Source organism: Shinella sp. GW821-FHT11G07, assembly GCF_058808115.1.
In genome coordinates this window covers 115344-159306 of the sequence record NZ_JBXARJ010000016.1, presented here as the reverse complement: position 1 = coordinate 159306, position 43963 = coordinate 115344, and the positions used below count along the sequence as shown (strand labels likewise).

43 protein-coding genes (1 of these 43 running past the window's edge) are annotated in these 43963 nt (G+C 62.6%); 20 read left to right on the top strand and 23 right to left on the bottom strand.

The annotated features are described in order from the left end of the window. Positions 1 to 282: hypothetical protein (locus AC1RT2_RS26315; RefSeq protein WP_493106732.1), on the top strand; the 282-nt coding region annotated here is incomplete at its 5' end. Here AC1RT2_RS26315 and AC1RT2_RS26310 read toward each other — a convergent pair. Continuing rightward, on the bottom strand, positions 270 to 1583 hold the full coding sequence (locus AC1RT2_RS26310) for an ABC transporter substrate-binding protein (RefSeq protein WP_069057895.1): 1314 nt from the start codon (positions 1581 to 1583) through the stop codon (positions 270 to 272). The genes AC1RT2_RS26315 and AC1RT2_RS26310 overlap by 13 nt on opposite strands. A gap of 180 nt (positions 1584 to 1763) precedes the next feature. Then, positions 1764 to 2717, bottom strand: a complete 954-nt coding sequence (locus AC1RT2_RS26305) for a sugar-binding transcriptional regulator (RefSeq protein WP_069057894.1) — start codon at positions 2715 to 2717, stop codon at positions 1764 to 1766. A gap of 256 nt (positions 2718 to 2973) precedes the next feature. Here AC1RT2_RS26305 and AC1RT2_RS26300 point away from each other — a divergent pair, with 256 nt between their 5' ends. Then, positions 2974 to 4335, top strand: a complete 1362-nt coding sequence (locus tag AC1RT2_RS26300) for an NAD(P)-dependent oxidoreductase (protein ID WP_160862525.1) — start codon at positions 2974 to 2976, stop codon at positions 4333 to 4335. Between the two features lie 12 nt (positions 4336 to 4347). Further along, positions 4348 to 5661 carry an NAD-dependent dihydropyrimidine dehydrogenase subunit PreA gene (gene preA / locus AC1RT2_RS26295; protein ID WP_069057892.1) on the top strand — a complete coding sequence of 438 codons (1314 nt, stop codon included), beginning with the start codon at positions 4348 to 4350 and terminating at the stop codon, positions 5659 to 5661. A 72-nt stretch (positions 5662 to 5733) separates the two neighbouring features. On the opposite strand, the gene AC1RT2_RS26290 is transcribed toward preA, so the two are convergent. Continuing rightward, the gene (locus AC1RT2_RS26290; RefSeq protein ID WP_493106715.1) at positions 5734 to 6630 is read right to left on the bottom strand and encodes a DMT family transporter; all 897 of its coding nucleotides are present in this window, start codon (positions 6628 to 6630) and stop codon (positions 5734 to 5736) included. 128 nt (positions 6631 to 6758) lie between these two features. On the opposite strand from AC1RT2_RS26290, the gene AC1RT2_RS26285 reads away from it, so the two are divergent. Then, a complete protein-coding gene (locus tag AC1RT2_RS26285) occupies positions 6759 to 7232 on the top strand; it encodes an Lrp/AsnC family transcriptional regulator (RefSeq protein WP_444796640.1) in 474 nt (157 codons plus the stop codon). 58 nt (positions 7233 to 7290) lie between these two features. On the opposite strand, the gene AC1RT2_RS26280 is transcribed toward AC1RT2_RS26285, so the two are convergent. Continuing rightward, the gene (locus AC1RT2_RS26280; RefSeq protein ID WP_493106713.1) at positions 7291 to 7923 is read right to left on the bottom strand and encodes an exopolysaccharide biosynthesis protein; all 633 of its coding nucleotides are present in this window, start codon (positions 7921 to 7923) and stop codon (positions 7291 to 7293) included. Between the two features lie 126 nt (positions 7924 to 8049). Between AC1RT2_RS26280 and AC1RT2_RS26275 the strand changes: the two genes are divergently transcribed. After that, positions 8050 to 8979, top strand: a complete 930-nt coding sequence (locus tag AC1RT2_RS26275; RefSeq protein ID WP_493106711.1) for a DMT family transporter — start codon at positions 8050 to 8052, stop codon at positions 8977 to 8979. A gap of 79 nt (positions 8980 to 9058) precedes the next feature. Continuing rightward, positions 9059 to 10282, top strand: coding sequence for an OpgC family protein (locus AC1RT2_RS26270; protein ID WP_493106709.1), 1224 nt, complete (start codon positions 9059 to 9061; stop codon positions 10280 to 10282). Here AC1RT2_RS26270 and AC1RT2_RS26265 read toward each other — a convergent pair. Next, positions 10263 to 10913 (bottom strand): TetR family transcriptional regulator C-terminal domain-containing protein, encoded by a 651-nt coding sequence (locus tag AC1RT2_RS26265; protein WP_493106707.1) that lies wholly within the window; start codon positions 10911 to 10913, stop codon positions 10263 to 10265. The genes AC1RT2_RS26270 and AC1RT2_RS26265 overlap by 20 nt on opposite strands. A gap of 279 nt (positions 10914 to 11192) precedes the next feature. Between AC1RT2_RS26265 and AC1RT2_RS26260 the strand changes: the two genes are divergently transcribed. From AC1RT2_RS26260 to AC1RT2_RS26245, 4 genes are read left to right on the top strand one after another with little or no spacing between them, the layout of a single operon-like run. Next, entirely contained in the window at positions 11193 to 12443 is a 1251-nt protein-coding gene (locus AC1RT2_RS26260) for a Zn-dependent hydrolase (RefSeq protein WP_493106705.1), read from the top strand. Beyond that, the gene (locus AC1RT2_RS26255; protein ID WP_150129837.1) at positions 12440 to 12892 is read left to right on the top strand and encodes a contact-dependent growth inhibition system immunity protein; all 453 of its coding nucleotides are present in this window, start codon (positions 12440 to 12442) and stop codon (positions 12890 to 12892) included. Before AC1RT2_RS26260 ends, AC1RT2_RS26255 begins: the two co-directional genes overlap by 4 nt. Beyond that, a complete protein-coding gene (hydA, locus tag AC1RT2_RS26250) occupies positions 12889 to 14343 on the top strand; it encodes a dihydropyrimidinase (protein WP_493106703.1) in 1455 nt (484 codons plus the stop codon). Before AC1RT2_RS26255 ends, hydA begins: the two co-directional genes overlap by 4 nt. Then, on the top strand, positions 14343 to 14720 hold the full coding sequence (locus AC1RT2_RS26245) for a hypothetical protein (protein ID WP_493106702.1): 378 nt from the start codon (positions 14343 to 14345) through the stop codon (positions 14718 to 14720). The genes hydA and AC1RT2_RS26245 overlap by 1 nt, the downstream gene beginning before the upstream one ends. 215 nt (positions 14721 to 14935) lie before the next feature. Here AC1RT2_RS26245 and AC1RT2_RS26240 read toward each other — a convergent pair whose 3' ends face one another. Continuing rightward, entirely contained in the window at positions 14936 to 15349 is a 414-nt protein-coding gene (locus AC1RT2_RS26240; protein ID WP_493106700.1) for a cupin domain-containing protein, read from the bottom strand. 116 nt (positions 15350 to 15465) lie between these two features. Here AC1RT2_RS26240 and AC1RT2_RS26235 point away from each other — a divergent pair, with 116 nt between their 5' ends. The 8 genes from AC1RT2_RS26235 to AC1RT2_RS26200 all read left to right on the top strand — a co-directional run bounded on the left by AC1RT2_RS26235 (position 15466) and on the right by AC1RT2_RS26200 (position 25180). Continuing rightward, entirely contained in the window at positions 15466 to 16269 is an 804-nt protein-coding gene (locus AC1RT2_RS26235; RefSeq protein WP_069057881.1) for an ABC transporter ATP-binding protein, read from the top strand. Beyond that, positions 16269 to 16604, top strand: coding sequence for a hypothetical protein (locus tag AC1RT2_RS26230; RefSeq protein ID WP_069057880.1), 336 nt, complete (start codon positions 16269 to 16271; stop codon positions 16602 to 16604). Before AC1RT2_RS26235 ends, AC1RT2_RS26230 begins: the two co-directional genes overlap by 1 nt. A 2-nt stretch (positions 16605 to 16606) precedes the next feature. After that, the gene (locus AC1RT2_RS26225) at positions 16607 to 17491 is read left to right on the top strand and encodes an ABC transporter permease (protein ID WP_493106697.1); all 885 of its coding nucleotides are present in this window, start codon (positions 16607 to 16609) and stop codon (positions 17489 to 17491) included. Beyond that, positions 17488 to 18357 carry an ABC transporter permease gene (locus AC1RT2_RS26220; RefSeq protein WP_069057878.1) on the top strand — a complete coding sequence of 290 codons (870 nt, stop codon included), beginning with the start codon at positions 17488 to 17490 and terminating at the stop codon, positions 18355 to 18357. Before AC1RT2_RS26225 ends, AC1RT2_RS26220 begins: the two co-directional genes overlap by 4 nt. A 25-nt stretch (positions 18358 to 18382) precedes the next feature. Continuing rightward, complete coding sequence (locus AC1RT2_RS26215; protein WP_493106695.1) at positions 18383 to 19375, top strand: ABC transporter substrate-binding protein; 993 nt, start codon at positions 18383 to 18385, stop codon at positions 19373 to 19375. A 315-nt stretch (positions 19376 to 19690) separates the two neighbouring features. Continuing rightward, positions 19691 to 20884, top strand: coding sequence for an efflux RND transporter periplasmic adaptor subunit (locus AC1RT2_RS26210; protein ID WP_493106693.1), 1194 nt, complete (start codon positions 19691 to 19693; stop codon positions 20882 to 20884). Positions 20885 to 21026: 142 nt separating this feature from the next. Next, positions 21027 to 24341, top strand: coding sequence for an efflux RND transporter permease subunit (locus AC1RT2_RS26205; protein WP_493106691.1), 3315 nt, complete (start codon positions 21027 to 21029; stop codon positions 24339 to 24341). Between the two features lie 155 nt (positions 24342 to 24496). Further along, entirely contained in the window at positions 24497 to 25180 is a 684-nt protein-coding gene (locus tag AC1RT2_RS26200; RefSeq protein WP_493106689.1) for a Crp/Fnr family transcriptional regulator, read from the top strand. Between the two features lie 23 nt (positions 25181 to 25203). Here AC1RT2_RS26200 and AC1RT2_RS26195 read toward each other — a convergent pair whose 3' ends face one another. From AC1RT2_RS26195 to urtA, 16 genes are all read right to left on the bottom strand, one after another. Then, positions 25204 to 25875 (bottom strand): urease accessory protein UreF, encoded by a 672-nt coding sequence (locus AC1RT2_RS26195; RefSeq protein WP_493106687.1) that lies wholly within the window; start codon positions 25873 to 25875, stop codon positions 25204 to 25206. Further along, a complete protein-coding gene (ureE, locus tag AC1RT2_RS26190) occupies positions 25868 to 26350 on the bottom strand; it encodes an urease accessory protein UreE (protein WP_083242783.1) in 483 nt (160 codons plus the stop codon). The genes AC1RT2_RS26195 and ureE overlap by 8 nt, the downstream gene beginning before the upstream one ends. A gap of 104 nt (positions 26351 to 26454) precedes the next feature. Further along, positions 26455 to 27240, bottom strand: coding sequence for a GGDEF domain-containing protein (locus tag AC1RT2_RS26185; protein WP_493106685.1), 786 nt, complete (start codon positions 27238 to 27240; stop codon positions 26455 to 26457). A 151-nt stretch (positions 27241 to 27391) separates the two neighbouring features. Then, the gene (gene ureC, locus AC1RT2_RS26180) at positions 27392 to 29098 is read right to left on the bottom strand and encodes an urease subunit alpha (RefSeq protein ID WP_069057871.1); all 1707 of its coding nucleotides are present in this window, start codon (positions 29096 to 29098) and stop codon (positions 27392 to 27394) included. Between the two features lie 31 nt (positions 29099 to 29129). Continuing rightward, positions 29130 to 29750 carry a Urease operon accessory protein gene (locus AC1RT2_RS26175; protein ID WP_493106683.1) on the bottom strand — a complete coding sequence of 207 codons (621 nt, stop codon included), beginning with the start codon at positions 29748 to 29750 and terminating at the stop codon, positions 29130 to 29132. Positions 29751 to 29754: 4 nt separating this feature from the next. Then, the gene (locus AC1RT2_RS26170; RefSeq protein WP_493106681.1) at positions 29755 to 30186 is read right to left on the bottom strand and encodes a lysozyme inhibitor LprI family protein; all 432 of its coding nucleotides are present in this window, start codon (positions 30184 to 30186) and stop codon (positions 29755 to 29757) included. Between the two features lies 1 nt (position 30187). After that, positions 30188 to 30493 carry an urease subunit beta gene (locus AC1RT2_RS26165; protein ID WP_493106679.1) on the bottom strand — a complete coding sequence of 102 codons (306 nt, stop codon included), beginning with the start codon at positions 30491 to 30493 and terminating at the stop codon, positions 30188 to 30190. A gap of 7 nt (positions 30494 to 30500) precedes the next feature. Next, the gene (locus AC1RT2_RS26160; protein ID WP_069057868.1) at positions 30501 to 30755 is read right to left on the bottom strand and encodes a DUF1272 domain-containing protein; all 255 of its coding nucleotides are present in this window, start codon (positions 30753 to 30755) and stop codon (positions 30501 to 30503) included. A 4-nt stretch (positions 30756 to 30759) separates the two neighbouring features. Continuing rightward, positions 30760 to 31062 (bottom strand): urease subunit gamma, encoded by a 303-nt coding sequence (locus AC1RT2_RS26155; RefSeq protein WP_069057867.1) that lies wholly within the window; start codon positions 31060 to 31062, stop codon positions 30760 to 30762. Positions 31063 to 31083: 21 nt separating this feature from the next. Continuing rightward, the gene (locus AC1RT2_RS26150; RefSeq protein WP_493106676.1) at positions 31084 to 31899 is read right to left on the bottom strand and encodes an urease accessory protein UreD; all 816 of its coding nucleotides are present in this window, start codon (positions 31897 to 31899) and stop codon (positions 31084 to 31086) included. Between the two features lie 23 nt (positions 31900 to 31922). Continuing rightward, positions 31923 to 32822, bottom strand: a complete 900-nt coding sequence (locus tag AC1RT2_RS26145; protein WP_493106674.1) for a CE1 family esterase — start codon at positions 32820 to 32822, stop codon at positions 31923 to 31925. A gap of 227 nt (positions 32823 to 33049) precedes the next feature. Further along, positions 33050 to 33745 (bottom strand): urea ABC transporter ATP-binding subunit UrtE, encoded by a 696-nt coding sequence (gene urtE, locus AC1RT2_RS26140; RefSeq protein ID WP_493106672.1) that lies wholly within the window; start codon positions 33743 to 33745, stop codon positions 33050 to 33052. Positions 33746 to 33749: 4 nt separating this feature from the next. Further along, positions 33750 to 34514, bottom strand: coding sequence for an urea ABC transporter ATP-binding protein UrtD (gene urtD / locus AC1RT2_RS26135; RefSeq protein WP_493106670.1), 765 nt, complete (start codon positions 34512 to 34514; stop codon positions 33750 to 33752). 5 nt (positions 34515 to 34519) lie between these two features. Beyond that, positions 34520 to 35686, bottom strand: a complete 1167-nt coding sequence (gene urtC, locus AC1RT2_RS26130) for an urea ABC transporter permease subunit UrtC (protein ID WP_493106668.1) — start codon at positions 35684 to 35686, stop codon at positions 34520 to 34522. After that, positions 35683 to 37257, bottom strand: coding sequence for an urea ABC transporter permease subunit UrtB (urtB, locus tag AC1RT2_RS26125; protein ID WP_493106730.1), 1575 nt, complete (start codon positions 37255 to 37257; stop codon positions 35683 to 35685). Before urtB ends, urtC begins: the two co-directional genes overlap by 4 nt. 161 nt (positions 37258 to 37418) lie before the next feature. Then, a complete protein-coding gene (gene urtA / locus AC1RT2_RS26120) occupies positions 37419 to 38711 on the bottom strand; it encodes an urea ABC transporter substrate-binding protein (RefSeq protein WP_493106666.1) in 1293 nt (430 codons plus the stop codon). Positions 38712 to 38938: 227 nt separating this feature from the next. On the opposite strand from urtA, the gene AC1RT2_RS26115 reads away from it, so the two are divergent. Further along, positions 38939 to 42310, top strand: a complete 3372-nt coding sequence (locus tag AC1RT2_RS26115; RefSeq protein WP_493106664.1) for a hybrid sensor histidine kinase/response regulator — start codon at positions 38939 to 38941, stop codon at positions 42308 to 42310. Further along, positions 42303 to 43226, top strand: a complete 924-nt coding sequence (locus AC1RT2_RS26110; protein WP_069057859.1) for a response regulator transcription factor — start codon at positions 42303 to 42305, stop codon at positions 43224 to 43226. The genes AC1RT2_RS26115 and AC1RT2_RS26110 overlap by 8 nt, the downstream gene beginning before the upstream one ends. 80 nt (positions 43227 to 43306) lie before the next feature. On the opposite strand, the gene AC1RT2_RS26105 is transcribed toward AC1RT2_RS26110, so the two are convergent. Beyond that, a protein-coding gene (locus tag AC1RT2_RS26105; protein ID WP_069057858.1) for a branched-chain amino acid ABC transporter substrate-binding protein crosses the window boundary here: on the bottom strand, positions 43307 to 43963 show its 3' portion. Its footprint extends 462 nt past the window's final position; the window shows 657 of its 1119 coding nt (coding positions 463–1119); its start codon lies off the right edge, out of view; the stop codon is at positions 43307 to 43309.

Sequence of the window (43963 nt, the reverse complement as noted above, 5' to 3'; positions counted from 1 at the left end):
ATCATCCAAACCAACAACAACCCAACCGAGGGCGCCAACATCAGCCGCGCCAATCCACGCGTGTTCGCAGTCGCCATTATCGTGACCTCCCTTTTCGCCGGCTGCTCCCCGCGCCGGACAGGCATCGCATCCCCATCGGACCGAGCCCAAGTGTTATTGTCACACATTTTTGCAGTTCCGGTGCCAGACTGGCCGCGCCGGATGCAAAGACCCCATTTTCGGCTGCCCGGAACGCATCCCGGGCAGCCCGTCCTTGGGGAGGAGGTTTTTTACTTGATGTAGCCGGCGCGGGTCATTTCGCGTGTCGTGACCTGCTGCGCCTGGGCGAGTGCATCATCGACCGTCATCTGGCCGGCGAGCGCTGCCGAGAAGAGCTGGCCGACCGTCGTGCCGAGACCCTGGAATTCCGGGATCGCCACGAACTGCACGCCGACATAGGGCACCGGCTTGACGGCCGGGTTCTTCGGGTCGGCGGCATTGATCGAGTCAAGCGTCATCTTCGCGAAGGGGGCTGCCTTCTGGTATTCCGCATTCGCGTAGAGCGAAGAGCGCGTACCCGGAGGCACGTTTGCCCAGCCTTCCTTCTCGGCGACCAGTGCGGCGTATTCCTTGCTGGTTGCCCAGGCAATGAACTTCTCAGCCGCTTCGGTCTTCTGCGAGCCTGCCGGGATGGCGAGGTTCCAGGCCCAGAGCCAGTTGCCGCGCTTGCCGAGGCCCGTATCGGGAGCCAGTGCATAACCGACCTTGTCGGCGACCGTCGATTCCTTCGGGTTCGATACGAAGGACGCCGCGACCGTGGCGTCGATCCACATGCCGCAATTGCCCTGCTGGAAGAGCGCCAGGTTCTCGTTGAAGCCGTTGGAGGACGCGCCCTGCGGGCCGGCGTCGTTCATCAGCTTGACGTACATGTCGAGCGTGTTCTTCCATTCCGGCTGATCGAACTGGGGCTTCCAGCTCTCGTCGAACCAGCGGGCGCCGAAGGCATTGGACGTGGCGGTCAGGAACGCCATGTTCTCGCCCCAGCCGGCCTTGCCGCGAAGGCAGATGCCGTTGATGCCGGCAGCGCGGTCGGTCATCTTGCGGGCCGCTTCACCGATGAACTCCCAGGTCGGGGCGTCGGGCATGGTGAGCCCGGCCTTTTCCATCAGGTCCTTGCGGTACATGACCATCGAGCTTTCGCCGTAGAACGGCGCAGCATAGAGCTTGCCGTCTTCGCCGGTGAGACCCGAGCGGATGGCCGGCAGCAGGTCGTCGACGTCGTAGTCGGCGCCGAGATTGTCGAGCGGCACCAGCCAGTTCTGCTTTGCCCAGATCGGAACTTCATAGGTACCGATCGTCATGATGTCGTACTGGCCGCCCTTCGTCGCGATGTCGGTCGTGACGCGTTCGCGCAGGACGTTTTCCTCGAGCGTGACCCATTCGAGCTGAATGTCCGGGTTCTTCGTCGTGAAGGCTTCCGTCAGCCCCTGCATGCGGACCATGTCGCCGTTGTTGACCGTCGCGATGGTGAGCGTTTCGGCGTTGGCGATACCGCACAGGAGAGCAGCCGAGCAGGTGCCCAGCAGAAGGGTTTTCAAATTCATCGTCTTCCTCCCAGAAGGGTTTTGAGCATTTGCTTCGCTCATGGGCAATTACCCACATAATGCCGTGAGAAGTCAACGATCAATCGTTGCTGCATCGCACAAAGCGCGGCAGCAGGCCTTGAATCTCCTAGGAAATTTCTGTGAGGTGGATAGGCTTCGACGCGGCCGGAAGCGCCTGCGTCAGGCCGAAAGCAGGTAACGCGCCGTCGACTCGTCGGTGATGACACCGTTGATCATGCCGCCGCGGAGAGCCGCAAGGAGGGCAAGATGTTTGCGTTTGCCCTTGGCGAGGCCGATGACCGTCGTCGTCTCGCGCGGCGGCAGCGGCACCGAGGCGACGCGCTCGTTGATGCTGTTGTCGAGCAGCTTGCCGTTGCGGTCGAACATCCAGCCGCAGATCTCGCCCGCGGCGCCCTCCTCCATCAGCCGCGCCATTTCCTCCGGATCGAGGAAGCCGTCGAGGCAGAGCGGCGCATCCGCGCCGAGTTCGCCGATACCGACAAAGGCGACGTCGGCTTCGCGGCCGAGCCGCAGGGTTGATTGTACGAGGCTCTGCTTGTGCAGGAGGTCGCGCTCTTCGGTGGAGGAGACGAGCACCGGCAGCGGCATCGGATAGTGCCGCGCCTTGACCGCATCGGCCATCGAGAAGATGACGTTGTAATAGGCAGCCGAACCGTCCGGGCCGATATTGCCGGTCAGCGACATGATACGGTGCTGCGGACATTCCATCGTCGGCAGCTGGTCGATCGCCGCTTTCAGCGTTCGCCCCGTCCCGACGGCGAGTACGATTGGATCGCTCTTCTTGAGCCAGCGCTCGATTTCCGCTGCACCCGCTTCCGCAATGCCGATCGTCGTGGACGAGGAGCCCGGATCGCTCGGCACGATATCGACATGCACCAGCGCGAATTTCTTGCGCAGCGCTTCGCCCAGTTCCAGGCATTCGGCAATCGGGTGGTCGAGGCGCACCTTGATCAGTCGTTCGGCAACGGCGAGCGAAACCAGGCGTTGTGCCGACTGACGCGAAATGCCCATGGCGGAGGCGATCTCGTCCTGCGTGCGGCCCGCGACGTAGTAGAGCCAGCCGGCCCTCGCCGCATCATCCAGCCGCCCGGCTGTTTCCGTCCGCTTCGCCATTATATTCCCCGCTTGTTTCACACGATTTGCTGCATCTTTTCGGGTCATCTGTCAAACGCCACATGATGCCGCGGCAAGAACAGCCTTCGACGCCCGGCCTCCTCGCCGAAAGAAAAACATAACCAAAAATCTCATGTTTTTCTGCGCTGAACCACCTGAGAAACCGGCATTTCATTTGAAATTTTACCGTTTGATAAAAAAATAAACCTGAGTTACCGTTCTGTCATTCAAAAGCCCACGCGAATGGGAGAATAACATGGGAACGACGCAATCTGGGATTCATCGGGGGCGTCTTGCGCCTGCCGAATACGAGACGAACTTTTCCGACCTCCACCCGCGCCTCGACGATCATGAGGCGCTGGTCGCAGCCGACCGCTGCTACTTCTGTCATGACGCGCCGTGCATGACGGCCTGTCCCACCTCCATCGATATTCCGCTGTTCATTCGCCAGATTTCGACGGGCAATCCGATCGGCTCGGCGAAGACCATCTTCGACCAGAACATTTTAGGTGGCATGTGCGCGCGCGTCTGTCCCACCGAAACTCTGTGCGAACAGGCCTGCGTGCGCAACACCGCCGAGCACCGCCCCGTGGAAATCGGCCGCCTGCAACGCTACGCGACAGACGTCGCGATGACGGAGAACAAACATTTCTACGAGCGCGCCGAGCGTACCGGCAAGGCCGTCGCCGTTGTCGGCGCCGGCCCGGCAGGCCTTGCCAGCGCCCATCGCCTTGCCATGAACGGCCATGACGTCGTGGTCTTCGATGCCCGCGAAAAGGCCGGCGGCCTCAACGAATACGGCATCGCCACCTACAAGACGGTCGACGATTTCGCCCAGAAGGAAGTCGATTACGTGCTGGCGATCGGCGGCATCGAGGTGAAGAACGGCCTGAAACTTGGCCGCGACTTCACGCTCGCCGACCTTACCGCCAATTTCGACGCCGTCTTCCTCGGCATGGGCCTTGCCGGCGTCAACGCACTGCGCGCCGAAGGCGAAACCTTGCCGGGAGTGGTTGATGCCGTCGATTTCATCGCGGAACTACGCCAGGCCGAGGACAAAGCCGCCATCCCGGTCGGCCGCCGTGTCGTCGTCATCGGCGGCGGCATGACGGCAATCGACGCCGCCGTGCAGGCCAAACTGCTCGGCGCAGAGGAAGTGACGATCTGCTACCGCCGCGGCAAGGAGCATATGAACGCCTCGCCGTTCGAGCAGGATCTTGCCGCTTCCAAGGGCGTGATGATCCGCCACTGGCTGCAGCCGAAGCGCGTCATCGCCAAGGATGGGCATGTTGCCGGCATCGAGGTGGAATATACCGAGATGCGCGATGGCACGTTGACCGGCACCGGCGAGACCGGTGTGCTGGCAGCTGACCAGGTCTTCAAGGCGATCGGGCAGAGTTTCGAGGCCTCGGGCCTCGGTTCGCTTGCCATGTCCGGCGGCCGGATCGTCATCGATTCCGAAGGTCGCACCTCGGTTCCCAATGTCTGGGCGGGTGGCGACTGCGTGAAGGCCGGCGAGGACCTGACGGTCACCTCCGTCGCCCAGGGGCGCGATGCCGCCGATTCCATAAACCGCATGCTGGCTGCCGGTGCGCAGCCCGCCGTTGCCGTCGCTTGAGGGAGATGAGACATGGCTGATCTTCGCAACAATTTCGTCGGCATCAAATCGCCCAACCCGTTCTGGCTCGCCTCCGCGCCGCCGACCGACAAGGCCTACAATGTCGAGCGCGCCTTCAAGGCGGGCTGGGGCGGCGTGGTCTGGAAGACGCTCGGCGAGGAAGGCCCGCCGGTCGTCAACGTCAACGGACCGCGCTATGGCGCGATCTGGGGCGCCGACCGCCGGCTTCTCGGCTTGAACAACATCGAGCTCATCACCGACCGCGACCTCTACACCAACCTGCGCGAAATGAAGCAGGTCAAGATGAACTGGCCGGACAGGGCGCTCATCGCCTCGATCATGGTGCCCTGCGAGGAGGAGAGCTGGAAGGCGATCCTGCCGCTGGTGGAAGAGACCGGCGCCGACGGCATCGAGCTCAACTTCGGCTGTCCGCACGGCATGTCCGAGCGCGGCATGGGGGCCGCCGTCGGCCAGGTGCCGGAATATATCGAAATGGTCGTGCGCTGGTGCAAGCAGTACACGCGCATGCCGGTCATCACCAAGCTGACGCCGAACATCACCGATGTGCGCAAGCCCGCCCGCGCCGCCAAGGCCGGTGGAACCGATGCCGTGTCGCTGATCAACACGATCAACTCGATCGTCTCCGTCGATCTCGACAATTTTGCCCCGAACCCGACGGTCGGCGGCAAGGGCACCCATGGCGGCTATTGCGGCCCGGCAGTGAAGCCGATCGCGCTCAACATGGTGGCCGAGATCGCCCGCGACCCGGAAACCTATGGCCTGCCAATCTCCGGCATCGGTGGCATCACCACATGGCGGGATGCCGCCGAATTCCTGGTGCTCGGCGCCGGAAACGTGCAGGTCTGCACCGCGGCCATGACCTATGGCTTCAAGATCGTGCAGGAAATGATCACCGGTCTGTCGAGCTGGATGGACGCCAAGGGCCACCGCGACCTTGATGACATCTGCGGCCGCGCCGTGCCGAATGTCACCGACTGGCAGTATCTCAACCTCAACTACATCGCCAAGGCCCATATCGACCAGGATGCCTGCATCAAGTGCGGCCGCTGCCACATCGCCTGCGAGGACACCTCCCACCAGGCGATCACGCAGTTCGTCGATGGCGTGAGACACTTCGAGGTGATGGAAGACGAATGCGTCGGCTGCAATCTCTGCGTCAACGTCTGCCCGGTCGAAAACTGCATCACCATGGTCGGTCTCGAACCCGGCGTGCTGGACCAGCGCACTGGCAAGGTGGTCGATCCGAACTACGCCAACTGGACGACGCACCCGAACAACCCGATGGCCAAACAGGCAGCGGAGTAACCTTCTCTCGCAAAATCGATCGCAGGACATCACGTTCTGCGATCGAGCTTCGTGAGGAGAATGGCAAGGAAGTCAGCGTTTTCTCAAGATCGGGAAGACCATTCCAAATGTTATGCTGGCGATTGCGATGATCTGGGAAGGCGTCAGTGTTTCACCGAGCACAACCATGCCCGCCACCGCCGTCGCCACCGGAATGCACGGCATGAACAGCGAAGCCTGTTGCGGGCCCAGTTGACGAACGACGTAGGTGTAGAGCACCACCGCAACCGCACCGGCAAGAAAACCCTGGATCACCAATTGCGTGGCGATCTCGGCCATGGATGCCGTTGCCAGTCCGCTCGGCGCCAGAGCGTGCAGCAGAGGAAGCGGCAGGCAGGAGAAGAGGACGACGGCGATGGTCGTGGTCACCGCATCGAGCGACCAGAGCCTCACCAGCACCGCATAGACCGCAAACATGATCCCCGATCCCGCAAACAACAAATCGCCGCGCAACGTGTCGCCCGCGACGGCGCCTGCGTGGAAAACGAACAGCAGCAATCCGGCGATGACCGCGGCAATGCCGACCTTGCGCGCGCCGGATACCTTGTCCTTGAAGACGATGCGCGAGAACACGAAGGAGAAGAACAGGATGGAGGCGGGCGACAGGGCGGCGGCGTGGCTCGCCGGTGCATAGGTAAGCCCCTGATTGATGATCAGCGGATAGGGCAAACCCGTCAAAAGGGCCAAAAGAACGGCCTTCCGCCAGCCGAGCGCCCTCAGCTTTCCGGTGCCAGTGGTCCATAACACCGGCAAAAAGACGAGGGCAGCGCCGACAAATCGCAGGCTCACGATATCGGCCGCCGTCAGATGCTCCCGCAGGCTGAAGCGGGCGGCAACGAACTGGATGGTGGTGATCGCGACGAACACAATTCCCGCCAGAAGTGCCAGCCGTTTGCTGCCACCATAGTCTGCGATCGTCGCAACACGCACGCTTGCCTCCCTCTTGGCGGAACGGGACTGTCCCGTGGTAATCACATGCTATTGCGCGATCAAGCGTGGCTAAATATATTGAATTTCTGCATTCGAAGTGAAAATCACCATACGATGGATGAAATAGCGTGAATCATGAACTCGCCGATCTCGACACGATCGACCGCAGCCTGCTGAGGCTCCTTCAGGAAGACGGACGTCGCACCACGCTCGAACTGGCCAACCGGGTCGGCCTGTCCCCGACCGGTGCCAGCCAACGCGTCAAGCGGCTGTTTCGCGAGGGTTACGTAAAGGCCGTCAGGGCGATTCTCGATCCGAAAAAGATCGGCCGCGGCACCGTGGTGTTCATACAGGTCCGCCTCGACCATACGGCACCGCATATTTTCGAGCGGTTTTCCGATGCGATCTCGAAGGCGCCGGAAGTTCTGGAATGCCACATGGTCATCGGCGGCTTTGACTATCTCGTCAAAGCGAGAATTGCCGACATGTCGCTGTTTCAGGACTTTCTGGAGCGGGTGATCCTGCCTCTGCCCGGTGTAAGGGAAACCCACACCTATGCATCCGTGGGGGATGTAAAGCCCGACGCCGTGCTGCCGATTTAAATCATCGGAGAGACTTTGCTGATTTGCAGCGATCGGGCCGAAACGCTCGAGCCGGAACTCACCCGAAGACGTTAAAACTCTGCCCCGCGCTATAGGCCAGCAGCGCCAGCCCCGCAAAATAGACGATCGTCAGCACGACCATTACGTAGCCGCCGAGAACCACCAGTCCGTCGCGCTGCGAAATGCCGGCGGCGAGCAGCAGGATGGCGACGCCGGGCAGCGTGTTGGAGAAGGGAATGAGGCCGAGCGGCGCCATGAGCAGAATGCCGGCCCCCATCAGCACCAGGCCGTTGACGCGGTTCATCACCACACCGGCCGTCAGACCCGTCAGCCGCGGCTTGAAGAAACGGTCGAAGCGGCGCAGGAATTTTACCCCGCGCTCCAGCACCGGCCGGAGCTTGCCGCTTTCCAGCCGCCGGTCGGCGACCTTTTGCGGCAGCCAGGGCAGCCGGTTGAGCGTGATCGCCGCACTGATCAGCACGATGCCGGCACCGAACACTGTAGACACGCCCGGAATGGATACGGGAAAGAGAAACGGCAACGACAGGAAGGCGCAGAGCAGCAGCAGGCCGCTTTCGCCCATCATCGATAAAAGATCGCGCAGCGTGATGTGCTCGCCCTTGATCGAGTGGATGATGTCTTCGAGCAATTCACTCGTCTTGCGGTCGGTGTCCCTGAAGCCGATGGCCATCGTCTCTACTTGTCCTCTGCTGTGTCGCCGGCCTATGGCCGGCGATTGCGGCTTTCATGTGGGGCTGGCGCGCTCTCGCGTACCGGTCTATGACCCGACCGCGCCGCAGACAATAGGGTGATTTTCTTGACGAAACGTATGCCCGCCCGGGTGGGCCTTTCCGATCATGCCAAGGGCCGTGAAAAGCTCAAGGGCCATCTCGCCATGCTGCTCTTCTCGGTGCTTATCGCCGGTTCCTTCTCCTTCGGCGGGCTGGCGGCGCGCTACATGGACGCCGAACCGCTGACGCTCTGGCGCTACATATTGACGATCGTCGTCATGGCCGCGCTCGCCTTCGGCGCCTTCAAGGTGCCGGCCGTCTGGCCAAAAGAGGTGTGGCGCTTCCTCTTCCTCGGTGGCCTCATCGCCATCTACATGCTGACCATGTTCACCGCGCTGGAGTTCACGAGCCCCATCGCGACCGGCGCCGTCTTCACCCTGATGCCGCTGCTGAGCGCCGGTTTCGCACTGCCCGTGCTCGGCCAGAAGACCCGGCCGGGCGTACTTGCCGGCCTGCTCATCGCCGCCGCGGGCGCCGTCTGGGTGATCTTTCGCGGCAATATCGACGCCATCCTGTCCTTCGATATCGGCACCGGCGAGATGATTTTCTTCGCGGGCGTCATCTGCCACGCCCTCTACGTGCCTCTGATTCGCCGCTTCGACCGCGGCGAACCCGCCGTCGCCTTCGGCTTCTGGGTGACGGTCGGCGCGGCACTCTGGCTGGTGCCACCCGGCATTCGCGGCCTTCTTGAGACGGATTTCTCCGCCTTGCCGCTGGCCGTCTACGCCGCCCTAGCCTATCTCGCCGTCGTCACCACGGCCTTTACCTTCCTGCTCCTGCAATATGCCTCGATGCGCCTACCGGCCTCGAAGGTGTTGGGCTATGGCTACCTCACGCCAAGCTTCATCATCCTGCTGGAAGGTCTGCTTGGTCACGGCTGGGCGAGCCTGCCGGTGCTCGCCGGCGCACTCGTCACGGCCTGCGGCCTCGCCCTGATGGCCTTCCTGCCCGATTGATTTTTTTCGGAACGATCCGCCGCCTCGTGCGTTGCGGCCCCCGTTGGGGCGCACGGTGAGTATCGACGGAGCGCATATTTTGAAGCGATTTGAAATCATAGATGGCATGCGGGGCTATTTCCTCGTCTTCATGCTGATCAACCACCTGATTTTTGTCGGTGGCTACTGGATGATGGAGGTCAACCATCGCCAGTTCGCCTTTGTCGAGGACGCACAGGGGTTCGTCTTTCTCTCCGGCCTGCTGATCGGCATGGTCTATGCGCGAAAGATGCTGAAGTCGGGCTATGAAACCGGCCGGCAGCTCCTGCGCAACCGCGCCTTCGAGCTCTATCGTTATGCGATGGGCACGGTGATGGCGGTTCTCATCGTGCAGATGGTCCTGCCGGATGCCTACAAGCTCTGGTACAATTGGCTCGGCTACACGAACTTCGATCAGCCGCTGCGGCTGGCGGCGATTGCCACCTTCCTGTTCCAGCCGACATTCATGGACATCCTGCCGCAGTATATCGTCTACATGCTGTTTGCGCCGCCGCTCGTCTGGCTCTGCCTGCGCGGAAAGTGGGCGCATGTGCTGGCAGGTTCGCTGATCGTCTGGATGGCGGCGCAGCTTGGCCTGCAACGCTTCGTGACCGATCCCCTGAACAGCTTCGTCATGGGTTCGGACGAGCAAGGTATCCGCGCCAGCTTCAACATGCTCGGCTGGCAGATCGTCTTCTTCTCCGCGATGGTCATCGGCGCCATGACCGCCCAGGACAAGATCGACTGGGGGCGGATTTTTGCGCCGGAAAAGACGCTGCTGCCGAAGGCCGCGCTCGCCATCTGCCTGTTCTTCCTGCCGCTGCGCATCATCACGGCCTGGGATCTACTGCCGCAGTCTGTGCTCGACAAGTTCGCGACCATGGAAATTCGCGCGGATTTCGGGCCGGTCTATCTGATAAACTTCGCCGCCGTCGCCATCGGCCTCACCTGGCTGCTGATCGCCGGGCCGAAACACCACAATATGTGGGTCCGCAGGCTGGCAAACGGCGTCACCGCCGTCTTCACGCTCCGCTTCCTGCGCCTTCTCGGCCGCCATTCGCTGCAGGTCTATGTCTGGCACGTCGCCATCGTCTATGCGGTCTATTATGTGGACGGGCGCACGCCGGAACTGTCGCAACTCTCCAAGACCACCATTGCGGTCGTCTGCATCGCATTGCTTGCCTTGCCAGCACTCTGGCGCGAACGCGAGCAGATCGTCGCCAGCCTGTTCGGTCAGCCGAAGACGGAGCCGGTGAAGGGGAAAACTACGCCGGCTGCTCGCTGACGTGGAGACCGCTGAGGAAGAGCTGTTCGAGGAAGCGTGCCGCATCCTCGAACCGCCCCTCGCCAGCATGATCCTGACCGAGCACCGCGCGCACCTGCACGTCGAAGTCGGCATAGTGCTGGGTCGTCGACCAGATCGAGAAGATCAGGTGGTAGGGATCGCATTTGGCGATCTTGCCCGCCTTCGCCCAGGCCCGAATGACTTCCGCCTTCTCGTCGACCAATGACTTCAGCGGTCCCTTCAGTTCGTCCTCGATATTCGGCGCGCCTTGCAGGATTTCATTCGCGAAGAGCCGGCTTTCGCGCGGAAAATCCCGCGCCATTTCCAGCTTGCGGCGAATATAGCTGCGGATTTCCGATACCGGATTGCCTTCCGCATTGAACTCGCGCAGCGGGTCGAGCCAGGTATCGAGCACGCGATTGATCAGCGAGCGATGCATCGCCTCCTTGGTGCGGAAATAGTAGAGCAGGTTCGGTTTGGACATGCCGGCCACTTCGGCGATCTGGTCGACGGTTGCCCCGCGGAATCCATGCAACGAAAACACCTCCAGCGCAGCCTCGAGGATTTGCTCCTCCTTCTCCTCCTGGATGCGCGTGCGTCGCTGAGTCCTCGCCGCCCTCGGTAATGCCATCGTGCCCCCCGGTCCGGCCTTGACCGTGGAACCGGAAAAGTGCCGTCAAATTCACCAGTTTAAACAGCCGCCATTTTCTTGAGCGCACCCCAATGCTTTTTGGTTTTTCGGCTTGAGTGCCGCAACGGAAGCTGTAATGTTTACCAACCGGTCAAATTATCAGACAGTTATCAAGTAAAGGCAACTGCTCTGATCGGAAGGCGCAAACAAACAATCGCGCTGCCACCCGGTGGGAACAGATTGAGGCTGCAAGAGCCCGAAGACGTGGGAGCATACGACATGGCCGCACCTGGCGAAAACATGCGTGTCAACGCGGACCGCCTGTGGGATTCCCTCATGGACATGGCGAAGATCGGCCCCGGCATTGCCGGCGGCAACAATCGCCAGACGTTGACCGATTCCGACGCCGAAGGCCGCCGCCTGTTCCAGGCATGGTGCGATAGCGCGGGCCTGACAATGGGCGTCGACACGATGGGCAACATGTTCATGACGCGCGCGGGCACGGACCCCGAGGCGCTGCCTGTCTATGTCGGCTCGCACCTCGATACCCAGCCGACCGGTGGCAAATATGACGGCGTGCTCGGCGTGCTCGCCGGCCTCGAAGTCATCCGTTCCATGAACGATCTCGGCATCAGGACGCAACATCCGATCGTCGTTACCAACTGGACGAACGAAGAAGGCGCCCGCTTCGCGCCGGCCATGCTCGCCTCCGGCGTTTTTGCCGGCGTGCACACGCAGGATTACGCCTATAGCCGCAAGGATCCGGACGGAAAGACGTTTGGCGACGAGCTGAAGCGCATTGGCTGGGTCGGCGACGAAGAGGTCGGCGCCCGCAAGATGCACGCCTATTTCGAATATCACATCGAACAGGGTCCGATCCTAGAAGCCGAGCAAAAGCAGATCGGCGTCGTCACCCACTGTCAGGGCCTGTGGTGGCTGGAATTCACGCTGACCGGCCGCGAGGCGCATACCGGCTCGACGCCGATGAACCTGCGCGTCAATGCCGGCCTTGCCATGGCCCGCATCCTCGAAATGGTGCAGACGGTCGCCATGGAAAACCAGCCGGGCGCCGTCGGCGGCGTCGGCCAGGTGTTCTTCTCGCCGAATTCGCGCAACGTGCTGCCCGGCAAGGTCGTCTTCACCGTCGACATCCGCTCGCCGGACCAGAATAAGCTCGACGGTATGCGCACCCGTATCGAGGCGGAGGCCCCGAAAATCTGCGAAGCGCTCGGCGTCGGCTGTTCCGTAGAGGCGGTCGGCCATTTCGACCCGATTACCTTCGACCCGACACTGGTCGCCACCGTGCGCAAGGCCGCCGAAGACCTCGGCTACAGCCACATGAACCTCATCTCAGGCGCCGGCCACGACGCCTGCTGGGCCGCCAAGGTGGCGCCCGCCACGATGATCATGTGCCCCTGCGTCGGCGGCCTCTCGCACAACGAGGCGGAGGAAATCTCCAAGGAATGGGCCGCCGCCGGCGCCGATGTGCTGCTCCATGCGGTCATCGAAACGGCGGGGATTGCGGAGTGAGCGATAGCGCGATGCGCCTGGAGAGAAGCCTGAATTGGCATCTAGCGTGGCCAGATGAAAAAGGGCCTTTCGCTACGGGCATGATCGAACGTATCAACAAGGCTCTGCAAAAACCCATAAAAGACTTAAACGCTGGCGACCTACGCCAACTCGTAAGCCAGAAAATCGCCTTGGAATATACCGTTCCATTGGCGATCGATGCGATATGCAGAAATCCTATGCAGTACTCGTCATACTATGAGGGAGACTTGCTGTCGGCCTGCCTCGAAATTGAGCTGTCATTTTGGGCAAAAAATCCAGATCAACACGCGCGTCTAAAGAGCTTTTTCGACACAGTGCGCGTGTTTGACACAGAGCTACAGGCGCAGGTGAAGACATTTTTTGCCCTCGAAATCGCTTCAACCAATGATGCGGCGGTCAACAAAGCTACAAAGAGGAAGCCCAAATGAGCACAGTCATCAAGGGCGGCACCATTGTCACCGCCGACCTCACCTACAAGGCGGACGTCAAGATCGACGGCGGGAAGATCATCGAGATCGGGCCGGATCTCTCGGGCGACGAGGTGCTGGATGCGGCGGGCTGTTATGTCATGCCGGGCGGCATCGATCCGCATGTGCATCTCGAAATGCCGTTCATGGGCACCTATTCGGCGGATGATTTCGAAAGCGGCACGCGCGCCGGGCTTGCCGGCGGCACGACCATGGTGGTCGATTTCTGCCTGCCCGATCCCGGCCAGTCGCTGCTCGACGCGCTGAAGCGCTGGGACAACAAGTCGACCCGCGCCAACTGCGACTATTCCTTCCACATGTCCGTCACCTGGTGGGGCGAACAGGTGTTCGACGAGATGAAGGCGATCGTCGAGGAAAAGGGTATCAACACCTTCAAGCACTTCATGGCCTACAAGGGCGCGCTTATGGTGAACGACGACGAGATGTTCGCCTCGTTCCAGCGCTGCGCGGCGCTTGGCGCGCTACCCCTCGTTCATGCGGAAAATGGCGACGTCGTCGCCGCCATGCAGACGAAGCTGATGGACGAGGGCAACAACGGCCCGGAAGGCCACGCCTATTCGCGCCCGCCCTCCGTCGAAGGCGAGGCGACGAACCGCGCCATCATCATCGCCGATATGGCAGGCAGCCCGCTCTATGTCGTGCACACCTCCTGCGAACAGGCGCACGAGGCCATCCGCCGCGCCCGCCAGAACGGCATGCGCGTCTACGGTGAGCCGCTGATCCAGCACCTGACGCTCGATGAGAGCGAATATTTCAACAAAGACTGGGACCATTCGGCGCGCCGCGTCATGAGCCCGCCCTTCCGCAACAAGCAGCACCAGGATTCGCTGTGGGCCGGCCTTGCCAGCGGTTCGCTGCAGGTGGTCGCAACCGACCATTGCGCCTTCACGACCGACCAGAAGCGCACGGGTGCAGGTGATTTCCGCAAGATCCCGAACGGCACCGGCGGCCTCGAAGACCGCATGCCGATGCTCTGGACCAACGGCGTCAACACCGGCCGCCTCACCATGAACGAGTTCGTCGCCGTCACTTCGACGAACATCGCCAAGATCCTCAACGTCTATCCGAAGAAAGGCGCGATCCTCGTCGGCGCCGATGCGGATATCGTCGTCTGGGACCCGAAGCGCTCGAAGACCATCTCCGCGAAAAGCCAGCAGTCCTCGATCGACTACAACGTCTTCGAAGGCAAGCAAGTCGTGGGCCTGCCGCGCTACACGCTGACGCGCGGCGTCGTCGCCATCGAGGAGAGCACCGTGAAGACGCGCGAGGGCCACGGCCAGTTCGTCAAGCGCGACCCCTTCACTGCGGTCAACAAGGCGCTATCGACCTGGAAGGAAATCACCGCACCGCGCAAGGTGGAGCGCAGCGGCATTCCGGCGAGCGGGGTCTGATGCCTCCCGGCCGCCCCTTCTCCATCCTTCTTCTCGGCATCGCGCTCGCCGGACCGGCCGGGGCAGCGGGCGATATCGTCGATGGCAATTATGGGGACGCGGAAGGCTGCCACTATGCAGCGACCGGTGAATCCTCCGGTGCAGATTTCTTCTTCCTGCTGAACAAGGAGGGCGTGACGACTGCGGCCTCCTATTGCGAATTCAAAGGTGAGGGCAAACAGGTCGGCGCTGCCACGACGGTCGCCGCCGACTGCCACGAAGAGGGCATGGAGGAAGTTACGCCGTATGAACTGACGCTGACGCCGGACAATGGCGGCTACACGATCAGCTTCCCGGACGGCACGCGCTGGGGGCCAATCATGCGGTGCAAGACATGACGGTTGAGGGGCGCAGATATACCCCCCTCTGTCCTGCCGGACATCTCCACCACAAGAGGGAAGATCGAAAGGCTGCACCGTCTCGCCAGATCTTACCGGCTACGCCCGCGGTAAAGACCGTCTTTCCCGTGGGAGAAATCGATGGCTCCCAGCCAATCTCCCCCCTTGTGGTGGAGATGTCCGGCAGGACAGAGGGGGGCGCCTTCGCTCGCCCCTTAAACCGAAACCAGCGCCTCGAGATGCGGCAGAAGGACCACGCTCTCCTGCTCGTGGGGATCTGTCCTCGCGATGACCGCCGAGGCCGGCTGGTCCGAGAGATTGGCCGGCAGATGCGGCACGCCGGCGGGGATGTAGAACATCTCGCCTGCCTTGACGATCACATGGTTCTCCAGCCGTTCGCCGTACCAGGTATGCGCCTCACCGGAGAGCATGTAGATCGCGGTCTCGTGGCTTTCATGCATGTGTGCCTTGGCGCGTCCGCCGGGCGGGATCGTCAGGAGATGCATGCAGATGCCCGACGCCCCAACGCTCTCGCGGGCGATGCCCTCGAAATAGCTGAACCCCTGCTTTCCGTCATAGGTGCTGCCCGGGCGTACCACCCGGCATTCTGCCTTCGTTTCCATCGTCATCGTTCCATCCCCCGAAAGAATTCCGTGCCCAAAGTGATACTGCAGACAATGCCGATTGCAATGCCGAGAAGGGACATGCAGTCTGCCGAAAACCGCGCCGTGCGGGGCGCCGAAAGATGACCAGCATGCCCGTCTCCGATACCGTTGTTTCTGCAAAAGATCTCGGCCTCACCTTCCAGACCGCCGATGGCCCGGTCACGGCACTGACCGGCGTCAACCTGACCGTCGAAAAGGGCGATTTCGTCTCCTTCATCGGCCCCTCCGGCTGCGGCAAGACGACGTTCCTGCGCGTCATCGCCGATCTGGAAAAACCGACCTCCGGCACCATCACCGTCAATGGCCTGTCACCGGAAGACGCCCGCAAGCGTCGAGCCTATGGCTACGTCTTCCAGGCCGCAGCGCTTTATCCCTGGCGCACAATCGAGAAGAACATCGCGCTCCCGCTGGAAATCATGGGTCACTCGCGTGACGAACAGAAGGCGCGCGTCGCCCGCACGCTCGACCTCGTCAACCTCACCGGCTTCGGCAAGAAATATCCCTGGCAGCTTTCCGGCGGCATGCAGCAGCGCGCGTCGATCGCCCGCGCGCTTGCCTTCGACGCCGACCTGCTCCTGATGGACGAGCCCTTCGGCGCGCTCGACGAGATCGTGCGCGACCATCTCAACGAACAGCTCCTGAAACTCTGGGCCGCGACCCAGAAGACGATCTGCTTCGTCACCCACTCGATCCCCGAGGCCGTCTATCTCTCGACGAAGATCGTCGTCATGAGCCCCCGCCCCGGCCGCGTCACCGATATCATCGATTCGCCGCTGCCGAAGGAGCGTCCTCTCGGCATCCGCGAGACCCCGGAATTCCTCGAGATCGCCCATCGTGTGCGCGAGGGCCTGCGCGCGGGCCACAGCTACGAGGAGCACGTCTGATGAAGCTCTCCTTCGTGCTCTGGCTGTTCGGCGCGACCGCCGTCTTCATCGGCGCGGCAACGTCGTCGCGCGCCTATGTCGGCACGACGAACATTCTCTACCTGCTGCTGTCCATGGCGCTCTACATCGTCGGCAACCTGATGATGCTGAAGCTGATGCGCGAAGGCGGGCTTGGGCTTGCCGTTTCGCTCTCCGCCATCACCCAGCTGCTGCTCATCAACGTCATCGCCTTCCTGTTCTTCGGCGAGCGGCTGAGCAGCACCCAGGTCGCCGGCGTCGGCCTCGGCATTCTTGCCATGGGGCTGATGCTGCTGCCCACCACGGCACGGAGCTGAGCATGGAACAGGCCAGCTTCCTTCGCGATCGCCTGCTTCCCATCGTCACCGTGCTGCTCGCGCTGGTCGCGCTCTGGTATGTCTTCGTCGTCGTGCTGAACGCGCCCTTCGAGCGCGACACAGCAGGACGCGCCGGAACGACGATCACGTTCATGGAGCTGCTGCCGAAGACCATGGCGCAGGAGCGGCCCGTTCTACCGGCACCGCACCAGGTCTTCGCCGAACTCTGGGACACCACCGTCAACAAGGCGATCACCTCGAAGCGCAGCCTTGTCTACCATGCCGGCATCACGCTCTCCGCAACGCTGATGGGCTTTGCCATGGGCACGGTGCTCGGCATCCTGCTCGCCATCGCCATCGTGCACAACCGCGCGATGGACCGTTCGCTGATGCCCTGGGTCATCGCCAGCCAGACGATCCCGATCCTGGCCATCGCGCCGATGATCATCGTCGTCTTGAATGCGGTCGGTATTTCCGGCCTGATGCCGAAGGCGCTGATCTCGACCTATCTGTCCTTCTTCCCGGTCGTCGTCGGCATGGTAAAGGGGTTGCGCAGTCCCGAGCAGATCCAGCTCGACCTGATGCACACCTACTATGCCTCGTCGTCGCAGACCTTCTGGAAGCTGCGCTGGCCTTCTTCCATGCCCTATCTCTTCACCTCGCTGAAGGTGGCGATCGCCATCTCGCTCGTCGGCGCCATCGTCGGCGAACTGCCGACCGGCGCGGTCGCCGGCCTGGGCGCACGCCTGCTCGCCGGCTCCTACTACGGCCAGACGGTGCAGATCTGGGCGGCCCTCTTCATGGCGGCAGCGGTCGCGGCCCTGCTCGTCATCGTCGTCGGCTTCGCGCATAGCCTCGTCCTCAAGCGCATGGGGGCACGGGCATGAATCTTTCCATCCTTGTGGCCGCAATCGTCTTCTGGCTCGCCGCCTGGGCCTTCAACGAATGGCTGGTGCGCCAGAAATTTACGAGCCCGGCGGCGGACCGCGCTGCGCGCATCGCCGTCCCGTTGATTTTCGGCGCCACCATCCTCGTGCTCTGGGAAGGCATCGTGCGCGGCTTCAACGTGCCGTCCGTGCTCCTGCCGCCGCCGAGTATGATCTGGGTGCGGCTGATCAACTCCATACCGACGCTCTGGGCGGACTTCCGCCAGACCTTCCTGAAATCCGTGCTCGTCGGCTATGCGCTCGGCTGCGGCCTCGGTTTTCTCGTCGCGATCCTCATCGACCGCTCGCCCTTCCTGCAGAAGGGCCTGCTGCCGCTCGGCAATTTCGTCTCGGCGCTGCCCGTCATCGGCGTCGCACCCATCATGGTCATGTGGTTCGGCTTCGACTGGCAGTCGAAGGTCGCCGTCGTCGTCATCATGACCTTCTTCCCCATGCTGGTGAACACCGTCTCCGGCCTTGCCGCGACGAGCCATATGGAGCGCGACCTGATGCGCACCTATGCGGCCGACTGGTTCCAGACCCTCGTCAAGCTGCGCCTTCCCGCCGCCTGGCCCTTCATCTTCAATGCGCTCAAGATCAATTCGACGCTTGCGCTCATCGGCGCGATCGTCGCCGAATTCTTCGGGACGCCCATCGTCGGCATGGGTTTCCGCATTTCCACGGAAGTGGGCCGCATGAATGTCGACATGGTTTGGGCCGAGATCGCGGTTGCCGCGGTGGCTGGCTCCGCCTTTTACGGGATCGTCGCGCTCATCGAGCGGGTCGTCACGTTCTGGCACCCGTCTGTCCGTGGTGGGCAGGCGTAAAATAAGAAAGAAAGAGGGAACTGACATGAAAACGAAGATCGCATCGCTGCTTCTGGCAAGCGCCTTCTCGCTTGCCGCGTTCCAGGCCGAGGCCGCCGACAAGGTGACGCTCCAGCTGAAATGGGTCACCCAGGCCCAGTTCGCCGGTTATTACGTCGCCAAGGACAAGGGCTTCTATGAAGAAGAAGGCCTCGACGTTGAAATCAAGCCAGGCGGCCCGGATATCGCCCCGGCACAGGTGATCGCCGGCGGCGGCGCCGATGTCATCGTCGACTGGATGCCGTCCGCCCTTGCCACCCGTGAAAAGGGTGTCGCACTCATCAACATCGCCCAGCCGTTCAAGTCGTCCGGCATGATGCTGACCTGTTTAAAGGAATCCGGCGTCACCGGTCCGGAAAACTTCAAGGGCAAGACGCTCGGCGTCTGGTTCTTCGGCAACGAGTATCCGTTCCTCTCCTGGATGGCACACCTGAAAATCCCGACGGACGGCGGGCCGGATGGCGTGACCGTCCTCAAGCAGGGCTTCAACGTCGATCCGCTGCTCCAGAAGCAGGCGGCCTGCATCTCGACCATGACCTACAACGAATATGGCCAGGTTCTCGATGCCGGTATCAAGCCGGAGGATCTCGTGACCTTCAAGTATGAGGACCAGGGTGTCGCGACGCTCGAAGACGGTCTCTACGTGCTGGAAGACAAGCTCGCCGACCCGGCCTTCAAGGAAAAGATGGTCAAGTTCGTGCGCGCGTCCATGAAGGGCTGGAAATACGCCGAAACGAACCCGGACGAAGCCACCGGTATCGTTCTCGAAAACGACACGACCGGCGCGCAGACCGAGGCGCACCAGAAGTTCATGATGGGTGAAGTCGCCAAGCTGACCGCCGGCTCCAACGGCGCGCTCGACGAGGCGGACTACAAGCGCACCGTCGCCTCGCTGCTGGCGGGCGGCTCCGACCCGGTCATCTCCAAGGAGCCGGAAGGCGCCTGGACGCATGCCGTGACGGACGAAGCGCTGAAATAGTCCATTTCACGAGGAACTAAGGCGTGCGGGGCCCTGCCCCGCACGTTTTTTTTGGGCGAGACCTGCGACAGCGCGCCGCGATTGCCATCGAAAAGCCAAACGTATAAAATAATGAGGCACCATTCCGTTACCTCTTGTAAGGGCAAGGAACGCTGATTACATAATCCGCGACGTGGGAGCCAGGAGAGGCAGGGGAGCCGCTTCGTGTCCGCCATATTGCTTGGGAATTGGGTCCGGTAGAACGACAACAGAATGTCCGGCCCGCAATCATAAAGTCATGCTTTTGAGAAAGTTCGGCCTATGGCTTCTGGACACATGAAGGTTCTGTATCTTTCCGTCGTCGCACTCATGGCGGCCAACCCGGTGATTTCCTTCGCGGCCGATGCGGCTACGGGTGATGCCGATACGACCCAGCAGGTGCAGAACCTGCCCGCCATCGTCGTCACCGCCGCTGAAACACGCACCATCATCGACCGGGTGATCGCGACCGGCACGGTCCAGGCGGTCGACGAAGTCTATGTCACGCCGCTCGTCGATGGCCTGTCCATCCGCACGCTCGCCGCCGATGTCGGCGACACGGTCGAGGCCAACGGCACGCTCGCCACGCTCAACGACGATGCCCTCATCCTCCAGAAGAGCCAGACCGAAGCCTCGCTCGCCAAGGCTGAGGCAGCCCTTGCACAGATCAAGGCGCAATTCGTCGAGGCCAAGGCCAATGCGGACGATGCTGTGCGCACGCGCGACCGCGCGCTGAAACTCGTCAAGTCCGGCTCGCAGTCGCAGGCCACCGCCGAGCAGGCTACGGCAGCAGCAGATGCGGCCCTTGCCCGCGTCAACTCCGCCGAACAGGCGATCGGCGTTTCGCAGGCCGATATCAAGGTCGCCCAATCGCAGATCGACGACATCGACTTGAAACTGGCCCGCACGGCAGTGAAGTCGCCGGTTGCCGGCATCGTCTCCGCCCGCACGGCCAAGGTCGGCGCGATCGCGAGCGGCGCCGCCTCGCCGCTCTTCACTGTCATCCAGGACGGCGCGATCGAGCTGAAGGCCGATGTTTCCGAAGACGGCATCCTCAAGCTGGCACCCGGCCAGAAGGTAACCGTCTCCCTTGCCGGCGGCGCTGCCGAAGTGACCGGCGAAATCCGTCTCGTCGAGCCGACGCTCGATGCGCAGAGCCGCCTCGGCCGCGTCTTTATCCGCTTCGACGATCCCGGCAAGGCACGCGCCGGCATGTTCGCCAATGCGGAGATCATCGTGGAGGAGAAGCAAGGCATCGTGCTGCCGCTTTCCGCCATCACGACGACAGACGGCAAGACGGTGGCCCGCAAGGTCGAGAACGGCGTCGTCACGCTGGTGCCGGTCGAAACCGGCGTCCAGGACGGCCAGGTGATCGAGATCACCAGCGGGCTTAAGGAAGGCGACGAAGTGGTCGCCAAGGCCGGCGCCTATGTTCGCGATGGCGACAAGGTCAATCCGGTCAAGGCTGAACAGGCTTCGGCCACGAAATGACGTGAAGGCTCCTCCAAGGGGGAGCCGCTTCCGCAGCGCGCGGAAGAGAATGCCGGGCTGGGGCGCCCGGTAACATGACAGGTGATCCGGACGGGGCCGGAGCCTGAAATACGTCTGGTCTCTTATCGAGGACTTTGGGGACATGAATTTTTCAGCTTGGTCCATTCGCAATCCGATTGCGCCGCTGCTCGCGTTTTTCCTGCTGATGTATGTCGGCATCCAATCCTTTTACGCACTGCCCATCACGCGCTTCCCGAACATCGACGTTCCGGTTATCGCCATCAGCGTGACGCAGAGCGGCGCCGCCCCGGCGGAACTGGAAGTCCAGGTCACCAAGGAGATCGAGGACGCCGTCGCCGGTATCGAAGGGGTGGACGACATCACCTCCACCGTGACGGACGGCAGCTCGGTGACCTCCGTGCTCTTCGAGATCGAAAAGCCGACGAACCAGGCGCTTCAGGACGTCAAGGATGCGATCGACCGCATCCGTAGCGACCTGCCGGCATCGATCGAGGAGCCGGTCGTCACCAAGATCGACGTGGAAGGCCAGGCGATCCAGTCCTTCGCCGTCTCCTCGCCGAACATGACGCTCGAGGAACTGTCCTGGTTCGTCGACGACAAGGTCAAGCGCGCCCTGCAGGGGCGGCCCGGCATCGGCAAGATCGACCGCTTCGGCGGTGCTGACCGCGAGGTGCGCGTCGACCTCAACGCCGACAAGCTCGAATCCTTCGGCATTACCGCCGCCGACGTCAACCGCCAGATCCGCAACATGAATGCGGATTCCGGTTCCGGTCGCGGCCAGATCGCCGGCGCCGAGCAGGCGATCCGTACGCTTGGTGACGCCCGCTCCGTCGAGAAGCTGACGAACACGATGATCGCCCTGCCGAACGACCGCTTCGTTCGGCTTTCGGAACTCGGCACGGTCACCGACACCTATGAGGAGCCACGCTCCTTCTCGCGCTTCAACGGCAATCCGGTCGTGACATTCGCGGTCTTCCGCTCAAAGGGCGCCAGTGAAGTCACCGTCGCCGAATCGGTCGCCGAATCGCTGGAAAAGGTGCGCACGCAGTATCCCGACGTCTCGATCCAGCTGGTCGACGATGCGGTCTACTTCACCTACGGCAACTATGAGGCGGCATTGCACACGCTGCTTGAAGGTGCGCTTCTCGCCGTCGCGGTGGTTCTGCTCTTCCTGCGCAACTGGCGGGCAACGCTGATCTCCGCCGTTGCGCTGCCGCTTTCGGTTATCCCGACCTTCTTTGTCATGGACATGCTCGGCTTCTCGCTGAACCTGGTCTCGTTCCTTGCACTGACGCTCGCGACCGGCATCCTCGTCGACGACGCGATCGTCGAGATCGAGAACATCGCGCGGCACATCCGCATGGGCAAGTCGCCCTACAAGGCGGCAATCGAGGCCGCCGACGAAATCGGCCTCGCCGTTATCGCGACGACCTTCACCATCATTGCCGTCTTCGTGCCCGTCTCGTTCATGCCGGGCATTCCGGGCCAGTACTTCATCCAGTTCGGCCTGACGGTGGCCGTCTCGGTGTTCTTCTCGCTCGCGGTGGCGCGCCTCATCACACCGGTCATGGCGGCCTATCTCATGCGCTCCGGCGATGGAGACGGCCATGGCGAGGAGAAGGAAGGCGTCTTCATGCGGTTCTATACCCGGCTCGTCAGCACGACGACGAGCACCTGGTATGCCCGCTACCTGACGCTGATTGCCGCTTTCGCCTTCCTCGCCGGCTCGATCATGCTGCTGGCCACGGTTCCCGGCAGCTTCCTGCCGCCGGAAGACGCTTCCCGCGTCGTTCTCTCCGTGGAACTGCCACCGGATGCGATGCTTTCGGATACCGACCGCACGACCACGCAGATCTACGAGCGGGTCAAGGACATCAACGGCGTCGAAAGTGTCTTCGTGCTTGGCGGCTCCTCGCCGAAGGGCGACCTGGAACTGCGCCGCGCCTCCGTCACGGTCATTCTCGACAAGCTCGAACACTCGCTGACCTACAAGCTGGTGAACGACGTGCTCGGTCGCATCCCCGTCGTCGGCCAGTACCTGCCGAAGATGGAAGCGCACGGTCGCGTGCGTCCGCAGTGGGATATCGAGAAGGAAATCTTCACGACGCTGCGTCAGATCCCGGACGTGCGCATCATCAAGCTCAACGACCGCGGCGAGCGCGACCTGGCATTCAACCTGCTTTCCAACAACGAGGCGGACCTCAACAACACCGTCGCCGTGCTGGAATCCAAGCTGCGCGCCGATCCGGTCCTGTCCAATGTCAGCTCGGAAGGCTCGCTGCCGCGGCCGGAACTACAGATTCGCCCGCGTGACGAGCAGATGGCCCGCCTCGGCATCACCACGGCGCAGATCGCCGAAGTGGTGCGCGTCGCCACCATCGGCGACATCGACGCCCAGCTCAGCAAGGTCTCGCTGGACGACCGCCTGATCCCGATCCGCGTACAGGTCGACCGCGGCTTCCGCGCCGACCTTGCCGCCATCCGCAACCTGAAGATCCAGGCGGCGAGCGGCCAGGTCGTGCCACTCTCCACCGTCGCGGATATCGAATATTCCGAGGGACCGAGCTCGATCAAGCGGCATAACCGCAACCGCGTCGTCTCGATCGGCTCCGACCTCCAGCAGGGCGTGGCGCTCGATACCGCCACGGGCCGCTTCAAGGAGATCGCCAACAGCATCGATATGCCGCCGAGCGTACAGTTCATGGAAAGCGGCGACGCCGAAATCCAGGGAGAGATGCAGCAGTCCTTCGGCAATGCCATGCTGCTCGGCCTGCTGCTCGTGCTGATGGTCCTGATCCTGCTGTTCAAGGACGTGATCCAGCCCTTCACCATCCTGCTGTCGCTGCCGCTCGCCATCGGCGGCGTGGCCGCGGGCCTGATCCTGACGCAGAACGCGCTGTCCATGCCCGTTCTCATCGGCATCCTGATGCTGATGGGCATCGTGACGAAAAACGCGATCCTGCTCGTCGATTTCGCCATCGAGATGATGCACCGGGGCATGCACCGCGTGGAGGCGATGATCGAAGCCGGCCGCAAGCGCGCCCGCCCGATCGTCATGACCTCGATTGCCATGTCGGCCGGCATGCTGCCTTCAGCACTCGGCGTCGGCGAAGGTGGTTCGTTCCGGTCACCCATGGCGATCGCGGTCATCGGCGGCATCATCGTTTCGACGGTGCTCTCGCTCGTCGTCGTGCCGTCGTTCTTCCTCATCATGGACGACCTGTCGCGCCTGCTCGGCTGGATCTTCGGCCGCTTTGTCGGCAAGAAGGATGACGAACTGCTGGCGATGGAGCCGGAAGCCCTGACACGCCTAGCCGACCAGACGGCGCGTGACGTGTCCGATCTCGAAAAGCGCATCGAAACGCTTGAGAAGAAGAAGGGTGGCGAGCGTAACCACCTCAGTGTCGTGCACCACTCGACGCTCGCTGCCGAATAGGCAGCCGCGACCCAGACCCGAAGCGGCCGGTTCGCCGAAAGCGAGCCGGCCGTTTTCATGTTCATTGATCGAAATCAATTCGCGCTTGCCCACCCTCGACTATCGTCCTGTCATCAAAGACCGAACGACGCCTGCGGGAGCATGGAGTGAGATCGATGAACAGGCTGATGAAACCCGGTGCCCGGGAACGGGAAACCCTGCTGAATTCCGGACTTCTGTCGGTGCTTGGCGTGGAAAGCGTCGCAGCCATGATGGAGATCGCCGTCATCGGCAACCTGCCGGCGCGGCAGATCTTGTTTCGCGAGGGCGAGCCCGCCGACATGCTGCATTGCGTGCTGTCCGGCTATATTCGTCTCTACAAGCTCGATCCGGACGGACGCGAGGCGGACGTCGAACTCTACGGCCCGGGTGATCTCATCGGCGCCAGCGTGGTGCTCGACGGCGGCCGCTATGCCGCAACCGCCCAGGCCGCCGAACCGTCCCTCATCGCCCGCTTCGACCTGAAGCGCGTGCGCGACATAGCCTCCCGCCGACCGGATCTGGCAGTGGCGCTGGCCAATGCCCTCTCCGCCCAGCTCTCCAAGGTTTTCGGCTGCCTCGCCAACGATCGGCTGCACACGGCGCCGCAGCGCGTTGCGCGCTACCTGCTCGCCCATTGCCCGCAGGATGCAAAGGCCGCCAGTTTCCGCCTGCCCTACCAGAAAAGCCTGCTTGCCGGAAAGCTGGGCCTCGCACCCGAAGCCCTTTCGCGTGCCTTCTCGATGCTGCGCGACCATGGCGTCACCGTGCGTGGTCGCCTAGTTCAGATCGGCGATCCGGAGGCGCTCCGGCGCCTCTGATCAGAGCGCCGCGGCAAGCACGCTCACGAGCGAAACAGTCTGGTCGCCAATGTCTCATGCTTGAGGCTGGCGACCTCGGCTCGAATGGTGGCGGACCCGAGATCGTCGAGCGTCGAGCGGGATGCCGCGGCGGCAAGCGCAAGGATTCGGGCCTCAAGCCCGGCAAGCGTTGCCACGCCGTCCCGCTGGCCGATCACACCGCAGCGGATCGCAACGGAGACGAGATTGGAAACGACCGCATGCAGATAAGCGGCCAGCGCCGTCTCGGCCGCAATGCCATGCCCGCCTGACACCGCGCCCACGGCTATCGGATAGGCGGCCGCGTCGCCAAGCATGTCCAGCACCGGATGCGGCCAGCTTGCCGCGGCGGCAAGAAAAGCCTCGCCCTGCAACATCGTTTCGCGATGCCGCTCCGCCGAACCCGACAAGGCTTCCGCAAGGGTGGCAACGTCGGCGAGCCCGGCCGCGTTTTCGACAGAACGATGCGCTTCTGCAAAAAGCGCCGCATCATTCCAGAGCGGGCCATGCGCCAGAAGGCTCGCGAGCCAATCCCGAAGCGCGTCCGCATTGCAGACATCACCATCGGCGACCGCCTGTTCCAATCCACCGGAATAGGAGAAGGCGCCGACTGGAAAGGCCGGCGAAAGCCAGGTCATCAGCCGAACCAGCGCTTCGGGCGACGCCGCATCAGCCATGGTTATGGTTGTGATGCCCGTGGTCGTGGCCGTGTCCGGAGCCGTGATAGGCGCCCCGTGCCGGATGGAAAGGTTCTGAAACATCCCGAACGGTGGCGCCAAGTCCTGTCAGCATGTCGCGGATCACATGATCGCGCAGAATGAGGATACGCCCTTCCTCGATCTGGGCCTGCAAGTGGCGATTGCCGAGATGCCAGGCGAGCTCGATGAGATGCAGAGGGGTCTTCGGCGTCACCTCGTAAAGCTCTTCCTCCGCGGCAATCACCTCGACAAGCTCCCCCGTCTCGGTGAGCAACAGGTCGCCATGCGCAAGCTGTACCGGCTCCTTCAGGTCGAGCATCACCACGTCATCATGCTGCATGTGCAGGAGCTTGCGGCGCACATGGCGCTGGTCATGCGTCAGCACGACGACATCGATCGGCGTGCGGTTTCCGCCGGTACCGTGCGGCAGGATTTCCGTTGAGCGATAGGGCAAGGCGACCTCGGGTATCGATGGATAAGTCCGACCGAGAAAAGCATGTTTGCCAGGTCAAGGAAACCACCGAAGCGACCGGCTACGTCATTTGTCGTAGGAAGGCCTCAGCGGCGACGCCCGCCAGCGGCGACCCGGCGGCTCGGCTCGAGCAGGCCGTCGCCCTCGTCTTCGTGGGTAGCCCGGTCGCGGCCGAGCGACTTGGCAAGATAGAGCGCCCGGTCCGCCGCCTCGAAGGTCGCTTCGAACGTCCGGTCGGCGGGCCGGTCGGCGATACCCGCTGACAGGGTGACGGCGGCAACGCCATGGGCGGTCTCGACCCGACGCGCGGCGACCGATCGGCGCACCTCTTCCACGAGCAGGCCGCAGTCGCCACGGTCCGCGTTCTCGAAAAACACGGCGAACGCCGAGCCCCCGAAGCGCGCGACAAGATGTGGTGGCGAAAAGACCCGTGTCAGCTCTTCCGCGACGGCAACGATGACCTCGTCGCCGGCCGCATGGCCATGCCCGTCATTGACGGACTTGAAGCGATCGACATCGAACAGCACGAAGAAACCGTTAACGGTGCGGCCTGCCAGTTCTTCGACGAAAGCCGCCCGGTTCAAGAGGCCGGACAGTGGATCAAGCCGGCTCAGCCGCTCGAATTCGGCGCGCGACAGCGAAATTTCGTGGATGGCCATGCCAAGCAACCAGGCGAGAAGCGCGAGGACGCTCGCCGAGATCAGGACCGTCGTTGAGGTGCCGAAGTTCAGGGCCGCGGGGAAATCATGGGTTGAAAGGCTGAAATTCACGAGGATTGCGGCGATCATGAGATAGGCCGCAGTGGCAAGCGTGATTGCCACCAGAACGGTGTTCAACACGAACATGGAAATGTCGGCTCGCGTCTGGAACACACCCACCTCCCACTGGGCCCTTACCCAAAGGGCCACCCTGCCACGCATAAATCTCTCCATCATTAACAAAGAGACATTACGCCACTTTCTTTCAGACTCCGATAATGCGTTCGCTAGAAGTTTAAATGTCCCGTTTTGAGGCGAGCATTTTCTAGTAGAGGAAATAGCGCTGCGCCATCGGCAGCACGGTCGCCGGCTCGCAGGTTAGAAGTTCGCCATCGGCCCGCACCTCATAGGTCTCCGGGTCCACCTCGATATGCGGTGTCAGGTCGTTCAGGATCATCGAGGCCTTGGAGATAGTGCGTGTGTTGCGCACCGGAAGCAGCTGCTTGGCAACGCCGAGGCGCTCGCGAAGGCCAAGGTCGATCGCCGCCTGCGAGACGAAGGTGACCGAGGAATTCGTGCGCATCTTGCCGAAGGCACCGAACATCGGGCGATAATGCACCGGCTGAGGCGTCGGGATCGAGGCGTTCGGGTCCCCCATCGGCGCCATGGTGATCGTCCCGCCGAGCAGCACCATATCGGGCTTCACGCCGAAGAAGGCGGGGTTCCACAGCACGAGATCCGCCCGCTTGCCCACTTCGATCGAGCCGATCTCGTGGCTCAGGCCTTGGGCAATGGCCGGATTGATCGTGTACTTCGCGATGTAGCGCCGGATGCGCAGGTTGTCGTTGTCGCCGGTCTCGCCGGCAAGCCGGCCGCGCTGACGCTTCATCTTGTCCGCCGTCTGCCAGGTGCGGATCGCCACCTCGCCCACGCGCCCCATGGCCTGGCTGTCGGACGAGATGATCGAGAAGGCGCCGATATCATGCAGGATATCCTCTGCCGCAATCGTTTCCTTGCGGATGCGGCTTTCGGCAAAGGCGATGTCCTCAGGGATAGAGGAGGACAGGTGATGGCAGACCATCAGCATGTCGAGATGCTCGGCGATCGTGTTGACCGTGTAGGGCCGCGTCGGGTTGGTCGACGACGGAATGACGTTCGAGTGGCCGCAGACCTTGATGATGTCAGGTGCATGCCCGCCGCCTGCCCCTTCCGTGTGGAAGGCGTGGATCGTGCGGCCCCTGATGGCGTCTATCGTATCCTCCACGAAGCCGCTTTCATTGAGCGTGTCCGTATGGATCATCACCTGCACATCGTACTCGTCGGCAACGGAAAGGCAGCAGTCGATCGCCGCCGGCGTGGTGCCCCAATCCTCATGCAGCTTCAGCGACGAGGCGCCGGCCTTGACCATTTCCTCGATCGGCGCAGGCAGCGAGGCATTGCCCTTGCCGGCGAGCGCGAGGTTCATCGGAAAGGCATCGAAACTCTCGATCATGCGCTCGATATGCCAGGCGCCCGTGCAGGTCGTCGCCAGCGTGCCGTGCGCCGGGCCGGAACCGCCGCCGAGCATCGTGGTGATGCCGCTGACCAGCGCCTCCTCGATTTGCTGCGGGCAGATATAGTGGATATGCGCATCCATGCCGCCCGCAGTGAGAATCTTGCCTTCCCCCGCAATCACCTCCGTCGAGGGGCCAACGATGATGGTGACGCCCGGCTGCGTATCCGGATTGCCAGCCTTGCCGAGCCCGGCGATACGCCCGTTCTTCAGGCCGACATCCGCCTTGAAGATCCCGCTATGGTCGATGATCAGCGCATTGGTGATCACGGTATCGACAGCGCCCTCGGCGCGCGTCGCCTGGCTCTGCCCCATGCCGTCGCGGATGACCTTGCCGCCGCCGAACTTCACCTCGTCGCCATAGGTGGTGAAATCCTTCTCTACCTCCGCGAAGAGTTCCGTATCGGCAAGACGCACCCTGTCGCCGGTGGTCGGGCCGAACATGCTGGCATAGGCGGCGCGGGACATTCTGTAGGACATGGTCAAGTTCCCCGGGAGGCAGGTGTTTGTTTTATTGGTCGAGACGATCGAGACGGCCGGCGGCGATCTGCGCATTGACCCAGCGCCGCTCCGCGGCGAAAGGATGCCATTGCCAGCCCTGGTGACCGAAGCCGGCAATGGAAATGCGGTCACCCTGCTCGGCAACGTTTTCGAGGACATGGGCAATGACGATGAGCCCGGAACTCGGCACCACATAGGGCGTCGGATCGAAGGCCTGGAGCGCGTCGTCGACCGCATGATGAACGGAGGCCGGAATTCTGCCCAGCCGCCGGCCGGTGGCCTCGGCGAAGGTTTCGAAGCCGATCGTGTAGTCGTCGCAGAAGTCGTCGAGGTCCGGATGGCTTTGCGCAACGGCGCCACGCATTCCGGCAAAGACTTCCGATGTGCGCACGCACCAGATTTCCTGCGCCTGCCGCACTGTCTCGCTCGCCTTCCAGCGTCCGCCGGCCAGCATATCCAGCGCCGGCCGACCGGTATTGCAGGCGGCGATGACATCCGTCTTGAAACCGCCGCGCCCCGCCGAGCGGCAGAGGTTGAAGCGGATCACCAGATCAGCGGAATCGATCACCCCGGCCAGGCCTTCCGGGATATCGCCATTGCCGACGATGACGATCCTGCGCGACACCGGCAACCCCTCAGTTTTCCTGCTCGTAGACAGTCTTCAGCTCGGCCGTGCGCTTGCGTGTGAGATCGGCGAGGCAACCGGAAACCAGCATCGGCTCCATCGAGCCGCCACGCGCCTCGAACCCTGCCAGCTCGCACTGCCCGTCGCGATAGCCGATCCATGCCCGCTGGGCGCGCTTCAACGCATCGACGGCGCCGACATAATGCTCGCCCATCTCCTTGGCCTGCACGTCCATTTCACCGGCTGCCGCCATCGCCTTCTTGTAGACGGCATTGAGCTCTGTATCGGCCGCCTGGTAGTCCCGGCCAGCGCAGATGTTCATCTCGATCTGCGCCATGGCGTTGTTGCAGTCGATCTCCGGTTCGCCATCCTGCGCAGTTGCGAAAGAGGCGGAGATGAAGAACGCAGTGACAACGAGCAGGAAGCGGTAGGGAAAAGCCATGTTAGAGCTTTCCCATCACGCTTTGACGAAAACCGTAGATCTCCCGCTTGCCGGCGAAGGGAACAAGGTGCACAGTCCGTGTCTGTCCCGGCTCGAAGCGCACCGCCGTGCCGGCAGGGATATCGAGCCGCAGGCCACGCGTCGCCTCACGGTCGAAGGCAAGCCCGGAATTCGTCTCATAGAAATGATAGTGGCTGCCGACCTGGATCGGCCGGTCGCCGGTATTGGAGACGTCCAGCGTCGTGACCGGCAGGCCCGCGTTCAGTTCGAGGTCGCCGGTGGTCGTGATGATTTCACCCGGGATCATGTCTTCCTCATGCAGCTTCCGCCGGGCCGCAGCCTTCGGCTTTCAGGACCCGCTTGGTGGATGGCGGATATTTCGCAAGCAGCGCAGCAGGCCGCACCGGCCGACGCGCGAAGTCGCCGCCGCAATTAGGGCAGGTGCCGCCAAGAACGTTGCTCACGCAATCGGCGCAGAAGGTGCATTCGAACGTGCAGATCATCGCCTCGGGGCTTTCCGGCGGAAGATCGCGGTCGCAGCATTCGCAGTTGGGTCGAAGATCCAGCATGGGCCTACCGTATCGGTTCGTGCACGGTCACGAGCTTCGTGCCGTCGGGAAAGGTCGCTTCCACCTGGATGTCGTGGATCATCTCGGGAATGCCCACCATGACCTGGTCGCGGCTGATGACATGCGCCCCCGCCTCCATCAGATCGGCCACAGAGCGGCCGTCGCGCGCGCCTTCCACGACATAGTCGGTGATAAGCGCAATGGCTTCGGGATGGTTGAGTTTCACGCCGCGCTCCAGCCGCTTGCGCGCCACGATCGCCGCCATGGCGATCAGCAGTTTGTCTTTTTCGCGGGGGGTCAAATTCATGGGCGGTCCATCGCTTTGTTCTTACAGTGTCCAGACTTTCGGCACGCTCGCGCCATTACGCAAGTGCGAAATGACCGGGATGAGTTTTTTTCTGAGCGCGAAACCATCGGCCGCAACGACACGGGCAACGAGCTTGCCCTGCCAATGGCTGACGCCGGCCTCAGCCCCCTCCAGCAACCGGCGCAACGGCTCCAGATGCGCCTCGGCATTGCGTCCGCACAACAGCACGGTCGCGAAAGCGCGCCCACCCGCAAGCACCGCCCGTTCATCCGTCACGGCAGCGACATCGCCCTCCAGGTGCGCCTCTTCGGCGTGGATCAGCTTGCCGCTGCGACGGATGCGCCAGCGATCGCGAAACAACCCCGTTTCCATCCTTTCGCCCATTGCCTTGCGGCCGAGCAGAATGGCCTCGACCGCGAGAAAGGTCGCATCATCGGCCAGGTCGACATCCAGCTTGCGGCTGAGCGAAGACCGGTCGAAAAGAATGGTTTCCTGCGGCAGCCAGTCCGCCCGCGCCCCGGCACCAACGGTAATCCGGGTCTCGACTGTCGCAGTGAAAGCACTTGCCTTGTAGGCGCGCTCACAGGCCTGCGTGGTCGCGGTCAGGTGCGTGCCGTCGGCGACATCGAAGGTCCAATCGATATGATCGCCCCCCGTCAGGCCACCGGCCGTGTTGATGAGAACGGCCTCCATCCTGCCGTCGAAACTCTTCGGCAGGCGGATCTTGGCGCAACCCTCCTGATAGAAGGTATCTAGGCGGGTGTGGCCGCCGAACGACTTCGTCGCCAGCCGTCCGCTCCCCCTCGCCCTTTGTGCCTTCTGTTGTGCTGCGTACACGCGTTCCCTCTCCTTCGAACCGCTCAGCCGGAGCGCTCTGTTGCATCACCTGCCGTCAGCGGCGTTTCTTCCGGGGAGCGCGTGTTCTTGAAGAACTCCCACATGCGGCCCGTCGCGTCCCGCTCCGAGGTCACCTTGCCGTTTGCGTCAAAGGTGGGGAACAGCACACTGCGTGCCGGCCAGGCATGCGTGTTCTCCTTGAGCAGATAGGAGTTGATGCGCGCGCCACCGGCACAGCTGTTGAACGACAGCGCCGTCATCATCGCATCCACGGTAACATTGCCCTTGCCTTCGCATTTGTCGAGTTCTGCCCAGCGTTGAAGCGCCGTCTCGCCGCCATATTGCCAGTAAGGCTTGCCCCCGCCGGCAAACGGATTCGTCACATCCTTCATGCCGGAAAAGGCGATGATCGAAATCGGATTGCCGGGTTTGCAGCTCGCGACGTCCGGCTGCCACACGCCACCGCGCTCGACCGGATAGCCTGCCCGCAGCCCCATGACGAAACCGGCAGCGGCAAATTCCGGATGTCCATTGCAGATATACTGGGACAGCATGCGCCCGCCGCCCGAATAGCCTGAGGCATAGATGCGTGTGGGATCGACGCAGAACCTGTCCTTGACCGTCTTGATCGCGTCCTTGATGTAGCGTTCATCATCATGCGTGCCGCCATGCGTCACGCCCGGCACGTTCCAGGCATGCGTGCCCTCGTACTGACCGTCGAGGCTGCCTTGCAGCGCGATGGAGACGAAGCCTTCGTGCTCGGCGACGACATCCCAGCCGCTGCGGCGGAACTGGCCGGCCGGCCCGGAATTGCTGCCATGGAAATCGAAGACGACCGCAAGCTTGGTCTTGCCGTCATAGGCGGTCGGAATATGGGCAAGCGCCGGGCGTTCGATGCCGCCGGTCCTGACAGTGAATGCCATCTGGCCGGGCTCTACAGGCTGGCCGCATCCTGCGGCAAAGCCCGGCCCCGCCAAGCCTAGAAAGAGAAGAAGTCCCATCGCGGTTACGCGGACAGAACCTTCGGGCCGCACGCGGCCACGCAGACGAAGTGTATCCATCAAGACGCCTTGTAATAGCTGGTGTGTTACGGCTGGCGCTGTGGTCCACATTTCGGACCTGGTGACGCATGACATCAGGGTTGCCGCCGTTACACCGTCAAATGCCGGCGTGCTTGCGGTGTGTCAAGCGTTTCGGCCGCGCCCTCGTGAACAATTTCTCCCCGGTCCATGATATATACGTGATCGGCAAGCTCCCGGCAGAAATCAAGATACTGTTCGACAAGGAGAATTGCCATGCCGGTCGAATCCCGCAGGTATTTGATCGCCCGGCCGATATCCTTGATGATCGACGGCTGGATGCCCTCGGTCGGTTCATCGAGCACGAGGATTTTCGGCCGCGTGACCAGCGCACGGCCGATGGCCAACTGCTGCTGCTGGCCGCCGGAGAGGTCACCGCCACGCCGGCCGAGCATGGATTGCAGCACCGGGAACAGGCTGAAGATCTCGTTCGGAATGAAGCGGTCCGACCGCTTCACCGGAGCGTAACCGGATTCGAGGTTTTCCTTCACCGTCAGCAGCGGAAAGATCTCGCGGCCTTGTGGTACATAACCGATGCCCTGCTTGGCACGATTATAGGGCGCCATGCCGTCGAGCTTGATATCGTTGAAGGCGACGCTGCCGGAGGAGAGCGGATGCTGGCCGGTAATCGCCCGCAGCAGGCTCGACTTGCCGACGCCGTTGCGGCCGAGCACGCAGGTAATCTTGCCCATCTCGGCATTCAGCGAGATGCCGCGCAGCGCCTGTGCGGCACCGTAGTGAAGGTTGACGTTTTCGACGGTCAGCATGGCCTCATCTCCCCAGATAGTTCTCGATGACCCTCTGGTCGGCGCTGACGAAGTCGATCGAGCCTTCCGCCAGAACAGAGCCTTCCGCAAGGCAGGTCACCTTCACGCCGAGATCGCGGATAAACCCCATGTCGTGCTCGACGACGACCACCGAGCGGGTTTTTGCAATTTCCTTCAGCAGGATGGCGGTTTCCGCCGTCTCCGCGTCCGTCATGCCGGCGACCGGCTCATCGACCAGCAGCAGTTCCGGCTCCTGCGCGAGCAGCATGCCGATCTCCAGCCATTGTTTCTGGCCGTGGCTGAGATTGGCGGCAAAATCGTCCTTGCGGTTGGCGAGGCGCACGGTCGATAGGATTTCCTCGATGCGCACCTTGTCCTCGGCGGTGAGGCGATAGAACAGCGAGGAGAAGACGCCGCGATTGCGGTTGAGGGCCAGTTCCAGATTGTCCCAGACCGTATGGCTCTCGAACACCGTCGGCTTCTGGAACTTGCGGCCGATGCCGAGTTGGGCGATTTCGGCCTCGTCCTTCTGGGTGAGATCGATCGTACCCTTGAAGAAGACTTCGCCAGAATCCGGCCGCGTCTTGCCGGTGATGATATCCATCATCGTCGTCTTGCCGGCACCGTTCGGGCCGATGATGGCGCGCAGTTCGCCGGGCTCGATGACGAAGGAGAGCGAATTCAAAGCCTTGAAGCCATCGAAGGAGACGGAGACGCCGTCGAGGTAGAGGATGCTGTTGGGTTTTGTGTTGCCAACGAGGGTGTTCATGCCGGTCACTCCGCCGCCTGGGGTTCTGCCGCCGTCGCAAAGGTGCGCGCCTCTTCAGCCTCCCGCGCCTTGCGGTATTCCTTGCGCCGTTCGACGAACTGGCGTGCCGTGCCAACGATACCCTTGGGCAGGAACAGCGTGACGAGCACAAACAGGCCACCGAGCGCGAAGAGCCAGAATTCCGGGAAGGCCGCGGTAAAGATGCTCTTGCCGCCGTTGACGAGGACGGCGCCGACAATCGGGCCGATCAGCGTGCCGCGCCCGCCGACCGCCGTCCAAATGACGACCTCGATGGAATTGGCCGGGTCGAACTCACCGGGATTGATGATGCCGACCTGCGGCACGTAGAGCGCGCCGGCAACGCCCGCCATCATGGCCGAGACCACGAAGGCGAAGAGCTTCATGTGTTCGACCCGGTAGCCGAGGAAGCGCGTGCGGCTTTCGGCGTCGCGCACGCCGACGAGGATCTTTCCGTACTTGGAGCGCACGATACCCGAGGTGATGATCAGCGACAGGGCGAGTGCTACCGCCGAGGCCGCAAAGAGTGCGGAGCGCGTTCCGTTTGCCTGGATGTTGAAGCCCAGAATGTCCTTGAAGTCGGTGAGGCCGTTGTTACCGCCGAAACCCATATCGTTGCGGAAGAAGGCGAGCAGCAGGGCGAAGGTCATCGCCTGGGTGATGATCGACAGATAGACGCCGTTGACGCGCGAGCGGAAGGCGAACCAGCCGAAGACGAAGGCGAGCAGGCCCGGCACGACGATCGCCATCAGCGCGGCGAACCAGAACATGTCGAAGCCGTACCAGAACCAGGGCAGTTCCTTCCAGTTGAGGAAGACCATGAAGTCCGGCAGCAGCGGGTTACCGTAGGAGCCGCGCGCGCCGATCTGGCGCATCAGGTACATGCCCATGGCGTAGCCGCCGAGCGCAAAGAATGCGGCATGCCCGAGCGAGAGGATGCCGCAGAAGCCCCAGACGAGATCGAGCGCCAGCGCCAGCAGCGCATAGGTCAGGTACTTGCCGAACAGCGAGACGATATAGGTCGGCACATGCAGCGGATGGTCCGGCGCCGTCAGCAGGTTGAGTGCCGGAACGAGGGCTGCAAGCGCCAGCAGGATCGCCACCGTGATGACGATGTTGCGCCCGAGCGCCTTGGCGAGAAACGACGTGATCATGCTTCCACCGCCCGTCCCTTGAGTGCGAAGAGCCCGCGCGGCCGCTTCTGGATGAAGAGGATGATCAGCACGAGCACGAGGATTTTTCCGAGCACGGCGCCGGCATAGGGCTCCAGGAACTTGTTGAGGATACCAAGCGTGAAGGCCCCGACCAGCGTGCCCCAGAGATTGCCCACGCCGCCGAAGACCACGACCATGAAGCTGTCGATAATGTAGCCCTGCCCCAGGTTCGGCGAGACGTTGTCGATTTGGCTGAGCGCCACGCCGGCGATACCCGCAATGCCCGAACCGAGCGCGAAGGTCAGCGCATCGACCCAGGGCGTCCTGATGCCCATGGAGGAGGCCATGCGACGGTTCTGCGTGACGGCACGCATCTGCAGGCCCATCGGCGTCTTCTTCAAGAGGAAGAGCAGGAAGGCGAAGACGGCGAGCGAAAAGACGATGATCCAGAGCCGGTTCCAGGTGACGGTGAGGCCGCCGAGTTCGAAGGCGCCGGACATCCAGGACGGATTGCCGACCTCCTGGTTCGTCGGTCCGAAAATCGAGCGCACGGCCTGCTGGAGGATCAACGAGACACCCCAGGTGGCGAGCAGCGTTTCGAGCGGCCGGCCATAGAGGAAGCGGATAATGCCACGCTCCATGACGAGGCCGACCGCGCCGGTAACGAGGAAGGCGAGCGGCAGCGCGATCGCCAGCGACCAGGCGAAGGCGTCGGGATAGGAATTGCGGATGATCTCCTGCACCACGAAGGTGGTGTAGGCGCCGAGCATGACCATCTCGCCATGCGCCATGTTGATGATGCCCATCACGCCGAAGGTGATGGCAAGCCCGATTGCCGCGAGCAGCAGCACCGAGCCGAGTGACAGGCCGTACCAGATGTTCTGGCCGGCAGCCCAGAGTTCCAGCTGGTCCTCGATCTGCTGAATCCCGGTCTCGATATCCGGCCGCAGGCTTTCATCGGCAGAAGAGAGCGCGCCGGAAAGCAGCGACAGCGAATCCCGCCCGCCGGTCTGAACGACGGTGGCGATGGCGGCCTTCTTCTCCTCCACCGGCCGGTCGGACACGAGGACGGAAGCCGCGCGGGCCTTTTCGAGCACGGCCTTGACCGCGCTGTCCGTTTCACCGGCAAGGGCGGCATCGAGGCCTTCGAGAGAATCGGCGGATGGCGTGCGCAGGATTGTCTGCGCCGCCTCGAGGCGAACGCCTGCATCAGGACTCATCAGCGTCAGGCCGCCGAGTGCGGCGCGGATCACCCGGCGCAGCCCGTTGTTGACCTTGACCTTTTCGAGCGCCGCCTTGGCTTCCTCGCCGGCTGCATCTCCCGTCAGGGCGTCGACGAGTTTGAAATTGGAACCGGCCGGCTTGACGATGAAAACCATGCCGTCGGATTTGCGCTGGTAGAGATCCCCCTCGGACAAGGCCTCCAGCGCCGGAACGATCTTCGGATCACCCGTCTTGGCGAGCGCTTCGACCTGCTTCTGGTTCTCCTGGAAACTGCCGCCGCCGAGCGCGTTGACCATCGTTCGCAGATCGTCTGCGGCCCTCAGATCAGTCGCGAACATCGTCACCATCACGCAGACAGCGACGAGCAGGCATTGCAGGAAACGATGGATGAGGCGCGCAGGCATCTCATGTCCTTGAGGTTGGGAAAGGACTGCATCCCGGCGCGCCATACGCCGGGATGCGTATCTCGCCGCGAAGGAGACGCGCGGCAGACATCAAGCCTTCAGGATCAGGAACCCTTGCCGCCGCACTTGCCGGTGGCGACGTTGAAGTTGCCGCACGACATCGGCGCACGCCAATCCGCGATCAGGTCCTTGGAGTCGGCCAGGAAGTCCGACCACTCGTCGCCGACCACCAGGCCGGGTGTTTCCCAGACGGTCTCGAACTGGCCGTCGGCCTGGATTTCGCCGATCAGCACGGGCTTGGTGATGTGGTGGTTCGGCATCATGGTGGAGAGACCGCCCGAGAGGTTCGGCACAGAGACACCGATCATCGCATCGAGCACGGCGTCCGTGACTGTCGTGCCGGCCTTTTCGACGGCCTTCAGCCACATGTTGAAGCCGATATAATGCGCTTCCATCGGATCGTTGGTGACGCGCTTTTCGTTCTTGGTGAAGGCCTTCCACGTCTTGATGAACTCGGCATTCGACGGGTTCTCGACGGACTGGAAGTAGTTCCAGGCAGCCAGGTGGCCGACGAGCGGCGTCGTATCGAGACCGGCCAGTTCCTCTTCGCCGACCGAGAAGGCGACGACCGGAATGTCTTCCGCCTTGACGCCCTGGTTGCCGAGTTCCTTGTAGAAGGGAACATTGGCGTCGCCGTTGATGGTGGAGACGACGGCGGTCTTTTTGCCGGCCGAGCCGAACTTCTTGATGTCGGAGACGATCGTCTGCCAGTCGGAATGGCCGAACGGCGTGTAGTTGATCATGATGTCCTCGGGCTTCACGCCCTTGGAGATCAGGTAGGCTTCGAGAATCTTGTTGGTCGTGCGTGGATAGACGTAGTCGGTACCGGCGAGAACCCAGCGCTCGACGCCTTCGTTCTCGGCGAGATAATCGACGGCCGGGATCGCCTGCTGGTTCGGTGCAGCACCCGTATAGAACACGTTGCGCTGGCTTTCTTCGCCCTCGTACTGGACGGGGTAGAAGAGGATCGAGTTCAGCTCCTCGAAGACCGGAAGCACGGATTTGCGCGAAACGGACGTCCAGCAGCCGAACACGGCCGAGACCTTGTTGACGGAGACGAGCTCACGCGCCTTTTCGGCGAAGAGCGGCCAGTCGGATGCCGGATCGACGACGACGGCTTCGAGCTTCTTGCCCAGCAGGCCGCCCTTCTTGTTCTGCTCGTCGATGAGCATGAGCATGGCATCCTTGAGCGTCGTCTCGGAGATGGCCATGGTGCCGGAAAGCGAATGCAGGATGCCGACCTTGATCGTATCGTCGGCTGCGAAAGCGCCGTGGAAGGCGGTCGCCGAGAGAATGGCTGCAAGCAATGCGCCGGTGGCGCGCGCCTTGATGGACATGTCGGAACCCCTCTAGTTCTTTTTTTGACCGCAACGGGGCGGAAGCTTTTTTACCGTTGCTTAAGAAACTATCGGACAGCGATGCTGCGCTGCACATACGTCATATTGCGTAGTTGCCGGGGGTAAGCGGGAAGCCTTTACCGCGATGCACCAATTTCGGGGGCGCTGCATCTGTGTTACGAAGGTTCGGACGGCCGGATAACGGGCCTTGGGAACAGCAGGAACACATGGCCGCACGCCAGCGCATCATACCGATCCGCCGCGAGTACAATCGCTGGGTCGCCAACCAGACGCTGGAAGACTATGCGCTGCGTTTCACAGCCAAGAGCGCGCGGCGCTTTTCCTCCGACCGCATCTCGCAGACCGCGATCGGCGCCATCTCCTTCCTGGCACTGGAAGCGATCGGCGGCGCGATCACCATGTCCTACGGCACGACGAATGCCATCGTTGCCATCGTCGTCGCCAGCCTGATGATCCTGCTGGTCGGCCTGCCGATCAGCCGCTATGCCATCCGCCACGGCGTCGACATCGATCTTCTCACGCGCGGTGCGAGTTTCGGCTATATCGGCTCGACGCTCACTTCGCTGATCTATGCGAGCTTCACCTTCATCCTCTTCGCCATCGAGGCCTCCATCATGTCCGGCGCGCTGGAGCTGGCGCTCGGCATACCGCTGTGGATCGGCTACATCATTTCGTCCGTGGTGGTCATTCCGCTGGTGACGCATGGCGTGCAGCTCATCTCGCGCTTCCAGCTCATCACCCAGCCGTTCTGGATCGTGCTCAACATCCTCCCTTTCGTCTTCATCGCCTTCGCGGACTGGGAGAAGATCGACCTGTGGCTTGCCTATTCCGGCCTGCACCACGCCTCCGGCCCACCCGGTACCTATGCCCCCTTCAATCTGGTGGAATTCGGCGCAGCCTCCGCCGTCATTTTCGCGCTGATGGCGCAGATCGGCGAGCAGGTGGACTTTTTGCGCTTCCTGCCGCCGGACGGGCAGCGCAAGCTGCACCACCGCATCGCGGTGTTTCTCGCCGGCGCCGGCTGGGTCATCGTCGGCGCGCCGAAACTGATTGCCGGCTCGTTCCTCGTGGTGCTGGCGCTGTCGGCCGGCGTACCCTCCACCCGGGCGGCTGATCCGGCGCAGATGTACTATACCGCCTTCGGCTACATGCTGCCGTGGGATAGCGCGGCCCTTCTGCTGATGGTCGCCTTCGTGGTGGTCTCGCAGCTCAAGATCAATGTGATGAACGCCTATGCTGGCTCACTCGCCTGGTCGAACTTCTTCTCGCGCCTGACCCACAGCCATCCCGGCCGCGTCATCTGGCTCGTCTTCAATGTGGCGATCGCACTCCTCCTGATGGAACTCGGCATCTATCGACTGCTGGAGGAAACGCTCGGCGTCTTCTCGATCGTCGCTATGGCCTGGCTGTGTACGATTTCCGCCGATCTCTTCCTCAACAAGCCGCTTGGCCTCTCGCCCCCCGGCATCGAGTTCAAGCGCGCCCATCTCTACGACATCAACCCGGTCGGTCTCGGCGCGATGACACTGTCAGCGATCATCGCGCTCACCGCCCATTTCGGCACCTTCGGCGACATCCCCGCCTCGCTGGCGCCCTACATCGCCGCAGTCGTCGCCTTCATCGCCTCTCCCGCCATCGCCTGGGCAACCGGTGGCAAATATTATCTGGCGCGAAAACCTCGGAAAAGCTGGGCAAAGCTGCACTCCATCACCTGCTCGATCTGCGAGCACCCCTTCGAGCCGGAAGACATGGCCTGGTGCCCGGCCTATGCCGCGCCGATCTGCTCGCTCTGCTGTTCGCTCGACAGCCGCTGCCATGACCTCTGCAAGCCGAAAGCGCGCTTCAACGCGCAGGTGGCAGGTGTTGCAAAAACCATCCTGCCGGCACCGGTGACGGCAGCGCTCGGCACGCGTCTCGGCCGCTACGGCATCGCGACCGCCCTCTCCATCACCGGCATGGGCATCATCCTCGCCATGATCGCCCATCAGGTCGCCACCAGCTCGCCGGAAACGGCAACCGTGGTGGAACGCACGATCGCCATCGTCTTCTTCGTCTTTGCCGTGGCGGCGGGCATCGTCTGCTGGTTTTACGTGCTGGCGCATGACAGCCGGGTCGTCGCCGAGGAAGAATCGTCCCGCCAGACCACCCTCCTCCTCAAGGAAATCGCCGCCCACAAGAAAACCGACGCTGCGCTCCAGCAGGCGAAGGAAACGGCCGAGGCCGCCAACCGCGCCAAGAGCCGCTACGTTGTCGGCCTCAGCCACGAGCTACGCACGCCGCTCAATGCCGTGCTCGGCTATGCCCAGGTGCTGGAGCGCGACGAGAGCATTCCGCCGCAGCGCCAGGGCGCTATCCGTGTCATCAAGCGCAGCGCCGATCACCTCTCGGGACTGATCGACGGCCTGCTCGACATTTCCAAGATCGAGGCCGGCAAGTTGCAGGTCTATTCGAACGAGATCAACATCCACGAATTCCTCGACCAGATCATCGAGATGTTTCGTCCGCAAGCGCAGGCGAAGGGCGTGGCCTTCGAGCACAGCCGCTCCGCCAGCCTGCCGCAATATGTGCGCACCGACGAGAAACGCCTGCGCCAGATCCTCGTCAACCTCATCTCCAATGCGATGAAATTCACCGACAGCGGTCGCATCTCGCTCGATGTCATCTATCGCAGCCAGGTCGCGACCTTCACCGTCGCCGATAGCGGGCGGGGCATCCTGGAAAAGGACCTGCCGCGTATCTTCGAGCCCTTCCAGCGCGGCGATGCCGAACATGGTCGCATGCCGGGTCTCGGTCTCGGCCTGACCATCACCCGGCTGCTCACCCAGACGCTCGGCGGCGAGATTTCGGTGAAGAGCGAGCGCGATAAGGGCACGGAGTTCAAGGTGCGCCTCATGCTCTCGGCGATCGACCGCCCGACAGCGCCGAAGATCCTGCATATCAAGGGGTATAGCGGGCCGCGGCGGACCATTCTCGTCGTGGACGACAATGCGGACCACCGCAACCTGATGGAAGAGGTGTTGCGACCGCTCGATTTCACGGTGCTGACGGCCCGAAGCGCCGCAGATTGCCTGTCGCTCATCGAAGGCTTGAAGCCCGACCTTTTCCTGATCGACATTTCCATGCCCGGCATGAACGGCTGGGAACTGGTAGAACGGCTGCGCATTCTCGGCCAGTCCGGGCCGATCATCATGCTCTCGGCCAATATCGGCGACGGCTCCGCCTCCGCCCAGAACGGCCACAACGACACGCTGGCTAAACCCTTCGACATCCGCCAGCTTGCCGACAAGCTTGCTTTGCATATGCGGCTCGATTGGATCTATCGGGGCGAGACGATGGTGAAGGAGCCAGAAAAGGCCGCCATCATCATTCCGGCGGAGACCCATGTGCAGGAATTGATCCGGCTCGGCGAGATCGGCTATGTGCGCGGCATCGAGGCGAAGCTCGCCGAGATCGCCCGCACGCCCGAACACCAGCCCTTCACCGATGCGGTGCGCGCCTATGTGCAGGCCTTCGATCTTTCCGGCTATGATGCCTTCCTGAAGACCATGGACCCACAAGAGGACGCTGCCCGTGACTGAAACGGCCACCCCGCGCGATATCGTCCTCATCGTCGACGATTCACCCGAAGCCCTTGGCTTTCTCACCGAAGCGCTGGAGCAATCCGGCTTTTCCGTGCTGATCGCCACCTCCGGCGCCTCGGCGCTGAACATCGTCGACCGCATCACCCCGGACATGATCCTGCTCGATGCCGTCATGCCCGGCATGGACGGTTTCGAGACCTGCCAGCGCCTGAAGGCGAACCCGGCGGCAAGCCCCGTGCCCGTCGTCTTCATGACCGGGCTGACCGAGACCGAACATGTCGTGCGTGCACTCGAGGCCGGTGGCGTCGACTACCTCACCAAACCGATCAACATCGACGAGCTGCGTGCCCGCATCCGCGTGCACCTCACCAACGCCCGCTCCGCCCAGAGCGCCCGCGTCGCGTTGGATGCGGCGGGCCGGCATCTGCTTGCCGTGAGCGGTGAGGGAAAAATCCGCTGGTCGACGCCGCAGGCGACACGCCTCGTCAATGCCGCCACCGGCAGTGACGAAGGCCTCGACGCGGTATCCGTGCACATCCGCACATGGATGAAGGCGCGCGAGCGGCCCGGCATGGCGCGCGAAACCACCTTCGCCATCCGGCAGGCGGGCCAGGCGAGCCTGCAACTCTCGTTCCTCGGTGCGATCGGTGCGGATGAATATCTTTTCCGCCTGACGGCCGAAAACCGGCTGTCAGACGACGAGATCCTGCGCCAGCATTTTTCGCTGACCCAGCGCGAATCCGAGGTGCTGCTGTGGATCGCCAAGGGCAAGGCCAACCGGGATATCGGCGAAATCCTGGGACTGAGTTCACGCACCGTCACCAAGCATCTCGAACAGATCTACGTGAAGCTCGGCGTCGAGAACCGCGCATCCGCGGCCGTCAAGGCGGCCCACGTCCTCCACGAAGTCTAACAAAAAAGCCCGGCACGAGGCCGAGCTTGAGGTTAAGCGGCCGGGCGGCGTCGATGCACCGCCCGTTCCGTAAACAATGACTACTCGTTCTGGAAGTAGGTGTACTTGCCGTCGTCACCCTTCTTCCAGGTGTACAGAACGTAGTCCGGACGGGTGATGTCGCCCTTTTCGTCGAAGCCGAGTTCGCCGATAGCGGTCTTGAACGGACCCTTCGACTTGATGGCTTCGGCAACGGCCTGCGGATCGGTACCGCCGGCAGCCTTGGCGCCTTCAGCGATGACCTGAACGGCAGCGTAAGCGTAGAGCGTGTAGGCTTCCGGCTCGAAGCCGGCTGCGCGGAACTTCTCGACGATCTCCTTGGCAGCTTCGTTCTTGCGCGGATCCGGAGCAAACGTCATCAGCGTGCCGTCAACGGCGTCGCCAGCGATGGAAGCCAGTTCGTTCGAAACGATACCGTCGCCCGAGATGAACTGAGCCTTCAGGCCCTGGTCGGCAGCCTGGCGCTCGATGAGGCCGAACTCGGTGTGCAGGCCGCCCCAATAGACGACCGATACGCCGGCTTCCTTCATCTTGGCGATGAGAGCGGAGAAGTCCTTGTCGCCGACGTTGACGCCTTCATAGATGGCTTCGGTGATGCCAGCTTCGTTCGTTGCCTTCTTGGTTTCATCTGCAAGGCCCTGACCATACGGGGTCTTGTCGTGCAGGATGGCAACCTTGGCGTCCTTGAAGTTCGCCGC

Bases quoted from the DNA above. Each gene is read 5' to 3' on its own strand.
- AC1RT2_RS26310 (WP_069057895.1), bottom strand. From the start codon at position 1,583: ATGAATTTGAAAACCCTTCTGCTGGGCACCTGCTCGGCTGCTCTCCTG.
- AC1RT2_RS26305 (WP_069057894.1), bottom strand. From the start codon at position 2,717: ATGGCGAAGCGGACGGAAACAGCCGGGCGGCTGGATGATGCGGCGAGG.
- AC1RT2_RS26300 (WP_160862525.1), top strand. From the start codon at position 2,974: ATGGGAACGACGCAATCTGGGATTCATCGGGGGCGTCTTGCGCCTGCC.
- preA (WP_069057892.1), top strand. From the start codon at position 4,348: ATGGCTGATCTTCGCAACAATTTCGTCGGCATCAAATCGCCCAACCCG.
- AC1RT2_RS26280 (WP_493106713.1), bottom strand. From the start codon at position 7,923: ATGGCCATCGGCTTCAGGGACACCGACCGCAAGACGAGTGAATTGCTC.
- AC1RT2_RS26265 (WP_493106707.1), bottom strand. From the start codon at position 10,913: ATGGCATTACCGAGGGCGGCGAGGACTCAGCGACGCACGCGCATCCAG.
- AC1RT2_RS26260 (WP_493106705.1), top strand. From the start codon at position 11,193: ATGGCCGCACCTGGCGAAAACATGCGTGTCAACGCGGACCGCCTGTGG.
- hydA (WP_493106703.1), top strand. From the start codon at position 12,889: ATGAGCACAGTCATCAAGGGCGGCACCATTGTCACCGCCGACCTCACC.
- AC1RT2_RS26245 (WP_493106702.1), top strand. From the start codon at position 14,343: ATGCCTCCCGGCCGCCCCTTCTCCATCCTTCTTCTCGGCATCGCGCTC.
- AC1RT2_RS26240 (WP_493106700.1), bottom strand. From the start codon at position 15,349: ATGACGATGGAAACGAAGGCAGAATGCCGGGTGGTACGCCCGGGCAGC.
- AC1RT2_RS26235 (WP_069057881.1), top strand. From the start codon at position 15,466: ATGACCAGCATGCCCGTCTCCGATACCGTTGTTTCTGCAAAAGATCTC.
- AC1RT2_RS26230 (WP_069057880.1), top strand. From the start codon at position 16,269: ATGAAGCTCTCCTTCGTGCTCTGGCTGTTCGGCGCGACCGCCGTCTTC.
- AC1RT2_RS26225 (WP_493106697.1), top strand. From the start codon at position 16,607: ATGGAACAGGCCAGCTTCCTTCGCGATCGCCTGCTTCCCATCGTCACC.
- AC1RT2_RS26220 (WP_069057878.1), top strand. From the start codon at position 17,488: ATGAATCTTTCCATCCTTGTGGCCGCAATCGTCTTCTGGCTCGCCGCC.
- AC1RT2_RS26215 (WP_493106695.1), top strand. From the start codon at position 18,383: ATGAAAACGAAGATCGCATCGCTGCTTCTGGCAAGCGCCTTCTCGCTT.
- AC1RT2_RS26210 (WP_493106693.1), top strand. From the start codon at position 19,691: ATGAAGGTTCTGTATCTTTCCGTCGTCGCACTCATGGCGGCCAACCCG.
- AC1RT2_RS26205 (WP_493106691.1), top strand. From the start codon at position 21,027: ATGAATTTTTCAGCTTGGTCCATTCGCAATCCGATTGCGCCGCTGCTC.
- AC1RT2_RS26200 (WP_493106689.1), top strand. From the start codon at position 24,497: ATGAACAGGCTGATGAAACCCGGTGCCCGGGAACGGGAAACCCTGCTG.
- AC1RT2_RS26195 (WP_493106687.1), bottom strand. From the start codon at position 25,875: ATGGCTGATGCGGCGTCGCCCGAAGCGCTGGTTCGGCTGATGACCTGG.
- ureC (WP_069057871.1), bottom strand. From the start codon at position 29,098: ATGTCCTACAGAATGTCCCGCGCCGCCTATGCCAGCATGTTCGGCCCG.
- AC1RT2_RS26170 (WP_493106681.1), bottom strand. From the start codon at position 30,186: ATGGCTTTTCCCTACCGCTTCCTGCTCGTTGTCACTGCGTTCTTCATC.
- AC1RT2_RS26165 (WP_493106679.1), bottom strand. From the start codon at position 30,493: ATGATCCCGGGTGAAATCATCACGACCACCGGCGACCTCGAACTGAAC.
- AC1RT2_RS26160 (WP_069057868.1), bottom strand. From the start codon at position 30,755: ATGCTGGATCTTCGACCCAACTGCGAATGCTGCGACCGCGATCTTCCG.
- AC1RT2_RS26155 (WP_069057867.1), bottom strand. From the start codon at position 31,062: ATGAATTTGACCCCCCGCGAAAAAGACAAACTGCTGATCGCCATGGCG.
- AC1RT2_RS26145 (WP_493106674.1), bottom strand. From the start codon at position 32,822: ATGGCATTCACTGTCAGGACCGGCGGCATCGAACGCCCGGCGCTTGCC.
- urtE (WP_493106672.1), bottom strand. From the start codon at position 33,745: ATGCTGACCGTCGAAAACGTCAACCTTCACTACGGTGCCGCACAGGCG.
- urtD (WP_493106670.1), bottom strand. From the start codon at position 34,514: ATGAACACCCTCGTTGGCAACACAAAACCCAACAGCATCCTCTACCTC.
- urtC (WP_493106668.1), bottom strand. From the start codon at position 35,686: ATGATCACGTCGTTTCTCGCCAAGGCGCTCGGGCGCAACATCGTCATC.
- urtB (WP_493106730.1), bottom strand. From the start codon at position 37,257: ATGGTGACGATGTTCGCGACTGATCTGAGGGCCGCAGACGATCTGCGA.
- urtA (WP_493106666.1), bottom strand. From the start codon at position 38,711: ATGTCCATCAAGGCGCGCGCCACCGGCGCATTGCTTGCAGCCATTCTC.
- AC1RT2_RS26115 (WP_493106664.1), top strand. From the start codon at position 38,939: ATGGCCGCACGCCAGCGCATCATACCGATCCGCCGCGAGTACAATCGC.